The 57336-nt window shown below is 61.4% G+C and carries 55 protein-coding genes and 1 riboswitch (2 of these 56 running past the window's edge); of the genes, 35 read left to right on the top strand and 20 right to left on the bottom strand.

All coding sequences use genetic code 11. The features are described 5' to 3' along the window. From VOY09_RS16020 to VOY09_RS16060, 9 genes are all read right to left on the bottom strand, one after another. Window positions 1-688: the 5' portion of an iron ABC transporter permease gene (locus tag VOY09_RS16020; protein WP_322895291.1), read on the bottom strand. The gene continues 362 nt to the left of window position 1, outside the view; the window shows 688 of its 1050 coding nt (coding positions 1-688); it begins with the start codon at window positions 686-688; the stop codon falls past the left edge of the window. Continuing rightward, complete coding sequence (locus VOY09_RS16025; protein ID WP_322895292.1) at window positions 685-1629, bottom strand: ABC transporter substrate-binding protein; 945 nt, start codon at window positions 1627-1629, stop codon at window positions 685-687. The genes VOY09_RS16020 and VOY09_RS16025 overlap by 4 nt, the downstream gene beginning before the upstream one ends. 3 nt (window positions 1630-1632) lie before the next feature. Further along, on the bottom strand, window positions 1633-2424 hold the full coding sequence (locus tag VOY09_RS16030) for an ABC transporter ATP-binding protein (RefSeq protein WP_322895293.1): 792 nt from the start codon (window positions 2422-2424) through the stop codon (window positions 1633-1635). Between the two features lie 242 nt (window positions 2425-2666). After that, window positions 2667-2884: riboswitch (cobalamin riboswitch) on the bottom strand. Between the two features lie 51 nt (window positions 2885-2935). Beyond that, window positions 2936-4345: a hypothetical protein gene (locus VOY09_RS16035; RefSeq protein WP_322895294.1), complete on the bottom strand. Its 1410-nt coding sequence runs from the start codon at window positions 4343-4345 to the stop codon at window positions 2936-2938. 16 nt (window positions 4346-4361) lie between these two features. Then, the gene (locus VOY09_RS16040; protein WP_322895295.1) at window positions 4362-5645 is read right to left on the bottom strand and encodes a lactate racemase domain-containing protein; all 1284 of its coding nucleotides are present in this window, start codon (window positions 5643-5645) and stop codon (window positions 4362-4364) included. A 20-nt stretch (window positions 5646-5665) separates the two neighbouring features. Beyond that, window positions 5666-7213, bottom strand: a complete 1548-nt coding sequence (locus tag VOY09_RS16045) for an altronate dehydratase family protein (protein ID WP_322895296.1) — start codon at window positions 7211-7213, stop codon at window positions 5666-5668. Then, window positions 7206-8141, bottom strand: coding sequence for a dihydrodipicolinate synthase family protein (locus VOY09_RS16050; protein WP_322895297.1), 936 nt, complete (start codon window positions 8139-8141; stop codon window positions 7206-7208). The genes VOY09_RS16045 and VOY09_RS16050 overlap by 8 nt, the downstream gene beginning before the upstream one ends. A 4-nt stretch (window positions 8142-8145) precedes the next feature. Beyond that, complete coding sequence (locus tag VOY09_RS16055; protein ID WP_322895298.1) at window positions 8146-9183, bottom strand: Ldh family oxidoreductase; 1038 nt, start codon at window positions 9181-9183, stop codon at window positions 8146-8148. Continuing rightward, window positions 9180-10931, bottom strand: a complete 1752-nt coding sequence (locus tag VOY09_RS16060) for an IlvD/Edd family dehydratase (protein WP_322895299.1) — start codon at window positions 10929-10931, stop codon at window positions 9180-9182. The genes VOY09_RS16055 and VOY09_RS16060 overlap by 4 nt, the downstream gene beginning before the upstream one ends. 125 nt (window positions 10932-11056) lie before the next feature. On the opposite strand from VOY09_RS16060, the gene VOY09_RS16065 reads away from it, so the two are divergent. The 8 genes from VOY09_RS16065 to VOY09_RS16100 all read left to right on the top strand — a co-directional run bounded on the left by VOY09_RS16065 (window position 11057) and on the right by VOY09_RS16100 (window position 19076). Then, the gene (locus VOY09_RS16065; RefSeq protein ID WP_322895300.1) at window positions 11057-12040 is read left to right on the top strand and encodes a tripartite tricarboxylate transporter substrate binding protein; all 984 of its coding nucleotides are present in this window, start codon (window positions 11057-11059) and stop codon (window positions 12038-12040) included. An 84-nt stretch (window positions 12041-12124) separates the two neighbouring features. After that, window positions 12125-12571 (top strand): tripartite tricarboxylate transporter TctB family protein, encoded by a 447-nt coding sequence (locus VOY09_RS16070; protein WP_322895301.1) that lies wholly within the window; start codon window positions 12125-12127, stop codon window positions 12569-12571. A gap of 64 nt (window positions 12572-12635) precedes the next feature. Beyond that, complete coding sequence (locus tag VOY09_RS16075; protein WP_322895302.1) at window positions 12636-14177, top strand: tripartite tricarboxylate transporter permease; 1542 nt, start codon at window positions 12636-12638, stop codon at window positions 14175-14177. A 119-nt stretch (window positions 14178-14296) separates the two neighbouring features. Next, window positions 14297-14998: a GntR family transcriptional regulator gene (locus VOY09_RS16080; RefSeq protein ID WP_322895303.1), complete on the top strand. Its 702-nt coding sequence runs from the start codon at window positions 14297-14299 to the stop codon at window positions 14996-14998. 16 nt (window positions 14999-15014) lie between these two features. Then, on the top strand, window positions 15015-16181 hold the full coding sequence (locus VOY09_RS16085; RefSeq protein WP_322895304.1) for a LarC family nickel insertion protein: 1167 nt from the start codon (window positions 15015-15017) through the stop codon (window positions 16179-16181). Then, window positions 16178-16963, top strand: coding sequence for an adenine nucleotide alpha hydrolase (locus VOY09_RS16090; RefSeq protein WP_322895305.1), 786 nt, complete (start codon window positions 16178-16180; stop codon window positions 16961-16963). The genes VOY09_RS16085 and VOY09_RS16090 overlap by 4 nt, the downstream gene beginning before the upstream one ends. Then, on the top strand, window positions 16960-17634 hold the full coding sequence (larB, locus tag VOY09_RS16095; RefSeq protein ID WP_322895306.1) for a nickel pincer cofactor biosynthesis protein LarB: 675 nt from the start codon (window positions 16960-16962) through the stop codon (window positions 17632-17634). The genes VOY09_RS16090 and larB overlap by 4 nt, the downstream gene beginning before the upstream one ends. 146 nt (window positions 17635-17780) lie before the next feature. Beyond that, window positions 17781-19076 (top strand): O-acetylhomoserine aminocarboxypropyltransferase/cysteine synthase family protein, encoded by a 1296-nt coding sequence (locus VOY09_RS16100; protein WP_322895307.1) that lies wholly within the window; start codon window positions 17781-17783, stop codon window positions 19074-19076. Between the two features lie 237 nt (window positions 19077-19313). On the opposite strand, the gene VOY09_RS16105 is transcribed toward VOY09_RS16100, so the two are convergent. Together VOY09_RS16105 and VOY09_RS16110 are read right to left on the bottom strand one after the other, a co-directional pair. After that, complete coding sequence (locus VOY09_RS16105; RefSeq protein WP_322895308.1) at window positions 19314-20555, bottom strand: saccharopine dehydrogenase family protein; 1242 nt, start codon at window positions 20553-20555, stop codon at window positions 19314-19316. Window positions 20556-20581: 26 nt separating this feature from the next. Next, a complete protein-coding gene (locus VOY09_RS16110; RefSeq protein WP_322895309.1) occupies window positions 20582-21676 on the bottom strand; it encodes a carboxynorspermidine decarboxylase in 1095 nt (364 codons plus the stop codon). Window positions 21677-21978: 302 nt separating this feature from the next. Between VOY09_RS16110 and VOY09_RS16115 the strand changes: the two genes are divergently transcribed. From VOY09_RS16115 to VOY09_RS16125, 3 genes are read left to right on the top strand one after another with little or no spacing between them, the layout of a single operon-like run. Then, window positions 21979-22812, top strand: coding sequence for a UDP-2,3-diacylglucosamine diphosphatase (locus tag VOY09_RS16115; protein WP_323811293.1), 834 nt, complete (start codon window positions 21979-21981; stop codon window positions 22810-22812). Continuing rightward, a complete protein-coding gene (locus VOY09_RS16120; protein WP_322895311.1) occupies window positions 22809-24032 on the top strand; it encodes a BtaA family protein in 1224 nt (407 codons plus the stop codon). Before VOY09_RS16115 ends, VOY09_RS16120 begins: the two co-directional genes overlap by 4 nt. A gap of 3 nt (window positions 24033-24035) precedes the next feature. Continuing rightward, the gene (locus tag VOY09_RS16125; protein WP_322895312.1) at window positions 24036-24677 is read left to right on the top strand and encodes a class I SAM-dependent methyltransferase; all 642 of its coding nucleotides are present in this window, start codon (window positions 24036-24038) and stop codon (window positions 24675-24677) included. A gap of 22 nt (window positions 24678-24699) precedes the next feature. Here VOY09_RS16125 and VOY09_RS16130 read toward each other — a convergent pair whose 3' ends face one another. The 4 genes from VOY09_RS16130 to VOY09_RS16145 form a co-directional block, all read right to left on the bottom strand. Further along, window positions 24700-25470, bottom strand: coding sequence for an NUDIX hydrolase (locus VOY09_RS16130; protein ID WP_322895313.1), 771 nt, complete (start codon window positions 25468-25470; stop codon window positions 24700-24702). 30 nt (window positions 25471-25500) lie between these two features. After that, a complete protein-coding gene (locus VOY09_RS16135) occupies window positions 25501-26580 on the bottom strand; it encodes an ABC transporter ATP-binding protein (RefSeq protein ID WP_322895314.1) in 1080 nt (359 codons plus the stop codon). Then, window positions 26567-28336 (bottom strand): ABC transporter permease, encoded by a 1770-nt coding sequence (locus VOY09_RS16140; protein WP_322895315.1) that lies wholly within the window; start codon window positions 28334-28336, stop codon window positions 26567-26569. Before VOY09_RS16140 ends, VOY09_RS16135 begins: the two co-directional genes overlap by 14 nt. A 73-nt stretch (window positions 28337-28409) precedes the next feature. After that, on the bottom strand, window positions 28410-30479 hold the full coding sequence (locus tag VOY09_RS16145; protein ID WP_322895316.1) for an extracellular solute-binding protein: 2070 nt from the start codon (window positions 30477-30479) through the stop codon (window positions 28410-28412). A 317-nt stretch (window positions 30480-30796) separates the two neighbouring features. Between VOY09_RS16145 and VOY09_RS16150 the strand changes: the two genes are divergently transcribed. The 8 genes from VOY09_RS16150 to VOY09_RS16185 all read left to right on the top strand — a co-directional run bounded on the left by VOY09_RS16150 (window position 30797) and on the right by VOY09_RS16185 (window position 39980). After that, window positions 30797-31783 (top strand): TAXI family TRAP transporter solute-binding subunit, encoded by a 987-nt coding sequence (locus tag VOY09_RS16150; protein ID WP_322895317.1) that lies wholly within the window; start codon window positions 30797-30799, stop codon window positions 31781-31783. Between the two features lie 59 nt (window positions 31784-31842). Further along, window positions 31843-32253 carry a DUF1850 domain-containing protein gene (locus VOY09_RS16155; RefSeq protein ID WP_322895318.1) on the top strand — a complete coding sequence of 137 codons (411 nt, stop codon included), beginning with the start codon at window positions 31843-31845 and terminating at the stop codon, window positions 32251-32253. Continuing rightward, window positions 32250-34259, top strand: a complete 2010-nt coding sequence (locus tag VOY09_RS16160; protein ID WP_322895319.1) for a TRAP transporter permease — start codon at window positions 32250-32252, stop codon at window positions 34257-34259. The genes VOY09_RS16155 and VOY09_RS16160 overlap by 4 nt, the downstream gene beginning before the upstream one ends. Before the next feature lie 349 nt (window positions 34260-34608). Continuing rightward, window positions 34609-35694, top strand: a complete 1086-nt coding sequence (locus VOY09_RS16165; protein WP_322895320.1) for a TRAP transporter substrate-binding protein DctP — start codon at window positions 34609-34611, stop codon at window positions 35692-35694. 5 nt (window positions 35695-35699) lie between these two features. Next, window positions 35700-36215, top strand: a complete 516-nt coding sequence (locus tag VOY09_RS16170; RefSeq protein WP_322895321.1) for a TRAP transporter small permease subunit — start codon at window positions 35700-35702, stop codon at window positions 36213-36215. A gap of 24 nt (window positions 36216-36239) precedes the next feature. Beyond that, on the top strand, window positions 36240-37565 hold the full coding sequence (locus VOY09_RS16175) for a TRAP transporter large permease subunit (RefSeq protein ID WP_322895322.1): 1326 nt from the start codon (window positions 36240-36242) through the stop codon (window positions 37563-37565). 1 nt (window position 37566) lies between these two features. Next, a complete protein-coding gene (locus VOY09_RS16180) occupies window positions 37567-39153 on the top strand; it encodes a gamma-glutamyltransferase family protein (protein WP_322895323.1) in 1587 nt (528 codons plus the stop codon). Between the two features lie 23 nt (window positions 39154-39176). After that, entirely contained in the window at window positions 39177-39980 is an 804-nt protein-coding gene (locus VOY09_RS16185; protein WP_322895324.1) for a sulfite exporter TauE/SafE family protein, read from the top strand. On the opposite strand, the gene VOY09_RS16190 is transcribed toward VOY09_RS16185, so the two are convergent. The 5 genes from VOY09_RS16190 to VOY09_RS16210 form a co-directional block, all read right to left on the bottom strand. Next, window positions 39943-40635: a GntR family transcriptional regulator gene (locus tag VOY09_RS16190; RefSeq protein WP_322895325.1), complete on the bottom strand. Its 693-nt coding sequence runs from the start codon at window positions 40633-40635 to the stop codon at window positions 39943-39945. The genes VOY09_RS16185 and VOY09_RS16190 overlap by 38 nt on opposite strands. 105 nt (window positions 40636-40740) lie before the next feature. Next, on the bottom strand, window positions 40741-41520 hold the full coding sequence (locus VOY09_RS16195) for a heme ABC transporter ATP-binding protein (RefSeq protein WP_322895326.1): 780 nt from the start codon (window positions 41518-41520) through the stop codon (window positions 40741-40743). After that, window positions 41520-42587 (bottom strand): iron ABC transporter permease, encoded by a 1068-nt coding sequence (locus VOY09_RS16200; RefSeq protein ID WP_322895327.1) that lies wholly within the window; start codon window positions 42585-42587, stop codon window positions 41520-41522. Before VOY09_RS16200 ends, VOY09_RS16195 begins: the two co-directional genes overlap by 1 nt. Beyond that, complete coding sequence (locus VOY09_RS16205; RefSeq protein ID WP_322895328.1) at window positions 42587-43441, bottom strand: heme/hemin ABC transporter substrate-binding protein; 855 nt, start codon at window positions 43439-43441, stop codon at window positions 42587-42589. Before VOY09_RS16205 ends, VOY09_RS16200 begins: the two co-directional genes overlap by 1 nt. Next, window positions 43438-44478, bottom strand: coding sequence for a hemin-degrading factor (locus tag VOY09_RS16210; protein ID WP_322895329.1), 1041 nt, complete (start codon window positions 44476-44478; stop codon window positions 43438-43440). The genes VOY09_RS16205 and VOY09_RS16210 overlap by 4 nt, the downstream gene beginning before the upstream one ends. A gap of 216 nt (window positions 44479-44694) precedes the next feature. On the opposite strand from VOY09_RS16210, the gene VOY09_RS16215 reads away from it, so the two are divergent. From VOY09_RS16215 to VOY09_RS16290, 16 genes are all read left to right on the top strand, one after another. Beyond that, on the top strand, window positions 44695-46821 hold the full coding sequence (locus tag VOY09_RS16215; protein ID WP_322895330.1) for a TonB-dependent receptor domain-containing protein: 2127 nt from the start codon (window positions 44695-44697) through the stop codon (window positions 46819-46821). Further along, complete coding sequence (locus VOY09_RS16220) at window positions 46815-47222, top strand: hypothetical protein (protein ID WP_322895331.1); 408 nt, start codon at window positions 46815-46817, stop codon at window positions 47220-47222. The genes VOY09_RS16215 and VOY09_RS16220 overlap by 7 nt, the downstream gene beginning before the upstream one ends. Next, entirely contained in the window at window positions 47219-47881 is a 663-nt protein-coding gene (locus VOY09_RS16225) for a MotA/TolQ/ExbB proton channel family protein (RefSeq protein WP_322895332.1), read from the top strand. The genes VOY09_RS16220 and VOY09_RS16225 overlap by 4 nt, the downstream gene beginning before the upstream one ends. After that, on the top strand, window positions 47874-48245 hold the full coding sequence (locus tag VOY09_RS16230; protein WP_322895333.1) for a biopolymer transporter ExbD: 372 nt from the start codon (window positions 47874-47876) through the stop codon (window positions 48243-48245). Before VOY09_RS16225 ends, VOY09_RS16230 begins: the two co-directional genes overlap by 8 nt. Before the next feature lie 4 nt (window positions 48246-48249). Beyond that, window positions 48250-48642, top strand: coding sequence for an ExbD/TolR family protein (locus VOY09_RS16235; RefSeq protein ID WP_322895334.1), 393 nt, complete (start codon window positions 48250-48252; stop codon window positions 48640-48642). Beyond that, window positions 48639-49475, top strand: a complete 837-nt coding sequence (locus VOY09_RS16240; RefSeq protein WP_322895335.1) for a TonB family protein — start codon at window positions 48639-48641, stop codon at window positions 49473-49475. Before VOY09_RS16235 ends, VOY09_RS16240 begins: the two co-directional genes overlap by 4 nt. Window positions 49476-49707: 232 nt before the next feature. Continuing rightward, window positions 49708-50082 (top strand): TadE family protein, encoded by a 375-nt coding sequence (locus tag VOY09_RS16245; protein WP_322895367.1) that lies wholly within the window; start codon window positions 49708-49710, stop codon window positions 50080-50082. A gap of 4 nt (window positions 50083-50086) precedes the next feature. Beyond that, window positions 50087-51487, top strand: a complete 1401-nt coding sequence (locus tag VOY09_RS16250) for a pilus assembly protein TadG-related protein (RefSeq protein ID WP_322895336.1) — start codon at window positions 50087-50089, stop codon at window positions 51485-51487. A 113-nt stretch (window positions 51488-51600) separates the two neighbouring features. Continuing rightward, window positions 51601-52113, top strand: a complete 513-nt coding sequence (locus tag VOY09_RS16255; protein ID WP_322895337.1) for a pyridoxamine 5'-phosphate oxidase family protein — start codon at window positions 51601-51603, stop codon at window positions 52111-52113. Then, window positions 52110-52595 carry a nucleoside deaminase gene (locus tag VOY09_RS16260; protein WP_322895338.1) on the top strand — a complete coding sequence of 162 codons (486 nt, stop codon included), beginning with the start codon at window positions 52110-52112 and terminating at the stop codon, window positions 52593-52595. The genes VOY09_RS16255 and VOY09_RS16260 overlap by 4 nt, the downstream gene beginning before the upstream one ends. Before the next feature lie 3 nt (window positions 52596-52598). Next, a complete protein-coding gene (locus tag VOY09_RS16265) occupies window positions 52599-53018 on the top strand; it encodes a VOC family protein (RefSeq protein WP_322895339.1) in 420 nt (139 codons plus the stop codon). 145 nt (window positions 53019-53163) lie between these two features. Beyond that, complete coding sequence (locus tag VOY09_RS16270; protein WP_322895340.1) at window positions 53164-54363, top strand: glycosyltransferase family A protein; 1200 nt, start codon at window positions 53164-53166, stop codon at window positions 54361-54363. After that, window positions 54360-55493 (top strand): acyl-CoA dehydrogenase, encoded by a 1134-nt coding sequence (locus tag VOY09_RS16275; protein ID WP_322895341.1) that lies wholly within the window; start codon window positions 54360-54362, stop codon window positions 55491-55493. The genes VOY09_RS16270 and VOY09_RS16275 overlap by 4 nt, the downstream gene beginning before the upstream one ends. Continuing rightward, a complete protein-coding gene (locus VOY09_RS16280) occupies window positions 55493-56221 on the top strand; it encodes a PIG-L family deacetylase (RefSeq protein WP_322895342.1) in 729 nt (242 codons plus the stop codon). The genes VOY09_RS16275 and VOY09_RS16280 overlap by 1 nt, the downstream gene beginning before the upstream one ends. Beyond that, window positions 56208-56780: an SAM-dependent methyltransferase gene (locus VOY09_RS16285; RefSeq protein ID WP_322895343.1), complete on the top strand. Its 573-nt coding sequence runs from the start codon at window positions 56208-56210 to the stop codon at window positions 56778-56780. Before VOY09_RS16280 ends, VOY09_RS16285 begins: the two co-directional genes overlap by 14 nt. A gap of 152 nt (window positions 56781-56932) precedes the next feature. Next, window positions 56933-57336, top strand: the 5' portion of a protein-coding gene (locus VOY09_RS16290; protein ID WP_322895344.1) for a hypothetical protein. It continues 121 nt past the right edge of the window; 404 of the gene's 525 nt are visible here — the first part of the coding sequence; the start codon lies at window positions 56933-56935; its stop codon lies beyond the right edge, outside the window.

The following is a 57336-nucleotide window of genomic DNA, read 5'->3' on the forward strand; positions in this document are numbered from 1 at the left end:
AGCGGAACCATGCGCCGCAAACCAGCAAGACCCCCAGCGGATAGATCAGATGCGACCATTGCGCGAGGCCGAGCCCGCCCAACATCCAGAACACCACCGTCTGGGTGGCGCGCGGATCGCCCAGAAAAATCATGACATTCGCTGCCGCCATCACGATGAACGACACCGCAACCCCCGCCAGCACCAGCCTGTCTGCCGATGACGCGCGCGCCACCCGCGCCACACCCAGCACAAGACCAGTGGCGACCAGCGCACCAAGGAAAGCAAAAAACGGCACGGTCAGCGCGCCAAGGATCAACCCGGTGTGAAGCAGCGCCACAATCGCGCCAAAAGCGCCACCCGATGAGATCCCCAGCAGATGCGGATCGGCCAATGGATTGCGCGTCACCGCCTGCAATGTCGCCCCCACCATCGCCAGCCCCGCGCCCACCATCGCCGCCAGCAAGGCACGCGGCAGGCGCAAATCCCACACGATGGCATCACGGCCCGGCGACCAGTCAGGCGTTATGATACCGGGCAGCAGGTTGTCGGCGATCACGCCCCAGACCACGCGTGTCGGCACCGTGACGGCGCCCACGCTGACCGCTGCCGAAACCGACACCAGCAGCACCAGCGCCGACAGGATCAGCGCCAGAGGAAAGACGCGGCGTTTGCTGGCCATCCAGGCGGTGATCGCCTGATCACTCATTGGCGTGCATCCGCGAAAGCGGCGGCCAAGGTGGCAATCGCGCCGATATTGCGCGGGCCCGGCACAGCCTCGACATAGTCCAGCGTGACGAAATTATCCTCTCGCACAGCCTGAAGATCGGCAAAGGCGGGGTTGTTCATCATGAAGTCACGCTTTTGCGCAGCGGTCACATCGCCATAGTTCACGATCAGAATCACCTCCGGGTCCTGCGCGATCACCTCTTCCCAGGCGACGGTCGCCCAGCTTTTCTCAAATGTGTCCATGATATTGGTGCCGCCTGCCGCCTCGATCAGCGCGGTCGGCATGGCATAGCGTCCGGCGGTGAACGGCTGATCCTCGCCGCTGTCATAGACGAACACGCGCGGGCGGTCTTCAGCGGCCACATCAGCGGTCAAGGCCGCAACCTCGGCGCGCCAAGCCGTCACCATCGCCTCGGCCCTTTCGGTCACGCCAAAGATCCGGCCAAGGTTCAGAATATCGGCATACATATCCTCAAGGCTTGCCTTGCCCTTCTCCATGATATGGGCACAGCTTTCGGTCAGTTCGTAAACCGCAATGCCGTAAGGAGCGAGCGTATCGGGCGTCAGTTCGCTGCCGACGCGCAGGCCATAATTCCATCCGGCAAAAAGAAAGTCAGCATCCGCACCGATCAGCACCTCGCGGGTCGGGCTTTTCGGGGCCAGTTCTGGCAGCGCGGCGATATCTGCGCGCAAAGTCTCGTCAACCTTGCTCCAACCGCTGATCCCGGTATGGCCGACCATTTGATCACGCAACCCAAGTACCAGCATCATTTCCGTGATCGCCACATCATTTGATACAGCCCGCTGGGGTGCCGCGTCAAAAGTCACCGCGCGGTCACAGCTTTGCACGGTGACCGGATAATCCTGCGCAACGGCTGGGCTGGTGGCCATGATGCAGGCGGCAAGGGTCAGGTATTTCATGGATCAGGTCCTTTTTGCGGTCGGAAGATGATAGGTAAAATGCGCTTGCCCGCTGGGGTGCAGGGTTTCGCGCCGCGCAGTGACGCGGAAGCTGCGGGCGACGACAGCTTCGGTCAGCACCTTGGCAGGCGGGCCGAACGCGAGTGCATGACCATCGGCCAGCACCAGCACATCGTCGCACAAACCGTTGGCAAGGTTCAGGTCATGCAGACTGGTGACGATGGTGATGCCAAGATTGCGGACCAGCGCCAGCACTTCCAGCTGATGGCGGATATCAAGGTGGTTGGTCGGTTCATCAAGGATCAGCAGACCCGGTTCCTGTGCCAGCGCGCGCGCCACCATGACGCGCTGCTTTTCACCGCCCGACAATGTGCCCAGCGCGCGATGCGCCAGCCCCTGCAGATCAAGCCGGTCCAACGCATGATCAACGATCTGCATGTCCCTTGCGCCACCGCTGGCAAAGCCGCGCCGGTGCGGCGTGCGGCCCAGCGCCACGATCTCGCGCACGTTCAGGGCGAAATCCGTGGGCTGTTCCTGCAGAACAACCGCGATCCGGCAGGCAGCCTCGCGCGCGGACATCTGCCACAGGTCCCTGCCATCCAGTATGACCGTGCCAGTCATGGGCCGGTGAAACCGATAAAGCATCCGCAGCAGCGTGGATTTCCCTGCGCCATTGGCCCCGACGATGCCCAGCATCCGCCCCGGCGCAAGGTCAAACCCGATGCCGGACAGGATCGCGGCTTGCCCGGCAGGCCCCCAGCCGATATGCGTCACGCGCAGCGACGCCGCGGTCATGGGGCATATCCGGCATCAGACCGGATCAGGCTAGGGCAGCGCGGCTCCTGCCGCAAATGGCGCAGCACTGCGCCATATCTGTGTGTAAAATGTGGGATCGTCCGGTCCATGCAGCCCTCCGCGCCAATGCGGGGCTTGCAAAAAGTCGGAACAGACCAATCCTGTCGGCATCAGCCGTTGTCTTGCCATCGTGACCTTCCTTTCCGGGACACCCCGCCCGGGTCGAATTTCATTAAGGTGCCTGACGGCACCGTGCAGATGGCAGGTCTCCTGACTTGCGGGTCGACACTTCCCCGAACCTTCCCGGACCATCAGGTCCAGTGGCATCCTCGGGGTCGCTCACCGCTCACAGTTGCGGGGGCAGTCACGGGTTTGGCGCCTGATGGCTATTCCGCACCGTGTTCCCTTTTCATCCCGGTCAGCTTTGCGCCTTGCGGGAACCATCTGGGGATAGAATTGAGACATAATGACGCGATCGTCAACCCGCGATTGGCACAGCGCGGCCCCGTGTTCACACCCACCAGGCAAGCATTGCGAAAATCGGCACCAATGCGACAGCGCTGAGGCCCGCATGGGTCAGGTTCCAGCCCCAGGTCAGCCGCCGCGGGGAAATGCCCGCGACCCGGTCGATCAACAAGACCACTGTGGCGAAGGGCGAAAAGGTCATCGACAAGGCCCAGCCGCAGGAAATCGACAGTGCGATCAGCGTGGGATTTGCGGGCATGATGTCCAGACTGCCAAACAGGCTGCCAAAAAATACCGCCATCATGATCGGGCTAAGCGCAAGCAGGCTCAACAGGCTCAACAGGACCGGGATCAGCGACAGCAAGACAAAATCCGGCATGGCGTAAATTCCCAGCCCCGTCGCCAGTGAATCCGCTGGCATGAGCGAGGCTGCAGCCCGCCCGACAAAGCCCGAACAGCCCAAGGTCACGGCAATGGCGGCTGATTTCGGCAGATTGACCGTGACGATATGATGCAACCGCTGCCCTGTGGCAGTCAGCGCCCGCTGCACGGTCGCCACCATGTCTTTCCCGAAAGGCTGCAGATATTGCACCCCCAGCCAGCCGGTCAGCATGACAGGACAGGCCAGCATCAGCCCGAACACCACAGTATCGCCGGTCAGCCACATCGCGATCAGGGTCATCGTAAACATCACTCCGCAGGCCGCAAAAAACAACGCCGTCGCGATCAATGGGAAAGGGGCGGCAGGCCGGTCCTTGTCAAACAGAAAGGCGCGAAACCGCAGCTTATCCTCCACCGCGCCCAAAAGCAGCATCGCCAGATAGATGCCAAACCCCAACCCGATCCAAAGCGGTCGGTTGACGCCGGGGATCAGCTCGACCACTGCCAACGGCGCGATTGCGGTGGGCGACCAGACCACCGACCATGCAAAACCGCGCAACACGGCGCTGATCTGGCGACGCTCGCGCACCGGGTTCTGCGCATCGCCCGGTGTTGCCGCCGCGATCCCGCGCCGCACCAATGGCACCAGAAAGCTGACGACACCCAGATTGAACAGCACCGCCATCACGCCGGTGCCCGCATAAAGCGCCGGATACTGCCGCCCGGCGGGCTGCTGCGTCAGATAGCGCCCGCAGCTTTCGACTGAAGGCGAGGTCGAGGCCGCCTCATGCAGCAAGCCCATGAGCAGGATGAAGGTCATCAGAAAGGTCGCCTGATCCAGCGCTGCTGCGATCTCGCGCGCCGGATCACTGCCCCAGACGACCAGAGATCCTGTCAGCACCGCACTCAGCACCAGCAAATAGCCTTCACGCAGGCCCATGGATCTGCGCGCCGCCAGGACGACGCAGGCGGCAAGGCTCCAGGTCACGACCTGTACTGCCGGGCTGTCCATGATCCGTGCCAGCAATTGGGCAAAGATCAGACCGACCATTAACATGCCCAGTGGTGCGGCCATGACTTACCTCTTGGGTTCAGATTGCGCGCCCGTGCAAGGCACCGTCAGGGGCGAAATCCCACGGCACCGGATCGCCCAGCACCTCGATCTGATCATGGGCTTGCGCATCCTCCAGCATCGACTCTGAAATCAGGATACGTTCCAGATGCAACGTGTCCGACAACCGCACCATCCGCAGGCCGCGCCCCGGCATCACATTGCAGGTCTTGACCGCCAATTGCACGGCATGGCGGTCATGCTCCATCACGACCGGCAACTTACCCCCGATAAGCGCGGTCGAGGTGATGTGGTTCATATAGGTCGCTTCATAATCGATCTTATCGACCAGCCGCCTTGTGCAAATATCGGCCAAGCCCACCCCTGCCGCATTGCCATGACTGCGGTCGTCCAGATCAAGCACCACCATCTTGCCCACCTCCTGCGTCAGCCGCAGATAGGGTGTCGCCGCGCGTCCGGTGATATTCGGATCAGTGCCGGTGCCAGAGAAATTCTTGCCCATCCGGTCCACCACCAGCACGTCCAACGGGCTGAACAGGATGCGCGGCATACAGCCCCGCGCGATATCCAGCAGTTCTGCCTCGCGCGCAAGGATATCCTCCGCGCCGACCGCCTCGACCAGCTTGATATGGTCATAGGCGTTTTCGACCGTCGCCAGACCGAACAGCACCTTTGTCTTGGCGATCTTGACCTTGGTCATCGCGATGACCTGTTCGGCCATATGGCCAAAGCCCAGCATATGGCAGGCGTCCGCGCCGACCTGTTTGCCCAGCCCGATGGTGATCATCTTCGCGAGCCCACTTTCGATCGTACCGCTGAAACTGGTATGCGGTTTGACCCGGTTGATGACCACGATCCCATCCGCCGCCATCGCGATCTTGTCCATCGCAATGGGCAGACCATTTGGCAAACGCCCGATCTCGACCGTCTCCATGCTGGACCGGATTTCACAGCCTGCGCTGTCCTCGGTCACGCCGAGCGAGGCAAGCATTTTGCGCTGCCCTTCCGCGCTTGACCCGCCGTGGCTGCCCATGGCGGGGACAATGAAAGGGACAGCGCCAAGGTCCTTCAGCGCGGCAACGACAGTCGCAACCAAAATCGGCAAATCGGCAAGGCCGCGACTGCCCACGCCCACCGCGATGGACATGCCGGGGCGCACCCTTGCGGCGATATCGGGCCGCCCGATCTGGGCGCGCACAGCACCTGCGATATCGGGCAAGGCATCATCGGTGAAAATCTGCCGCACCGGCACCATGCGCGGCAGGCTCACCGGGTCGAGCACTTTGGCGATCACGTCGCTCATTATCGTCTTCCTTCTTCCGATCAGCTCATGATGCCGATGCTCCATGGCACGAATTCATTATCGCCAAGGCCCAGTTCTTCGCTTTTGGTCTTCTTGCCTGATGCCACGGCAATCATTTCCTCGAATATCTGCATTCCGACTTCTTCGAGTGTCGCATCGCCGTCAAGGATCACGCCCGCATTCAGGTCCATATCCTCGGTCAGGCGGGAATACATCGCCGTATTGGTCGCGATCTTGATCGCTGGCGCTGGTTTGGACCCAAACATCGACCCGCGGCCTGTGGTAAAGCAGATCAGATTGGCCCCGCCCGCAATCTGCCCGGTGGCCGAGACCGGATCAAACCCCGGCGTATCCATGAACACCAGCCCCGGTTGGGTGACCTTTTCAGCGTAGCGATACACCTCCATCAACGGGCCAGTGCCGCCCTTCATCGCAGAGCCGAGCGATTTTTCGAGGATATTCGCCAAGCCGCCGATCTGGTTGCCGGGGCTGACCGCGCCATTGATCTGCACATCACGCCCGGGCGAATATTCCTCTTTCCACCAGCGGATGCGGTCGATCAGCTTTTCGCCGACCTCCACAGTCTGCGCGCGCCGGGTCAGCGTATGTTCCACGCCATAAATCTCGGGCGTTTCCGACAGGATCGCGGTGCCACCATGGCGGGACAGGATATCGACGGCATGGCCCAAGGCCGGGTTGGCGGTGATCGAAGAAAACCCGTCCGACCCGCCGCATTGTAACCCGATTTTCAGATGGCTGACCGGCACCGGGACACGCTCAACCGCATTCGCCTCTGGCAGCATTTCTTCCACGGCAGCAATCCCGGCAGCGATCGTCGCACGGGTGCCGCCGGTTTCCTGCATCGTCAGGTTCAGCAGGCGGGGTCCGGTGGACAGGCCTTCCTGCTCCATCATGCCCGCGATTTGGTTACGTTCGCAGCCCAGCCCGATGATCAGGGCACCGGCGAGGTTCGGATGCGTGGCAAAACCGGCAATCGTGCGGCGCAGCAATTGCATCGGCTCGCCCGACATTTCCATCCCACAGCCAAGGCCATGGGCAAAGGCGACAACGCCATCGACATTGGGATAGTCGGCCAGTTTCTCCGGCGTGAAATGCGCCGCGATCATGCGGATCACCGTGGCCGAACAATTGACCGAGCTGCAAATGCCGATGTAATTGCGCGTCGCCACCCGGCCATCGGCGCGGATGATGCCTTGGAACGTCGCCTGTTCCTGGACCGGCAGGACCTGCGTCGGAACATATTCCGTCGCATGGTTCGGCGCGCGGTCGAATTCGCGGAATTCCATATTGTGGCTGTGCAGCATCGTGCCGGGCGTGACGTCCTTAGACGCGAAACCAATTGTCACATTATATTTGCGCACAGGCTCGCCCGCCGCAATCGCGCGCGTCGCGATCTTGTAACCGGCAGGCACCGGGGTGCGGGTGGTGACACCTTCGCCGGGGATCTCCGTCCCCGGATCAATCGGCACATAAGCGATGACCACATTGTCGTCGTCATGCAGCCGGATCGCCGGGCCGCGCCGTTTTTTCTGACTGGCTTCAGCCATGGGAGGCTTCCTTCAGACCGGGCATGTCGAAATCAACTGCCGCAAGGTCAGCCGCCAGATTGCGGCGCTGTTCCATCGTCAGCCCGACCAAAGGCGGGCGTACGTTGAACCATGTGTCATCCTCAGAATGCTGCGCAACGGCGGCTTTCAGCGCGGGGATCATCGGGTAGGATTGGAAAACCCCCCGTGTCGCGGTCAATGCCGCCTGCTGCGCATCGGCATCATCGGCCTCCCATGTTTCATAAAGTGCCGCAATCGCCGCAGGGTTGACGTTGGCAGTGGCCGAGATGCAGCCCTTGCCGCCCGCGCGCATGGTCTGCAGCAAAAACGCCTCGGACCCGGCGAAGACGTCAAAGCCCTCATCGCCGAAATTGCTGATCATCGCGGCGGTATTGTCCCACTGGCCGCCCGAATCTTTCACCCCGGCGATGGCCTTGGGATAGGCTGTCAGCAGCCGTTCGATCAGGTCCAGTGACAACGGCACCTGCGAGACGGGCGGGATGTGATACAGATAGACCCGCAGGTTTTCGTCCCCAACCCGTTCGATCACTTCCGCAAAATGCGCGAACAGACCATCATCGCTGACGCCTTTGTAATAGAAAGGCGGCAGCATCAGCACCCCGGCGCAGCCATGTTTGACGGCGCGCGCGGTCAGATCGACCGTATCGGTCAGCGCGCAGGTCCCGGTGCCAGGCATCATGCGATCCACAGGAATACCCGCCTCGACCAGCCCATCAAGGATCGCGATGCGTTCCTGATGACCCAGCGAATTGGCCTCTGAATTGGTGCCGAAAATCGCAAGGCCGACATCGCTCGCCAACAGCCAGCGGCATTGTGCGGCAAGGCGCGCAATATCGGGGCGCAGATCGGCATCAAACGGGGTGACGACGGGCGACAGAACGCCCTTATGCGGGGTGAGTGTGGTCATCGGTTTATCCTTTGGTTGGAAAGGGAATGCTGGGGTCCAGCGCGCTGATCTGTGCGACCAGCGATTGCGACAGGGTAATCCCATGTTCAAGTTGTTCGGCCCGCCGCCGCAGCGCCTGTTGGCCTGCGATACGGACCGGCGAAGCACCGTCCGGTACGGCAGCAGCTCGGCTGGCGGAGACGATATGATCCGTCTGGCGGCAAAACGCCTCCGCTCCGCCGAAACGCGAGGGATCGAAGACAAGCACGGTGACCGCCGCGCCCCAGCGATCCGGCACATCGGCGCGCCCGAACCCGGCAAGGCCGGAGGTCAGCATTTCGACAAGCAAACCCAAAGCAAAGCCTTTATGCCCGTGATCCACACCGCCCATCGGCATCAGCGCGCCGCCTTGGCCGATGACATTTGGATCATCCGTGGGGCTGCCATCAGAATCAGTGAGCCAGAGGCCCGGCATGGGTTGCCCTTCGGCCTTTTTCTGCGCGACAAGCCCATTGGTCGTGATCGACATCGAAATATCAAAGATCACCGGATCACCCTGCGTCGGCCAGCCAGCGGCAATCGGGTTCGGGGAATAAACGCCCTGCGTCGCGCCAAACGGTGCCACCGATTGTGTCGTGGGCGAGGATGAGGTGATGATCGCCGCAAATCCGGCCTCGGTCACCGGCAACAGATAGGCGGCAAGACAAGCAATATGCTGGCTGCGCGCAATGGTCACCGCCCCCATGCCTGTCGCCCGCGCCTTGGCGCAAGCTGCATCCAGCGCATCACGCACCAGCACCGGGCCGGGCAACCAGCATCCATCCCAGCTTTCCACACTGGCACCATTGCTGCGCTTTTCGGGTTCGCCCGACAGCGTCATGCGGCCCTTGCGTATCTCATTCATATAGCTGGGCAGCAGCGCCACACCATGCGTCGGATGCGCCATCAGATCGCCTTCGACCAGCACATCGGCGACAATCGCGGCATAGGCGGGGTCAAGCCCCCCGCCCGCCAGTAGCTCTGTCGCGAAATCGCGCAAATCGCTGGCTGCGACTGTGGTCACGATTTCGATCCATAACCCGCATTGCTGCGGATGCTGGTCGGCTGCAGGAAATCGAAATCGCAACCGCCATCGGCCTGTAGCACGCTGTCAAGGAACAGCTTTTTATAGCCCCGGTCCGACCCCACATGGTCAGGCGCAACAAAATCCTTGCGGCGCTGTTCCAGCTCTGCCTCATCCACATGAAGCGTGATTTTGCGGGCGGTCACATCCAGTTCAATCTCATCCCCGTCGCGAACCAACCCCAAAGGACCGCCCTGCGCGCTTTCCGGCGTGACATGCAGCACGATGGTGCCGCTGGCGGTGCCGCTCATCCTTGCGTCCGAAATACGCACCATATCCTTGACACCCTGCGCCGCGATCTTGCGTGGGATCGGCATATAGCCCGCCTCCGGCATCCCCGGCGCGCCCTTTGGCCCGGCGTTTTGCAGCACAAGGATATCATCCTTGGTCACATCCAGATCAGGGTGATCAACGCGCGCGGCCATATCCTCGATCGAGGTAAACACGACGGCACGCCCACGATGCACCATCAGATCAGGCGATGCGGCGCTCTGTTTGATGATCGCACCACCGGGGGCAAGGTTGCCGGTCAGCACCGCCATGCCACCCTGGTGGTAGATCGGCTTGTCGCGCGGTGTCACGATATCCTGCGCAAAACTCGCCGGTGCGGCATCAATTTCCTCGCCTAAACTGCGGCCTGTCACGGTCAGACAATCAAGGTCCAGATAGGGGCGCAATTCGCGCAGCACTGTCACAAGTCCACCGGCAGCATGCAGGTCCTGCATATAATGCTGGCCCGATGGCTTGAGATCGACAAGCACCGGGATATTCCGCCCGATGGCATCGAATTCGGCAAGATCAATCTGGATGCCCATCCGCCCGGCAATAGCCGACAGGTGGATCAGCCCATTGGTCGACCCGCCAATCGCCAAAAGCACCGTCAGCGCGTTTTTGAATGCCGCGCGGGTCATGATCTTGTCCGGCGTCAGGTTTTGCGCTGCCATCTGCACGGCGATCTTGCCGGTCTGTTCCGCAATCCGCCGCCGGTCGGCAGAAACCGCAGGTGCGGTGCTGCCGCCGGGCAGCATCATGCCCAGCGCTTCGGTCACCATCGCCATTGTCGATGCCGTGCCCATCACACCGCAGGTACCCGTGCCGGGAACAAGCTGGTCATTCACATCGGCGATTTCCTGATCGTCGATTTCACCCGCGCGATAACCGGCCCAGAACCGGCGGCAATCGGTGCAGGCCCCGACCTTTTGGCCCCGATGACTGCCGGTCAACATCGGACCTGTGACCAGCTGGATTGCAGGCAGTCCGGCCGATCCGGCCCCCATGAGTTGCGCAGGCACCGTCTTGTCACAGCCACCGATCATGACCACGGCATCCATCGGCTGGGCGCGGATCATTTCCTCTGTGTCCATCGACATCAGGTTGCGCAGGAACATGCTGGTCGGATTCGAAAATGATTCGTGGACCGAGATTGTCGGAAAGGCGACCGGCAAGGCCCCCGCCAGCATGATGCCGCGCTTGGCCGCTTCGACCAGTTCGGCCATATTGCCGTGGCAGGCGTTGAAGCCACTGCCGGTGTCAACGATGCCGATAATCGGGCGGTCCAGCGCCTCATCCGTATAGCCCATGCCTTTGATGAAGGCCTTGCGCAGGAACAGAGAAAACCCTGCATCGCCATAGCTGGTCAACCCTTTGCGCATGCCGCTCGGCTTGTTGTCGTGATCTGCACCGCTCATCGTTCTGCCTCCCCAGATGTGTTGGTCCTATCAGAAACACTGTCATCAGGATTGTCAATAATATGTTTGACATTCTGTTTTGACACGGCCTAGGCTGTGACTCGGAGAAAATGGGAGGATTTACTTTGAAACATAATATGTATCTGGCTTGTGCATCTGCACTTGCGATTGCAACCGCCGCACCTTTGGCCGCGCAGGATGTGGAATACACCGGCGCTGGCGAAGTCACCGTGCTGCAAGGCTTTGCTGCAGGCGGCGGCTCTGACCAGCTGGCGCAGTTGGTGCAGCCTTACCTGGCCGAAGTGTTGGGCGTGAATTTCGTCAACCAATACCTGCCCGGCGCGACTGGCGCTATCGCCTGGACCCGTCTGGCCAAGCAGGAACCCAATGACGGCACGATCATCAGCATCACCAACACACCGATGTTGATGACCAATTACCTGATGAACCCATCGATCACCTATACAATCGAGGAATTGACCCCGATTGCCAATATCGTGACCGACCCCGGCGTTGCGGTCGTGTCGCAGAACAGCCCGCTGGAAACGTTCGAAGACCTGCTGAATGCTGCGCGCGAAAACCCGCAGACTTTGACCGTGGGCAATTCCGGCGTCGGCGGCGATGACTTCTTTACCTCGGTGATGTTCGAGCGCGCGGCCGAAGTCGAATTCCAGAAGGTGCCGTTCCAGGGTGATGGTCCGTCGATGACCGCCGCCATGGGCGACAGTATTGATGTCAGCTTCAACAATGTGGGCATCACCTATCCGCAGATCGCCGCTGGCAACCTGCGCGCATTGGTGGTGTTTTCCGAAGAACGCATCCCCGAACTGCCCGACGTGCCGACCGCCCGTGAACTGGGTTTTGACGTCGTCGCAGGATCATCGCGCGGCTACAGTGCGCCTGCCGGTCTGCCAGACGATATCCGCGACCAATTGGTCGAAGGTCTGCGCGTCGTGACAGAAGATCCTGAATTCCAGGAAGCTGCCGCAGCACAGGCGATGAATATCGATTTCATCGGTGGCGACGATTACACCACCTTCCTTGAGAACCAGTTGGTCGAATTCAGCGCCATCTGGGAAGAAGTCAAAGACGACGTCCAAAACCAGTAAAGCGTTCCGACCGCCCGGCGAAGTTATCAGCCGGGCGGTTTCTTCTTTGCTGTGTGATGATGCTCGAACAAGGATGATACTGGCATGTCAAGAATTCTGGTGGCGGTTGCGGCGATTATCATCGCTTTGCTGTTTCGCGTCGAAGCTGCGGGATATCCGCGTGTGGCAGCACAATTGCCCGTCCTGATCACCAATGTGATGATCGGGCTGGCGCTGTTGGCGATCGTGCAGCAACTTCTGGCATGGCGTCAGGCGACCGACGGGGCGACGCGCTATGCGCTGACGATGCCCGCCTTGCCGCGTGTCCGCGACGGCGCGGTCTTTGTCGGGCTGATGCTGCTTTATGCCTGGGCGATCACATCCATCGGCTATCTGATCGCGACACCGGCGTTTTTATTGTCCAGCATGTTGGTCGCACGCTCCACAAAGCCATGGATCATCGTGCTGACCGCAGTGGTCGTGACGTTGGCGATCTGGATCATCTTCGTGAATTTCCTGCGCTTGCCAATCCCGTTGTTTCCCGGCGCCTAAAGCGCCCCCATTCCATTGACCGCTGGCGCGCCTGGCGCTGCCGCTTTCCGCAAGAGGACCCCCCATGCAAGACAGCTTCCTTCTGATCGGGCTGATCAACGTCCTTGAACCCATCAACATCGGTGCGATCCTGCTGGGCACGCTGATTGGTATGTTTATCGGGGCGATGCCGGGTCTGTCCGCGACCATGGCCATCGCTTTGTTGCTGCCGTTGACATTCTCGTTCCGGCCCGAAACCGGGCTGGCGATGCTCGCTTCGCTCTATCTGGGGGCGATGTATGGCGGCTCCATCGCGGCCATACTCTTGCGCACACCGGGCACGCCCGCGGCGGCAGCCACGGTGATCGACGGCTTTCCGCTGGCGCAACAGGGCAAGGCGGGCAAGGCGCTTGGCTTCTCGCTGACCGCATCGCTGATCGGCGGGCTGTTGTCCGCCATAGTGCTGTTGACCGTCGCACCCTTGCTGGGCGCGCTGGTGCTGAACTTTGGCCCGGTACAGATCTTTGCCATCGCTGTTCTGGGCATGACGATCATCGGGTCGCTGTCGACAGGCTCCGCCGTGCTGGGACTCTTGGCCGGGGCCTTGGGCCTGTTGTTAGGAACCATCGGGATGGACCCGACCACAGGCACACCGCGTTTCACCATGGATAACCTGAGCCTGTTTGGCGGTGTCCCCTTCACCGTCGCGCTGATCGGTCTTTTCTCTGTCCCGCAAGCGATCCGTCTGATCGTCGACGGTGACAGGGCGCAGACCATGGCCGAGGATGAACCCGGCGGCATGGTCAAGACCGTGTCCAAAATCAAAGACCGGATGCTGCCGACAGGCCGGCAATTCATCGAGATGCTGCCCAACAGCCTGCGTTCCGGCGTGATCGGTGTGATCGTGGGTCTGATCCCCGGCACCGGCGGCGATACGGCCTCATGGTTTGCCTATAACGAGGCGAAACGCTTTTCCCGCGAAAAGGAAAAATTCGGCACCGGCCATATTCCCGGTATCGTCGCCCCAGAGGCCGCGAATAACGCCGTCGTCGGCGGCTCGCTGATCCCGACGATTGCGCTGGGGATTCCCGGATCGTCAGCCACCGCCGTTTTGCTGGGCGGCCTGATGGTCCATGGCATCCTGCCCGGCCCGACCCTGATGACCGATCATGGCGCGGTCACCTATACCCTGCTCTGGGCAGTGTTCTTTGCCAATATCGCGCTCTTCGTCGTGGGCATCCTGTTCACCCGCGCGTGCATTTCCGTCACCAAAATCCCAAACCGTGTCGTCGGCCCGGTGATCATCGTGCTGTCGATCATCGGTGCCTTTGCGATCAACAATTCGGTCTTCGATATCTGGCTGATGCTGGGCTTCGGGTTCCTTGGCTTCCTGCTCGACAGTTGCAAAGTGCCGACACCGCCACTGGTGATCGGGCTGATCCTTGGGCCGGTGCTGGATACCAGCCTGCAACAATCACTGCTGATCGGTGGCGGCAGCTGGATGGTGTTCTTTGAAAGCAAAATCTCGGCCGTGCTGTTGATCATCGCCTTCCTGTCGATCCTGCAAGCAACACCCCTGTTCCGCTGGATCGGCCTTGGCCTGCGGCGGATGCGGGCGGCCCAATAATCGTGATGGTTGTCCTTGAAGCCGCGCCACCAACCTGCAATGTTGACGCTCTTTCATTGAAAAAGCGCCCGGCAAATGCAATTTGTGGCGCGGGGACGCCGGATAAAAGGGTTGAAGCGTTGAAAAACTTTGCACCAGATACGGACAATGGCTTTTCCGATAAGGAAGGGTCAGGCGCCGATCTGCTTGCGGCGGTAACCCGCAAGCTGGAAGAAAAGATCGTCCTCGGCCAACTCAACCCGCGCGAGCGGCTGATCGAAGATGAGCTGTGCGAGGAATTTTCCTGCAAACGCCATGTCGTCCGACAAGCCCTGATCGCACTGGAAAACCTTGGGCTGGTGGAACGCATCCGCAACCGTGGTGCCGTGGTGCGCGCCTATACCGCGCAAGAGGTCGAAGACATCAACGCGGTGCGCGAATTGATCGAAGGTCATGCCGCAACACTGATCCCGCTGCCCCTGTCCGAGGAAGCCCTGCAAGAGCTGGAACATATCCAGTCGCGGCATTCCGCCGCCATCGCATCTGACGATCAGCGCAATGTGTTTCGGATCAATATCGAATTCCACCGAAGCCTGTTTTCGCATTGCGGCAATCCGGCCTTGGTCGAAGCCATCGATATATTTGCCCAGAAATCCCATGCCTATCGGTCGGTTTTCGTGACGCAGAAGGAATATCTGGAATGGGCCGCATCCGAACACCGGACCATGATCGCGGCTTGCCGGACCGGCGACCGGGACTTGCTGGTCGCCGCCTGCGCGCGCCATCTGGCCCCGGCGAAAGATTACTACATCGCCACATGGCGTAAACGGTTCGGCGAATGACCGCCCTGCCCCTGCCATGACACGCCATATCCACCTTGATCCGATCGGCGGTCTGGCGGGCGATATGTTCATTGCCGCCATGCTGGACGCATCGCCCGACCTGCAAGAGCGCGTCTTCGCAGATATCAGCGCGGTTTTGCCGGGCGATATCGGCACCTACATTTTGCACCGCGCCGATGTCGCTGGTCTGACGGCTGCGGGCTTTCAGTTTCAGCCCAAGGATCAGGACGACCATCACCACCACGGCCCCATGCGCCATTTCACCGATTTTCTGGCGAGGATTGAGGATGCAGACCTCGCCCCCGGCACCGCCGCTGCGGCAATCGATATCCTGACACGTCTTGGCCGGGCCGAGGCCGCGATCCACGGTGTGCCGCTGGAACAGGTCCATTTCCACGAATTATCCGATTGGGATGCCTTGGTCGATGTCGTCGCCGCTGGCAGCATTTCTGCCGCCCTCGCGCCAAGTGGGTGGAGCTGTGGCGCCCTGCCGACCGGGCGCGGCATGGTGCAGACCGCGCATGGTTTGTTGCCGGTGCCCGCCCCCGCGACGGCGGCGATCCTGAAAGGCTACGACTGGCACGACGATGGCACGCCCGGCGAAAGGGTGACGCCAACCGGGGCGGCCATCCTCGCGCATCTGACCGGGGGCGCTGGCAATGGCCACAACGCTGGCGGCACCTCGCGCAACATCGGCTATGGCGCAGGCACCCGCCGGTTCGAACGCCTGCCCAATATCCTGCGCGCGACAATCTATGACAGCGCGCAGACATCAATCGAGACGATCACCAGCCTGAGTTTTGAGATCGACGATATGACCGGCGAAGAAATCGCCTGCGCCGCCGACCACCTGCGCGACACCGACGGTGTGCAGGACGTGACCCTGATCGCGGCGACCGGCAAGAAGGGGCGGCCTGCCGTGCGTTTCGATGTGCTTGTCGCGCCTGAACACGCCGATGCGGTGGTGACAGCGATCTTTGCAGAGACTGCAACCATCGGACTGCGCCGGACCGAGATGTTGCGCCATGTGCTGCCCCGGCAGGCGGATGCCTCGCCCGATGGGCTGCGCTTGAAACGGGCCGAGCGGCCTACGGGCGCGACAGTCAAGGTCGAACATGACGATCTGCGCGATCTGCCGACGTTGGCCGCCCGCCGCGCGGCCCGCACAAAGGCCGAGTCATGAATGCGCTTGAACGGCTTGATGCGGTTCTGGCCGCAGGCGGGTCATGGACAGTGGCGGTATCTGGCGGTGTGGACAGCATGACGCTGGCCACCTTGGCGCACAGGCTTTTGCCCGGACAGGTGCGGATGGTCCACGCCACCTCCCCCGCTGTCCCTGCCGCTGCCCGCGACCTGATCACACATCATGCACAGATCGAAGGCTGGGACCTGCGCATTCTGGAAACCGGCGAATTCAGCGATGAGAACTATCGTCGCAATCCGGTCAACCGCTGCTATTTCTGCAAGTCGAACCTCTACAGCGGCATCCTGCGCGATATCGCAACGCAGCACGGCGGCCACGTCGCCAGCGGCACCAATACCGATGATCTGGGTGACTTTCGGCCCGGTCTGGTAGCCGCCGAAAACCACGGCATCCGGCATCCCTATGTCGAGGCCGGGATCGCCAAAGCCGATATCCGCGCGCTCGCCCGCGACGCCCAACTGGACTTTGCCGAACTGCCCGCGCAGCCCTGTCTGGCCAGCCGGATCGAAACCGGGATCAGGATCGACCCCGCTGATCTTGCCTTTGTCGACCAGCTTGAAACGCTGTTGCGCAAGGATATCCCCGCCAGCAGCACCTTGCGTATCCGCATTCGGCCCGCCGGGGTGAGCGTCGAAACCGATGCGCCTCTGGACGGATTGCACGATAGCGCAGCGCGGTTCTGCGCCGCAGCCGGGCGGCGTTTTACCGGGGTGACTGCCTATCGCCAAGGCTCTGCCTTTCTGCATGAGGCGGCGTCATGATACCCGCCCCGCTGATGGATTGGGACCGCACCGAACGCACGGGTCTGCCCGAGGCAGTCTTGGCCGAGGCGAAATCCGCCGCGCATCTTGAGGTGCTTTTGACCGAAGCACAGAAGAGCCTGCGCCCATTGCTGCTGACCCGGCTGAATGTCGCACAATATGAGGCCTTGCCCCCAGCACTACGTGGCGTGCTGGATTACGATCCCGTCTCACGCACTGCGATCACCGGGCCATTGCCGCCGTTGAAAGACACAGCCCGCGTCGTGATCGTGACCGGCGGTCTCGCCGATCTGCCTGCCGCGACAGAAGCCGCGCGAACCCTACGGTTTAGCGGCCATGACAGCGCCCTGATCGCGGATGTCGGCGTTGCGGGTCTCTGGCGGCTGCTGGACCGGATCGAGGTGATCCGCAGCTATGATGTGATCATCGCCGTCGCCGGGATGGAAGGGGCGTTGTTTTCCGTCCTCGCCGGGCTGGTCAAGGCGCCCATCATCGCCTTACCGGTGTCGGTCGGGCACGGCGTGACGGCAGGCGGACATGCCGCACTGACATCTGCCTTGGGCAGTTGCGCGCCGGGGATCAGCGTCGTGAATATCGACAATGGTTTCGGCGCGGCACAGGCCGCAATCCGCATTCTTTTGCTGACCGCGCCACGCGGTCAGGACAGCTGACGCAGGCAGATATTCCGACAGCCGGGTCAAATTGAGAACAACACAGCGACGATAAAGTAGTAGATATGTCCCGACCTGACGGAAGGATCACCCGTGTCAGGACGATGCGGTCCACGCCGCAGAATATTCAGAAGGAGGAGAAGATCATGACATCGAAACATCCCGAAACACTCGCCCTGCATGCCGGATGGCGGGCTGATCCAACCACGGGGTCGGTACAGCCACCGATCCATCAGACGACATCGTTCCAGTTCAAAAGCGCCGATCACGCCTCTGCCCTTTTCGCGCTAGAGGAATTGGGGCCGATCTATACCCGTATCGGCAACCCGACCAATGACGTGCTGGAGCAGCGGCTCGCGGCCCTGGAAGGCGGCGCCGCAGCGCTTGTGCTGGCGTCGGGTCAGGCGGCCTCGGCGCTGGCGGTTCAGAACCTTGCGCGGGTCGGTGACAATATCGTCAGCTCCACCGCGCTTTATGGCGGCACATGGAATCTTTTTGCCAATACGCTGAAGGATCAAGGGATCGAAGTGCGCTTTGTCGATCCCGCCGACCCCGAAGCCTTTGCCAGGGCCACGGATGACCGCACCCGCGCCTATTACGCCGAAACCCTGCCCAACCCCAAACTGGAGGTGTTCCCGATCGCCGAAGTCGCCGAGATCGGCAAACGCTTTGGCATCCCGCTGATCGTGGACAACACCGCAGCACCGCTGCTGACGCGGCCATTCGATCATGGCGCAGCGATCATCGTCTATTCCACCACCAAATATCTGGCCGGACATGGCAACAGCATCGGCGGCGCGATCATCGACAGCGGCACTTTTGACTGGGAAGCCTTTCCCGCACGCCAGCCTGCGCTGAACACCCCCGACCCCAGCTATCACGGTGCAATCTGGGTCGAGGCTGTGAAAGCGATTGGCCCCGTCGCCTATATCATCAAAGCGCGCACCACATTGCTGCGCGATCTGGGGGCGTCGCAATCGCCGTTCAACACCTTTCTGACGCTACAAGGGATCGAGACTTTGCCGCTGCGCATCGCGCGCCACAGCGAAAACGCGGCGAAAGTGGCCGATTTCCTGACCACAAGGTCCGACGTCGCCCGGGTGATCTATCCCGGCCTGCAGACAGGGGCGGCCCGCGAACGTGCCGATAAATATCTGACCGGCGGCTATGGCGGGCTTGTGGGCTTCGAACTGACCGGCGGTCGCGATGCGGGGCGGCGGTTCATCGATGCGCTGGAACTGCATTACCATGTCGCCAATATCGGCGATGCGCGGTCACTGGCGATCCATCCTGCCAGCACGACACATTCGCAGTTGACGGCAGAAGATCAGGCCAAGACCGGCGTGACAGACAGCTATGTGCGTTTGTCCGTAGGACTGGAACATATCGACGATATCATCGCGGACCTTGAACTGGGGCTGAATGCTGCCAGTCAGGCCTAACGCGATCAGTTGCAGGCAAGCGTTCACCCCGCAGAAGAAGGCCGCATTGTGACAAACAACGCGCTCATTCGGCGGGGTGACGACAGGTGAACGGGCCGTTTCCATAAGAACGGAATTTGACCTAGTGGTTTGATAATAAACCAGAAATCAGAATATTGCCAATTGGCAACTTTTCCGTTTCCCCGACGGATATCGGCATAGGCAGGGCGGTGACGCCCTGCCACATCTGTCCGACAATCAGGCGTCGCGCCAGGCCCGGTCACCTTTGGCGTCCTTGACGCGGGTCGGCAGGCCGATCTCGTCAAGCAGCGCGAACAGCGGCTCTGGGTCAAGCTCTTCGACATTCAGCATGACGCCTTTGTCGTAGGTGCCATCCGCGATCAGCATCGCGACCCCGACAGGCGGCACACCAGCGGTATAGGAAATGCCCTGACTGCCGACCTCGTTATAGGCGTCTTTGTGGTCGGCGACGTTATAGACAAAAACCTCGACCTCCTGACCATCCTTGGTGCCTTTGACCAGATCACCGATACAGGTCTTGCCGGTGTAATCGGGCGCAAGGCTGGATGGATCAGGCAGCACGGCCTTGACCAGTTTCAACGGCACAACCTCCAGCCCTTCGGCGGTGGTGACGGGCTGTTCGGACAACAGGCCAAGGTTTTGCAGCACGGTAAAGACATTGATGTAATGATCGCCAAAGCCCATCCAGAACCGGATATCGGCATCTGGGTAATTGGCGGCCAGCGAATGCACCTCATCATGGCCGGACAGATAGGCCTTTTGTTTGCCGACGACGGGCAGGTCCCATTCGCGGCCGACCTCGAACATCTTGTTTTCCTGCCATGCGCCTTGCTGCCAGCTATAGACCGTGCCGGTGAATTCGCGGAAATTGATCTCCGGGTCGAAGTTGGTCGAGAAATAGCGGCCATGGCTGCCAGCATTGATATCGACGATATCAATCGACGTGACCTGATCCATGAATTCATCGACGGCAAAGCGCGCGAAGGCATTGACCATTCCCGGATCAAACCCGGCCCCAAGGATCGCGGTGACCCCGGCCTTGGCGCAATCATCGCGGCGTTTCCATTCGTAATTGCCATACCAGGGCGGCGTTTCGCAGATCTTGGTCGGGTCTTCGTGGATGGCGGTGTCGATATAGGCAGCACCGGTCTGGATACAGGCCTCAAGCACCGACATATTCACGAAAGGCGACCCGACATTCAGCACGATCTGCGCGCCGGTTTCGCGGATCAGCGCCGCCACCGCCGCGCTGTCCATCGCATCGACCGCATGGGCGGCGAAAACGCCATCCTGCTTCATCGCGGATTTGTCGTGGACAGAGGCGATAATCGCGTCGCATTTCGCAATGGTCCGGCTGGCAATATGCAGATCACCCAGCACATCATTATTCTGCGCCGCTTTATGTGCGACGACCTGTGCGACGCCGCCAGCGCCGATGATAAGAAGATTGCGTTTCATGTGGTTCAGTACCCTTGTTGTCTGCGTCACGACAATGCGGCGGCGAAATCGTCATAGCCGAAATCGCGCACCAGCCGTATGGTTCCATCCAGTTCGCGGATCGCGATACCCGGCATCTTGACCCCGTTAAACCAGTTCTTCTTGACGATTGTGTAACCGGCAGCATCCTGAAACGAAAGCCGGTCCCCGGCCTGCAAAGGTGCCGGAAAGCGGAATTCACCAAAGATATCGCCCGCCAGACAGGATTTGCCGCAGATCATCCATTCATGATCGCCGGTGTTCGGTGCCATTTTCGCGGATTCGCGGTAGATCAGCAGATCGAGCATATGCGCCTCGACCGAGCTGTCGACGATGGCAAGGTTCTTGCCGTTATGCATCGTGTCCAGCACGGTCACTTCGAGCGTTGCGGCCCCAGTGATCGCCGCCTCGCCGGGTTCCAGATAGACCTGCACACCATAAGTGGCGGCAAAGTCTTTCAACCGCGCGGCAAGCTGGTCAAGCGGATAGCCTTCGCCGGTGAAATGGATACCGCCACCAAGGCTGATCCAATCCATCTTGTGCAGGGTGTCGCCGAAACGATCCTCGATCAGCGTCAACATTTCATCAAAGCGGGCGAAACTGTCGTTTTCGCAATTGTTGTGGAACATCAGCCCGCTGATCTGATCGGCGATACCGGCAATCGCAGCCGGATCATGTTCGCCCAGACGGCTGAATGGGCGCGCCGGATCGGCGAGATCAAAGTCAGAGGTGGACACACCGGGATTGACCCGCAAACCGCGGATATGCCCCTGCGACACGGCGTTGAATTTCGTCAATTGCCCGATGGAATTGAAGATGATCTTGTCGGAACAGGACAGCACCTGATCGATTTCATGATCGGCATAGGCGACGGAATAAGCATGTGTTTCGCCGGGGAATTTTTCACGGCCCAGCCGCACTTCGTAAAGCGATGAAGAGGTCGAACCATCCATATAGTCTGACATGAAATCAAACACCGACCATGCAGCGAAACATTTCAGCGCCAGCAGGCATTTGGCACCGGATGCCTCGCGCAGATAGGCGATCTTTTCCAGATTGGGCAGCAGGCGGGATTTGTCGATCAGATAGTAGGGCGTTTGCAAAACAAAAACTTTCGATAGGCCGGGGCACAGGCGGCAGAGGGGTCTGGGGCGTCGTGATCGCCACGGATGGTTTGCGCGCAGACTACCGCGTCTGGCGCGGGATCGAAAGTGGGCTTTGTCGCCGCTGACGGGTGGCACCATGACGCGCCGGACGAAACCTACAGGATTTGGCTTTGCCACAGGCGCTTTGGCCCAAGCCGTGGTGTTGCAACGGCGCAATGCAACAAAACTGATACGTAACTTTCATCGTTCTGTCATGGCCGCGCGTCATGATTTGGCCATCAGCATGATTGGATCGCGTGATGTCCTTTGACCAGTTACATGCTCCGGACCCGTCGCAAGGACGCACGTTGTTCCTGTCTGACCTGCATCTGGGTGCCTTGTCATCGCATGCAGAGCTTGTGCTGCGGTTTCTGCAACGCCACCCTGCCGATATCTATGTGCTGATCGGCGATATCCTTGATCTTTGGCATCCGCTGCTGCCGCATTGGACAGCGCAGGATCAGGCGGTGATCGACCATTTGCGGGCCCGCGCCAAGGCCGGGGCCAAGCTGATCTATATCCGTGGCAACCATGACCCGGACCCGTCCAAAATCCCGCCGCATGCGTTTTTCGATGCGGTCTATCTGTCGTCCTACATCCACACCACGGCACAAGGCCAGAATCTGCTGGTCGTGCATGGCGACGAGGCTGACAGCCGCCTGATCCGCCTGCATATGATGACCAGGCTGGGCAGTCTGATCGACCACGGTCTGCGCCGCTGTGACCGGGTGTTGCGCAAATTGTCGCGACGCCAGCCACAGGCGCGCAGCCTGATTGACCGGCTGGTGATGGCCTCCAACGCCTTGCGCTATCGCGGGCGGGCTCATGAACGGCGGATTGTCGATCTGGCCCGTGCCAAAGGGCTGGATGGCGTGATCTGCGGCCATTTCCATATCGCGGCACTGCATAATCATTTTGGCCTGACCTATGCCAATTGCGGCGATTGGGTCGACAGCATGACCGCAATTGAAGACCGGGGCGATGGCGTGCTGCGCCGCTTGGGTGGGCGCGACTATGCCTTCAGCCTGCCCAAGACCCGCCCTTTTGCCGGTGATGCCCCCCAGCCCACAACACAGAAAGCGATGTCACAATGACCGATGCCACCAATGTCACGCAGCAACTTGGGGCCGCGGTTTATCAAAACCCGCGCCTGAACCTGACCGGGTTGCACGAACGCCTGTTCGCGCGGTTGTTCGAGGGCTTGGTTTACGCCCAGATCTGGGAAGATCCTGTGGCAGATATGAATGCGATGGCGCTGCCAGCGGGCGCGGATATGATCTGCATTGCCTCTGGCGGCTGCAATGCGATGTCTTATCTGACGACTGATCCGGCCTCTGTCACTGCGGTCGATCTGTCGCCCGCGCATATCGCCTTGCTGCGGCTGAAGGTGGCGGCGGCACAGAATCTTGACCAGACCGAATTCTTTGATCTGTTCGGCCATGCCGACCGGCCCGGCAATCCGGCGCTGATCCGTGACAAGCTCGCGCCGCACCTGGATGCCAAAAGCCGTGCCTTCTGGGCCGCGCGCAGTCTGGGGCGCAAGCGGGCGGCGATGTTCGCGCGCGGCTTTTACCGACATGGCGTATTGGGGCGGTTCATCGGCACGATCCATCTGCTGGCAAAGCTGGCGCGGGTCGATTTCCGCCCGCTGCTGGACGCGCCAACGCTGGACGCGCAGCGCCATTTTCATGCGACAGTGATTGACCCCTTGTTCGACAAACGCATCGTGCGGGTGCTGGCGCGCCAGCGGTCGTCGTTGTTTGGCCTTGGCATCCCGCCTGCGCAATATGACAAGCTCGCCGCTGACGGCGGGGGCGAGGTCATTGCCGTCCTGCGCGAGCGTATCCGCCGTCTGGTCTGCGATTTTCCGGTGAAAGAGAATTACTTTCTCTGGCAGGCGTTCAACCGGGGCTATGCTGCGGCAGAGGATGCCGCCCTGCCGCCTTATCTGGCGCCACAGAATTTTGCGGATATCGCGGCCCGTGCTGACAGGGTCCAGCCCTTGAACCAATCCCTGACCGATCATCTGGCGACGCGGGCCGAGGGCAGTCTTGACGCCTATGTCCTGCTGGATGCGCAGGACTGGATGAATGACGCGCAGCTTGCCGCCCTTTGGGCGCAGATCACACGCACCGCCCGCCCCGGCGCGCGGGTGCTGTTCCGCACGGGCGGCGCTGCCGATATTCTGCCGGGCCGGGTGCCTGCCGATCTGCTGACGCGCTGGCGCTATGATGCGCAGGCATCGGCCCTTGGGTTTGCGCAGGACCGCTCTGCGATTTACGGGGGCGTGCATCTGTATCGCTTTGCAGGTTAAGCCATGGCCGACGCATCGCATGCCGAGTTGATGGATCAGACCTATCGCTATCAGCGGCGCATCTATGACGCGACGCGGGCGTTTTATCTGCTGGGACGGGATCATCTGATCGCACATCTGGACCCGCCCAAAGGCGGAAAGGTGCTGGAAATCGCCTGCGGCACCGGGCGCAATCTTGACCATATCGCGCGGCGCTACCCGGACAGCGTGTTATACGGGCTGGATATTTCAGAAGAGATGCTGCGCAGTGCGCGCGCCAAACTGGGTGACCGCGCGGTGTTGGCGCAGGGCGATGCCTGTCATTTCGACCCAAACCTGCTGTTCGGCGTGGCACAATTTGACCGGATCATCTTTTCCTACAGCCTGTCGATGATCCCCGACTGGACCGGTGCCTTGGCGCAAGCGTTGCAGCATCTGGCCCCGGGTGGCAGCCTGCATCTGGTGGATTTCGGTCGCCAGCACCGGCTGCCCGGTCTGGCAAAGCGGGGACTGAATGCGTGGCTGGCGCGGTTCCATGTCAGCCCGCGCCACGATCTGCCGCAGATCGTGGCGGATCTGACGGCGCGCCACGGGCTGACCCTGCAAGTCACCGACCTGCATGGCAGCTATGCCCAACACGCGGTGCTGGGCCCGCGCAAAGCATAGGACCAGAGGCCGCCGACAAACCTTATACCGGCACGGCGGCAGGATGCCGGGCTATCAGATCCCGCAGGATCAGATAGGAGCTGAACTTGAACTGATCTGGATCGTTCAGCAGGGCTTTGAGGTCGGGCAACGGCAGTCTTGCACTTTCCTCGATCTCGCCATCATGGCAGATTGCGCGGAAATCTTCGGGCAGGGTGAGGTCGTAGATCACCAGCAATTCCTGATGAAAACCACGATCAGACACATATTGCACCGCCATATCGCCGACCCGGCGCAACTGCGCCAGATTCTGCGGTCTGATCCCCGCCTCTTCCCAGCCTTCTTTTTCGGCAGTCTGCGCGATGCTGTATCCGACGGCCCGCCCGCCCGCGATCAGCGTGTCCCAGCGTCCGGGGTTCGAGGGTGCCTGCCGCGCGCGTCTGGATATCCAGACCAGCGGGCCGCTGCCGCCCGCCGTTTCGACCAGCCCGTTGATATGCACCTTTTGCGCCCAGAACCCCAGAATGCGCAGCGCGGACCGGTCCAACTGCGCGACCTCGGCCCCTTGCGGACCCATGGTGACAGGCATCTGTTCATGCCGTGGCGGTTCGATCCAGCGCTGGCGGAACAATTCCTCGCGGATATCCTCCAGCCGGGTGGTCGGATCACCGGCGTGCAGGCTCAGGCGCGCGGTGTCGGCCAGCAAGCCGCGCCGCAGCAAATGGTCGGCGACCGGCATATTCACCGCACCCAAAGGGTCGGGATGGTCGGGAAAATGTAAAGGCCGGAACGCGGTTGCACGATGGTCGGGCATCATTGGTGGCATATCTCCGAAGGTCGTCTATCAAGGCTGGGCGAAAATAACGGCGGCATCGCGGGGGAACCAGATATCGACCTGTGCGCCCTCGGCCAGCCGTTGCGGTGACATCAGGGCCAATGTTGCGTCCCCTGCCAGACCAAGGTCCAGCGTCACGCGCCAGTCGCGCCCTTCGAACAGGCAGCGGCGCACATGGCCGGTCAGGCGGTTTTCGGCAGCGCGGTCCGATGCCTTGCCCAAACTGATGCTGCCCGGATGCAGCATGACATTGACCGCATCGCCGGGTTGCGCCTCGCCAGCCAAGGCAGACCGCGGAAGGGTCACTGGCTGGCCGGCAATGGCCACCACAATGTCGGCCGGATCGGGCGCGGCCAGTAACCGCCCCGGCATCCGCGTGTCATAGCCCGCCAGCGTGGCGATCCAGGCAGACCGTGGCCGCGCGAACAAATCCTGCGGCGGGCCCGATTGTTCGATCTCGCCGGTGCGCATGACGACCAGCAGGTCGGCGAAGGAACAGGCCTCCAGCGGGTCATGGGTGACGTAGAGCACGGTCTTGCCGACGCGGGCAAAGAGATCGGCAAATTCCATCCGCATATCGAGCCGCAGTTGCACATCAAGGTTTGACAAAGGTTCATCCAGCAACAGCAGGTCCGGGTCCGTGGCCAAGGCGCGCGCAATCGCCACGCGCTGTTGCTGTCCGCCTGAAATCTGTGACGGCAGCCGGTCCGCCAATGCCGTGATCTGCATCTGGTCAAGGAGCGCTGCGACCCGCGCGTCACGTTCGGCGCGGGTCAGATGCGTCAGCCCATAGCCCACGATCTGCGCCACCCGCATATGCGGCCACAGCGCGTAATCCTGAAACACCATGTTCAACCGCCGTTTGCGCGCCTCCAGCGCCCAGCCGGGGCCGGACAGTTCCGTGCCCGCCAAGACGATCCGCCCCGCATCGGGCATATCAAGCCCCGCGACCAGCCGCAGGATCGTCGATTTGCCGCAGCCCGACGGGCCGACGATGCAGGCGACCTGCCCTTCCGGCACCGTGAGCGAGACGCCGTTCAGCACTGTCTGGCCGTTGAATGCGCGGGTCAGCCCGTCAAGTGTCAGCATCGGTTGTTCCTTTCGGGGTTTCTGTCTGGATCAGGCGGCGTAGCACAAAGCGGGCGGCGGCGCTGATCCCTGCGATGATCGCCACAGTGAGTCCGCCCGCCAGCAAGGTCGCGGCGGTGGCGGCGCCGAACTCACCTTGTTCAAAGGCGCGGTTGACATAGACTGGCAGCACGTCAAGCCGGGGTGGCCGCAGGATCGAGTTGATCGCAAGGTCGAACATCGCCGCACCAAAGGCGGTCAGCGTGGCCGAGACGAGCGCCGCCGCGATCAAGGGCACGACAATCGTGGCGATCCGCCGCCCCAGACCCGCGCCTTGCAGGGCAGCGGCCTGCAGCATCGTGGCGGGCACCTGCGCCATGGCCCCCAACAGAACCCGCACGGCGATGGGCACCGCACCGGCGATCCCGGCCAGCACAAGGATGAACGGATGGCCGTAAAGCGACAGCCCGGCCCGGTCCATCAAGGGCGCGTTCCAGATGAAGATATAGCCGATCCCCAGCACCACGCCCGGCACCGCAAGGCTGAGCGTGCAGGTCAGGTCAATCAGCCGGTTCAGCCGGAAGCCCGAGAAGGTCATTACATAGGCTGCGGCGGCGGCGATGATGCCAGACCCGATGGCGGCCTGCGCGGCAATCACGGTCGAACTGCGCAAGGCCGACAGAAAGGCACCGCCGGTGTCGAGCACATAGGCGTAATGCCGCAGGGTCAGGTTATCCCAACTGATCCCTTGTGAAATCCGGTCGGTGAAAGACACCATGACGCTGGCCCCGATGGGAATGATCAACGCCAGCAACAGCGCGATCAAGGCGATCCCATTGGGCAGCAACGCAGTATTGCGCGCCGACATGGGTGCCAGTTTCGCCTTGCCCCCCAGAAAATCATAGCGGCGCCGTCGCAGGACGCGGAAATAGGCCATCACTGCCAGCAGCATGATCGCGGTGACGTAGAATGCCATCACCCCTGCCAGATCGAACCGGATCGGTGATTGGTTGATCGCCACATAAATCGCATAGGTCAGGGTCGGAAAGCGGTAGGTCGTGGCCAAGGCCGCAGGCAGGCCGAAATCGCCCAACACGTCGATAAAGATCAGCAAGGCCCCCGACAGCACGGCAGGCAGCAGCATCGGCAGGCGCACTGTCCACAAGACCCGCAGCGGCCCGGCACCGTTCAGCCTTGCGGCATGGGTATAATCATCCATCCGCCATTGCAGCGCGGCAGAGACCGTCAGATAGGCGAAGGGAAAGGATTTCAGACTCATCACAACCGCAAGGCCCCAGGGGTTGAACACCAGATCGGGGACGAAGCCGAGCCCGAACCATTGGTTCGCAAGACCACCCCGGCTGGCGAACAGGATCCAGCCTTGGGCAAGAATGAAAGACGGCAGGATGATGATCGCCCAGGCAGCGATATCCAGCACCGGACCCAGCGCCAGTCGCGAATTATGGCGCAGGATTGCCAGACCGCTGCCCATCAGCCCGCCGATCACGGCAGCGATTGAGGCCAGAAACAGCGAATTCCACAAGGCGCGCCGCCAAAGCGGACGTTCGAAGATTTCCAGCAAGCCACCAAAACCGATGCCCCGGCTTTGGCCGGAAAAAGCGCCCGGCATGAAAGCCTGCAGCAAAACAGCGGCCATCGGGGCCAGAACCAGAATAACCAGCACCAGCACGACAGAAATGCCGAGCCAATCTTCGGGCAGCAGGCGGTGGCGTGGCCGACGATCAGCGGTGGTCGGGGCGGCAGATGTAAGGGTCATGGCAGAATCCTGCGACAAGCTGAGGCAAGGATGGCCGGTCGCCCGGCCATCCGCTGAAAGCCCGTGATGAGCCTTAGTTCAGCGCCTGATCGGCGAACCAGGTCTTGATGTCGGCTTCATGTTCGACGGCAAAATCATCCGAGGCGACAAGGTAACGTTGCCCCTCTGGCGGGCCATCGGGCCGACGTACGGCACCTGTGACAGTCGGTTCAAACTTGCCGTCCGACGGGATCGCTGCGGCCAGATGGCTTTGCGTGTCGGGTTCCAGCAGCCAGTCAACGAAGGCTTTCGCCGCTTCTGGCCGCGCTGTGCTGGCGCTGATGCCGACACCGCGCACTACGCCGGGCGCGCCATCTTCGGGCCAGACGACGCTGACCGGCACTTCGCCTTCGGCCATCACCGTATAGGCGACCTGCGAGGTGATCAGCGCCAGCGAGATATCGCCCGAGGCCAAGGCAGCGCCTGTCGGCCCGTTGGTGCGGAACACCCGCATGCCATTTTCAAAGAAGCTGGTGAACAGATCGCGCGCGCCTTGATCACCCAGTTCTTCAAAGAATTGCGCGACGCAAGGATAGGCCGGGGCCGCGACTGCCGGATCGGCCATACCGAATTGCCCGTTGAAACGCGGATCGGCCAGATCGGCAAAAGCGGTTGGCGGTGTCTCGACCAGATCGGTCCGGTAAAGCATCACGCAGGAGGCGGCGAGACCAATGGGGAACCATGACCGGTTTTCGGGCAGATAGGTCTGACCGATCTCGTTGAGGTTGCCGAGATTGGCAGGTTCCACCCCGCGCAGCAAAGCCTCTTGCTGGTCGAGCATGTGGAAGGTGTAGGAGCCGTTGAAGATCAGCACATCCCATTGCGGGTTGGCGGCTTCGGCGGCGATCCGGGCGAGGATTTCACCACCCGACATCTGCACGACATCAACCTCGCGGCCGGTGTCGGCCTCGAAACGGTCGGTGATCGCGCCTTCGAAATCATTGGTATAAAGCACAAGCGGGCCTGCCGCATCCTGTGCTGCCACGGGCAGGGCAAGAGCGGTGGCAGTGGTCAGGGCTGCCGTGCCGAGAACTGTCTGGAAAGGGGTCATGGGCATGTCACTTTCGGTACTGTTGCTGGATGGCGCAGGGCCGTGTGACCCCGGGCGCATCTGTGGGCTAAGCCGCCCATGCGTCAGTTTTGTAACAACGCCCGGAGGCAATTCCGGAACATGCGGTTCCTGTTTCGGAACCTGTTGACCGAGCGAAAGAATATCAGATTTCACCTGCAAGGCGATCTGATCGGCACAATAGCGCAGGGTGGCGTTCATGTTTTGCCGGGATGGTGTCAGCAGGGTGACGGCCACGGCAGGACCCGTCCAGTCAGGCAACAGGCGGCGCAACGCCCCGCTTGCCAGCGCGTCACGGGCGACGAATTCCGGGACCAATACCAGACCCTGAGCCTCCAGCCCGGCCTGCACCAGCACCGCCGCATTGGCTGTGATCAGCCGTGGCGGGGTGGTCAGCATTTCAACCTGTCCGGCTGCATTTGACAACAGCCCGGTTTCGGGGCGGGCATCGATTCCGTAAGCCAGCAGATCATGTGCCGCCACATCGGCGGGGGCGAGTGGCGTGCCATATTTGACCAGATAGGCCGGTGCGGCAACAAGGATCAGCGGATTGCGGCAGATCCGCCGCTGGATCAGCGCGCTGTCACGCAGGCTCCAGGCATGGGCGCGCAGCAACAGATCGCTGGGGTCGCTGACCGGGTCGGGGTCACGCTCGGACACGTCGAGCGTGAAGGACAGGCGCGGATGCGGCCCGGTCAGCGCCGTCAGATAGTACGGCAGGCGCGCCGCGATCAAGGAGGTCGCGCTGAGCATGACCTGACCCGCGATATCCTGCCGGGCGCGCAGCAGCCGGTCTTCGGCGTCGCGGGCGGCCTGCACGACCCGCAGGCCGAGATCATAGGCGTCCTGCCCGGCGGGTGTCAGTGTAAACGCCTCGCCGCTGCGGATGATCAGACGGGTTTTGAGCTGCGCTTCCAATCCGGCCAGACGGCGGCTCATCGTGGATTTTGGCAGGTTCAGCGCGCGCCCGGCTTTCAGGATGCCCTGATGTTCGACGATGGCCACAAACAGCCGCAGGTCGTTCAGATCAAGCATGCGGTCCCCTTCCGTCCGTCGTACCGTCCACAGGTCCGATCTGCGCCACGCCCATCCTGCCATTGGTCGGTGATGTCGCGCAATGATCCGCGCGGTTAGCGGGCGGACGTAACGCCGGCATGACAGCAGGCGGATTTTCCGGACCATTGCGCGGCTGCGCCTGCCATGCTGCCGGCCATACTGGGGGGTGATTCCGCCAAGGTCGCATTTTTATTGCAAGACCCATCCACTTTTGGTTTCAAATGCCGCAGTATGATCAGGTTGCGGCGTGACACAGGCCACGCCTTGCGACCAAATGTCTATAATGGGAGGACAATATGCTACATCACAAACTTCAGGGCCCGAAGGGTCTGATCGGATCAGCGGCGCTGATCGCCATGAGTTTTGCCGCGCCCGCAGTGGCGCAAGAGCAGCTGTCGATCGCCACCGGCGGCACCGGCGGTGTTTATTATCCGATCGGCGGCGGTCTGGCCGAGATCATCAACAACAATGTCGAAGGCTATTCGGCGACCGCTGAAGTCACCGGCGCCTCGGTCGAGAATATGGGCTTGATCGCGACAGGTGATGCGGATCTTGCGATCGCGCTGGCCGATACGGTGTTGCAGGCCTATACCGGCACCGGCCCGTTCGACGGGCAGCAATTGCCGATGGTGCGCGGCCTTGCATCCGTTTACGCGAATATGGTGCAGATCGTTGCGCTGGAAAGCAGCGGCATCACATCGCTGTCTGATATCGTCGGCAAGCGCGTGTCAATCGGTGCGCCGGGTTCCGGGACCGAGGTCAATACCGCCGCGATCCTGCAATCCAACGGCATCACCTATGATGATATCGACGAACAGCGCCTGAACTTCAACGAAACCGCCGATGCATTGAGCAATGGCGATATCGATGTGGGCTTTTGGTCTGTCGGCGCGCCGACCTCGTCGATCCTGAACCTTGCGACGACGCAGGATATTGTCATGATCACCTTGACCGAGGAAGAACTGGCCAATGCGATGGAGGCTGATCCGACTTTCGCGCTGACCACCCTGCCCGGCGGCAGCTATACCGGTGTGGATGAAGACACCGCCGTTCTGGCCATTCCCAATGTGCTGACAGTGTCATCCGAGATGTCCGATGATCTGGCTTATGCGCTGACCAAGGCGATGTTCGACAACATCGCCGATCTGCAAGCGGTGCATCCGGCGGCGAATGAAACCACGGTTGAATTCACCATGACAGCAACACCTGTGCCGCTGCATCCCGGCGCTGTGCGTTACTACGAAGAAGCAGGGGCCGAAATCCCGGACCGTCTGCTGCAATGATCCTGAGGATTGGAGGAGGGCTTTGCGCCCTCCTTCTTTTTCTGGCACCTGTTTCCGCGATGGCCGATGCGCTGATCGCGACGCGTGATGACGGCAGCGAAATTGCACGCTTTTCGGTCCCGGAAGGCAGCGGCTGGTGCGTCTTGTGGCATCATTCCGTGCGCGGCTTTGAGGTGTCGGATTGTTATGAGAACCGGGATGGCGCTATGGTGCTGGTCTGGGCGCATCTGCCGGATTTTGCGGCGGGGCTGGATCACATCCCCGGTCGCGGGCGGCAGGTGTCAGATGGGCAGGGTGGCTATTTCATCCTTGATATTGACGAAAGCGTCATCGGGAATGCCTATGTGCTGCGCCCCGGTGCCGGGGCAGTTGATCACCGGCTTCGGGTGGGGGATGATGTCATCTCTCTCTCGGCAGTAGCGGCGCGCGAACGCGTCACGATTACTTTGACAGGGAACACCGATAAATGACCACGGATACTGACACCCCATCGCAGGTCGCCCCGGCACCCTGGTTTGTGCTGCGCGCCATTGCTGTCGTCGGGATCGCGCTGTCGCTGTTCCAGCTTTATGCCGCTGGTGTGCAACCTTTGGGCCTTTTCTTTCAACGACCCATTCACCTTGGTTTCATTCTGGTCTTGTGTTTTCTGATCTATCCGGCCTTTGGCAATCAGCAGCCACGCGGCCCGCTGGGCTGGGCCATTGATGGCGTATTGATCCTGTGCGGCATCGCGGTCGGGGCGTGGTTGCCGATGAATATCGAGACAATCGCCAACCAGATTTTCCCGCGTCAGATCGATATCTGGATGGGTATTCTGACGATCATCGTCGTGTTGGAAGGCGCGCGCCGGGCTGTCGGCCTTGGCATGACGATCATCGGCGTGTTCTTCCTTGCCTATGCCTTTGCAGGCAGCAGGGGCGAATTGCCGTTTCTGGCCGATTGGATGCCCGGTATCCTGAACCACCGTGGCTATTCGCTGGACCGTGTCGCCAGCCAGATGACACTGGGGGCGGAAGGGATCTTTGGCCTGCCGCTGGGTGTGGCTGCGACATTCGTGTTCATCTTCGTGCTGTTCGGCGCGTTTCTGGAAGCCACCGGCGCGGGCAAGTTTTTCATTGACCTTGCCTATGCTGCGACAGGCCGTCAGCGCGGCGGCCCGGCCAAGGCGGCGGTCATTGCCTCGGCAGGGATGGGGTCGATTTCAGGCTCTGCGATCGCAAATGTGGTCACCACGGGTGCTTTCACCATCCCGCTGATGAAAAAGCTGGGCTATCGCCCGGCGCAAGCGGGCGGGATCGAAGCTGCTGCCTCGACCGGCGGGCAAATCATGCCGCCGCTGATGGGGGCCGGTGCCTTCCTGATGTCGGAGTTCACGCAGGTGCCTTATGTCGACATTGTGCTGGTGTCGATCTTTCCGGCATTTTTGTATTTTGGCGTGGTCTATCTGTTGGTCCATATCGCCGCTGTAAAGCAAGGCATGACAGGGCTGCCGGCAAGTGAGCTGCCGCGCGTCCGCGAGGTTCTAGCCGAAGGCTGGCATTTCCTTTTGCCGCTTGTGGCATTGGTCGTTCTTTTGGTTGCGGGCTATTCGCCGATGCGGGTCGGGTTCTATGCAATCCTGTCGGTCATGGCTGCGGCCGCGGCGCGCGCGCTGTGGAGTTTCGCGGCCAATGACCCCAGTGCTGGCGGCTTTGTCGCGATGTGCCGTCGGGGGATCGTGTTGACACTGAATGCGCTGGAACTGGGCGCGCGCAATGCGGTTGCTGTGTCCATGGCCTGTGCTGTCGCGGGGATTATCGTCGGCATCGTCGGGTTGACCGGGCTTGGTCTGAAATTCTCGGCCATGATGATCGCGTTTTCGGGTGGCAATCTGGTGCTGGCACTGCTTTTGGTGCTGATCGCCAGCCTGATCCTGGGCATGGGCCTGCCCGTCACCGCGGCCTATATCGTGTTGATCATTCTTGTCGGCCCTGCGCTGACCAATGAATTCGGCGTGCCGCTGCTGATCGCGCATCTGGTCGTGTTCTGGTATTCGCAGGACAGCAACGTGACACCGCCCGTGGCCCTTGCCGGTTTTGCAGGTGCGGCGATTGCGGGGTCCAAACCGATGGAAACCAGCATTCAGGCCTGGAAATATGCCAAGGGGCTGTATCTGATCCCCTTGTTTATGGTGTTCAATGAGGAAATCATCCTTGGCGGTCCGTTGCCCTTGGTGCTGTGGAGCGGGGCCATCGCCATTCTTGGTCTGGTCGCCTTTGCCGCCTTGCTGGAAGGTTTTCTGTGGCGGCCCATGGCAATCTGGGTGCGTGTGCTGTTGCTGCCGGGTGTGGTCGCCCTGTTCTGGCCGGACCTGATGGTGGAGATTGCCGGTGCGATCCTGATCATCATCCTGTTGACCCACAACTGGATGCAGGCCCGAAACGACGGTACAGCTGCGGACACTCTGGCACCCCCCGGCAGCGCACGACAAGGGTAGCGTCACGCGGCGCTGCGCAGCGAGTCGATGAAGCCGATAGGCTGGTTTGTTCTGGCTGTCCGCGGAGCAGGCGGCAGAATGGTCCCAGTGAGGTGTCAGCTTACCCGTGCTGCATGCGTCATCACGTGACTCGAAATGGCATGAAACGCATCTGCGAACCACAGCATCATCAGTTTTCGGATGCCCACAATGTGTTCAATCCTCATCTGCTTGCACAAATTGTATACAATCATGCCGCAGGGCAGAAAAGTTCTTTTCAGTTTCAGGACAGGTTCAACCGGCTGACCTAGCGTTCGAGACACGCCGCTGCCGTGCAGCATGTTTCTTGATCATCAGAAAGGACGTCACCGTGGACCGACGCAAGTTTCTTTCCGCCTCTGCCCTTGTTGCAGGCGCTGGTATCACCGCCCCGACAATTGCCCGCGCGCAGGACAGTTTCAACTGGCGCATGACCAACAGCTATGGCCCGACCGCGCCGTTCTATTCGGTCGGCCCCGGCAGCCCGACAGATATGATCGAGAAAATCCGGATCATGTCCGGTGGACGGTTGAGCATCGAACATTACGGTGCAGGTGAGTTGATCCCCGCCTTTGAAGGCTTTGATGCCGTCCAGCAGGGCGTGGTCGAGATGAACGCCTCCAACAGCTATTTCTGGTCCGGCAACGTCTTTGCCGCGCAATATTTCACGACTGTGCCGTTTGGTATGTCGTTCATGGGTCATATGGCCTGGCTGTTTCACGGTGGCGGGCTGGAATTGTGGCAGGAAGTCTATGAGCCTTTCGGCCTTGTTGCTTTCCCGATGAATTCGACCGGCGTGCAGATGACAGGCTGGTTCCGCGAACCTGTGGAATCGCTGAGCCAGTTGAACGGGCTGCGGATGCGCATTCCGGGGCTGGCTGGTCGTGTTTATGCCTCGCTCGGCGTCGATACCCGCTTGCTGCCGGGGGGTGAGATTTTCCCCGCCCTCGAACGCGGCGTGATTGATGCGGCGGAATTTGTCGGGCCTTATCAGGACCGTGCCTTGGGTCTGCATCAGGCGGCGAAATTCTATCACACCTCGGGCTGGCACGAACCGGCAACGACAGGTGAATTGCTGATCTCCAAAGCTGCATGGGACAGCCTGCCCGAAGATCTGCAGATGATCGTGCGGCAAGCCAGCCAAGCTGCCTGTCTCGACAGCCTGCTGTGGTCAGAATCGGTGAATGGTGCCGCGCTGACCGATCTGGTCACCAATGAGGGCGTCACCGCAGCCCCCCTGCCCGCCGAGGTGATCGCCGCCCTGCGCGAAGCCACGCTGGATACATTGGAAACCGAGGCGAATAATTCCGAGATCACCCGCAAAGTGCATGACAGCTACTTCGCCTTCAAAGCCGATCACGATGGCTGGGCGAAGATCAGCGAAGTGTCGTGGTTCAACAACATTCTGGAGTTTTGACCCAAATGGCACCGGCCGTCTTGCGTTTTGTTCTGGGGCTTGAGCAGATTGTCAGGCTGTTCGGCATTATTGCGGCCTGGCTTTGTCTGGCGCTGGTGCTGCTGGTGGCGGGTGATGTTTTCGCCCGCTACCTGTTCGATACTGGCGCCGTCTGGGCGCAGGAACTGCAATGGCATCTGATTTCGCCCATCGCGCTGTTTGGCATGTCCTATGCCTTGTTTTCGGGTGAACAGGTGCGGGTAGATGTGCTTTATGAGCATTTCTCACCGCAGCTCCAGCGGATCGTTGAGATCATCGGCGGGCTGCTGATCATCGCATTGGGCGTTTTGCTGGTCAAACTTTCATGGGGCTGGGTCGGCATGTCCTACACGCGCGGCGAAGGATCGCCCAATCCCGGCGGTCTGCCGTTTCGCTATCTGCTCAAGGCGATGATCCCGCTGGGGTTTGCCCTGCTGACCTTGCAAGGCGTGGCGCATGTGCTGCGTCACGCTTTTGCGCTGCCGCCGCGCGACCCGGCTTAAATATCCGCATTCAAGGTAAATCTCATGTCTCCTATGGAACTTCTGGCGATCGCGATGATCGCTGCCTTTTTCGTGTTGCTGATGATCGGCATCCCGGTCGGGATCGCGCTGGCCGGATCGGCGTTCTTTTTCGGCTATCTTGGCTTTGGATCGTCGCTGTTCAACCTGCTGCCGTCGCGCGTCTATGGCGTGGTCACGAATTACACATTGATGGCGATCCCGCTTTTCGTGTTCATGGGGGTCATGCTGGAAAAATCCAAGTTGGCCGAGGAATTGATCGATGTCGTCGGTCATCTGTTCGGCAATATCCAAGGTGGCATGGGTGTGGCGATCATCTTTGTCGGTGTGTTGCTCGGGGCAGCGACCGGAATCGTCGGGGCCACAATCGTCACGATGGGGTTGCTGACATTGCCGACCCTGTTGCGGCGCGGCTATTCCAAGACCGTCGCGACAGGGATGATCGCGGCCTCCGGCACCTTGGGGCAGATCATTCCGCCATCGCTGGTGTTGATCCTGCTCGCCGATATCTTGCAGGAATCCGTGGGCACGATGTTTGCCGCAGCCCTGATCCCCGGGCTGACATTGGCGGGGGTCTATGTCGTGGCGATCCTTGGCTATGCCTGGCTGGTGCCCGGATCGATGCCGCCGATCCCGGTCGATGAACGCCGGGCGCTGTCGCCCATGGCACTGCTGCGCAAGGTCGTGCTGGTCGTTGGCCCACCCGTCGGTCTGGTCATCGCAGTCTTGGGCAGCATCATCGGCGGCATCGCCGCCCCGACCGAGGCAGCATCCATGGGCGCTGTCGGTGCCTTGGCCTTTGTCGCACTATCCGGCAGGCTGACCGGCGCGATGCTGTTTGCTGTCGCACGCTCCACCCTGCTCATCTCGGCCATGGTGTTCTTCATCCTGATCTGCGCGCAGGTCTTTGGCTTGGCCTTTCGCGGTTTGGGAGGTGAAGGTCTGGTCGAGCGGATGTTCGACTGGGTCCCCGGTGGCGTCACCGGCGCGCTGGTATTCCTGATGCTGTTGATCTTCGTGCTGGGTTTCTTTCTGGAATGGATCGAGATCAGCTATATCGCCCTGCCGTTGTTTCTGCCGTTCTTCATGCAGGCGGGTGTTGATCCGGTCTGGCTGGGCATTCTGATCTGTCTGAACCTGCAGACCAGTTTCCTGACGCCACCCTTCGGCTGGTCTTTGTTCTTTCTCAAAGGTGTGGCGCCTGCCGGTGTAACCACGATGGATATCTACAAAGGCGCTATCCCTTTCATCGGTCTGCAATTCATTGCATTGATCATGGTGTTTTTCATGCCAGGTCTCGCGACATGGCTGCCCAATGCGATAGGATGGTAAGATGCTAAGCTCTGCTTATGGTTTCAACGGCGGGTTTTCCGCACCGCACCGCGCCGCCGCCCTTGCCGGGCGTGATATTCTGGCCGCCGGTGGAAGCGCGGTGGAGGCGATGGTCGCCGCTGCCGCCACAATCGCCGTCGCCTATCCGCATATGAACGGGATCGGCGGGGACGGATTCTGGATCATCCACCGTCCGGGCCAAGCCCCCGTCGCCGTCGCAGGCTGCGGGCGCGCGGCAGGGCTGGCCTCGGTCGATTGGTATGCGGATCATGGGATTACCGATGCTTTGCCTGCGCGCGGGCCGTTGGCCGCATTGACCGTACCGGGCACGATTGCGGGCTGGGCAGAGGCATTGAAATTATGCCCCAAAGGCAACCGGCTGCCGCTGGCCGATCTGCTGGCCCCGGCGATTGCTTTGGCGCGCGACGGTGTGGCGGTGACCGAGAACCAAGCGCGCACGACGCGAGAAAAACTTGACGGTCTGCGCGATGTGCCAGGATTTGCCGCGACATTTCTGCATGACGGCGTGGCCCCCAAGGCGGGGCACCGTCTGGTGCAGACCGCGCTGTCGCAGACGCTGGCGCGACTGGCCGAGGCGGGTTTGGATGATTACTATCGTGGCGATCTGGCGCAGACCCATGCGGCGTTTCTGGAACAGGCAGGCAGCCCGCTGCGCAGTGACGACTTCGCCAGTTTCAAGGCGGATGTCGCCCCGCCGCTGACCACGCAAATCAGCGCAGGGCGTTTGTTCAATAGCAATCCGCCAACACAAGGCGTGTCATCGCTGATGATCCTTGCGCTTTTCGACCGGCTGGGCGTGACCGAGGCAGAAGGTTTTGCCCATCTGCACGGCTTGATCGAGGCAACAAAACTGGCCTTCCTGCAACGCAACGCAGAATTGGGTGATCCTGATCATATGGCAGGTCCGGCGCAGGACTGGCTCCTCCCGGCCAAGCTGGATTCATTGGTGGGACAGATCGATCCTGCAAAAGCGCGCCCATGGCCTGAAGTCGCCAAACCCGGCGATACGATCTGGATGGGTGCCGCAGACAAGGACGGCTGTGTCGTCAGTTTCATCCAATCGGTGTTCTGGGAATTTGGATCGGGCCTAGTCTGCCCCGACACCGGCGTGTTCTTCCAGAACCGTGGCGCTGGTTTCAGCCTGACCGCAGGGCCGAACCAATTGCGCCCGCATGCCCGCCCGTTCCACACGCTGAATCCTGCTTTGGCGCAGTTGAATGACGGGCGGGTGCTCGCCTATGGCACGATGGGCGGCGAAGGGCAGCCGCAGACGCAGGCGGCATTGTTCAGTCGATATGCGCTGTTCGGACAGGATTTACAGCAGGCGATTACCGCGCCGCGTTGGTTGCTGGGCAAGACATGGGGCGATGCGACGACCAGCCTGAAGCTGGAAGACCGCTTTGACCCCGCACTGGTAGCCGCACTGCGCTCGGCAGGGCATGAGGTCGAGATCATCCCCGGTTATAGCGATCTTGCCGGGCATGCGGGCGGCGTCGCGGTCTGGCCGGATGGCGTGATCGAGGTTGCCGCCGATCCGCGTTCTGACGGCGCAGCGCTTGGGTTTTGATGATGGATCTGAACTGGGCAGAAATGATCCCCCTGATACTGGGGGTGATGGCGACGGGTGCTGTGGCGGGTGTCTTGTCAGGGTTATTGGGTGTCGGTGGCGGGATCGTCATCGTGCCGGTCCTGTTCTGGGTCTTTGGCTGGCTGGGCCTGCCTGCGGGGCTGGGGATGCAGATCGCGGTTGCTACATCTTTGGTGACCGTCGCCGCCACGGCCTATTCCTCGGCCAAGGCGCATCACGCGCGTGGTGCGGTCGATATCGGCATTCTGCGGCTCTGGGCACCGTTCATGGCGATTGGGGCGCTGGCGGGTGGCGCGCTGGCCGGAGTAGTTTCCGGTCGCGCGCTGCTGGCTTTGTTCGGGATCATCGCCCTGCTGGTCGCCTGGAATATGGCGCGGCCCAAAACCCGTATCCTTGCCTCTGCCCTGCCCGCAAAACACGGCGTGCAACCGGCGATGGCCGGCGCTGTCGGTCTGATCTCGGCGATGATGGGGATCGGGTCGGGGACCTTGGGTGTGCCATTGCTGACTGCGTTTTCGGTGCCGGTACATCGCGCGGTTGGCACGGCAGCAGCCCTGGGGCTGGTGATCGGCGTGCCTGCGTCGCTGGCGATGATCGTGGCCGGTCTGGGCGTTGATGGCAGACCGCCGTTTTCGCTGGGCTATGTGAACTTTGCCGCGGTTGCGCTGATCCTGCCGCTGTCGATCACTTGCGCACCGCTGGGCGCAAGGATCGCCCATGCATTGGAACCTGTCTGGATCAAAAGGGCCTTTGCGGTATTCCTGCTGATCACATCGGTCCGAATGCTTCTTTCTGCTTTTGCTTGACCGGATCTTTGTCCGGCCAATGCAAGAGCATCGCTTTCGCCGCGCTGGTCAGATGCCGGCGCAGGGCCTTGTCGGCGGCAGGGCCGTTGCGTTCCATCACCGCCTCGACAATCTGGAAATGTTCACGGTGCGAACGCGGAATGCGGGTTTCATCCGCCAGCTGCCGCCGCCGGAAAGGCGCCAGTTTCAGGCGCATCGCCTCTGCAATCGCCTGAAATTCGCTGTTGCGTGCGCCGCGGTAGATCAATTGGTGAAACGCTGTATTCGCCTGTTCGTAGGCCGCCACATCGTCGCCCAGCACAAGGCGGCCCATGTCTTCATGTAAGGCCTGCAGCGTGACCCTTTCTTCCATGCTCATCCGCTCGGCGGCAAAACGACCACAAAGCGCCTCGACCTCGCCCATCGCCTCGAACAATTCGTTGATCCGGTCGCGGGTGATCTCGGTCACAACTGTGCCGCGAAACGGGATGCGCGTCACCAGAGCCCGCGAAACAAGGATTTGCAGGGCTTCGCGGACGGGGGTGCGCGATACCTCATAGCGGTCCGCCAGCGACATTTCATCAAGATGGGTTCCCGCCGCCAGTTCGCCTGCGATAATGGCGGCCTCCAGCTTTAACGCTATGGTTTGTCCCAAAACATTGCGTCGTCGTGTCACTGATCCTGCTCCCTCAATCGGACGGCTTTGGTGCGCCCGAAATGGCAAGGCGTAAGACAACCCTATGATGCATGTGACACGAAGTGAAGTCTGACGGCGCCCTGCTCACCCCCAGAGGCCATGCGGCAGCACGAATGTCGCCGCAGCAGGCGGAAGTTGGTTGGCTGTGATCGCACAGCCATAGGCCCGCGCCAGCCCCGGCCCGCCGATCACGCGCGCAGGCGGACCTGAATCGAGCAATTTGCCGTCATGGATCAGCCAGATATCATCGGCGACCATCGCGGCAAGGTTCAGATCATGCAGCACCATCACAACCCCGCCGCCGGCATCGGCAAAGCGCCGCAGCACCCGCATGACCCCGATCTGATGCGCGATATCAAGGCTTGCCACCGGCTCATCCAGAAACAGCCAGCGTGCGGTGCCATTCTGCACCGGGTCCCAGACCTGCACCCGCACGCGCGCCAGTTGCACACGTGCCTGCTGCCCACCGGAAAGCTCCTGATAATAGCGCCCGGAAAAGCCGGTCAGATCAACCTCGGCCAAGGCGCGGGCGATCAGGTCGGTCCGGTCCGCTTGCGTGCCGCTGGTCAGCCCCAGCCGCACCACCTCGGCCACGGTAAACGGAAAGGCGAGCGTTGCTGCCTGCGGCAGCACCCCGCGCCTTGCGGCCAATTCCCAAGGTTTGAGTTTCGCGAGATCCTGACCATCCAGCGCGATCTGGCCATGATAGGGTACATCACCGGAAATCGCACGCAGCAGTGTTGTTTTGCCCGACCCATTCGGCCCGATCACCGCGATGATGCGGCCGGGGGCGGCGCTGGTGTCGATCCCGTGCAGGACCGGATTGCGGCCAAGCGCCACTTGCAGGTTCCGGATCGTCAGCATCACATATCCACCAAGCCACGGCGGCGCAGCAGAATCCACAGGAACACCGGCGCGCCGATGACGGCGGTGACGATCCCGATGGGTAATTCCGCAGGCGTAATGATACTGCGCGCGATCAGATCGGCCAGCAGCAAAAGGATCGCCCCCAGCAAGGCGGCATTGACCAGCAGATAGCGGTGGTCCGGCCCGGTCGCCAGCCGCAGCAGATGCGGCACGACGATGCCGATAAAGCCGATGCCGCCGGACACGGCGACGGCGGCTCCGGTTGCGGCAGCGACGGTCAGGATCGCCACATGCTTGACCTGCTGCACCGGAAGGCCAATGTGATGCGCCGCAGCCTCGCCCAGTGACAACCCGTTCAGCCCACGCGAAAGGAAAGGTGCAGCGACCAGCGCCAGCAGCATCACCGGACCTGCCGCCGCAATCTTGGGCCATGACGCGCCGCCCAGCGACCCCAGCCCCCAAAAGGTCAGATCGCGCAATTGCCGGTCATCGGCGATATAGACCAGAATGCCGGTCGCCGCCCCCGCCAAAGCGCCCAAAGCGATCCCTGCCAGCAGCATGGTCGCCGTCGATGTCCGCCCGGCGCGGGTGGAGACGCGGTAAAGCACCAGTGTCGAGATCCAGCCGCCCAGAAAAGCCGCCACCGGCACCATCTGCCAGCCAAGTGTTGCCACGACCCAAGCCGGGGCGAACCCGCCCAGCACGATCGCCAGCACGGCACCCAGACCTGCGCCTGCACCCACACCGACCAACCCCGGATCGGCAAGCGGATTGCGGAACAGGCCTTGCATGACAGCGCCGCCCACAGCCAAAGATGCGCCGACCAGCACGCCGGTCAGCATCCGGGGCAGGCGGATTTCCCACAGGATCAGCCTGTCGCGGTCCGGCAAAGCCGCGCCCGACCACCAGGCTTGCAGCAGATCACCAAGATGCACACCCGATGCGCCATGCGACAGGCTCAGCAGGCAGGTGATCACCAAGAGCACGGCCAAGCCATAAGCCACCAGCCTTGCGCGCGGGCTGCGGTCGCCGGGCAGGGCGGCGCTGAAATCAATCGCGACCATCAGCCGTCACTCTGTGCTGTCAGCGCGCGGAAATGCGCGGTCAGCTCCAACGCGGCCTCGCCCGTGCGCGGGCCAAAGCCCAGCAGGTAAAGGCCATCCATCGTCACGACGCGCCCTTCCGCACCGGCATTGGTCAGCCGGAGTGCGGGATGAGCGGTGATATCGGCCAACGACACTTCATGATCGCCACCGCGATCCATCATCAGGATCAGATCGGGGGCGGCGGCAATCGCTGCCTCATCGGTCAGGGGTTTGTAGCCGTCCAGATCGGTCACGGCATTGATCCCACCGGCGAGTTCGATCATTGCCGCGGCTGATGATCCCGCGCCGCCGACCAGCAAGCGCCCGCCCTGCATCGACAGGATGAACATCACACGGGGGGCCTCGGGCAAGGCATCCCCTGCGGCGCGCGCCTCTGCCAGTTTGGCCGCGACAGAATCTTGCAACGCCTGTCCGGCCTCGGGCAGGGCGAGCGCTTCGGCCACGGCGGCGATCTTGGTACCGACCCCATCGGGGTCGAGTGCTTGCGGCACCATCACCAGCGGAATGCCGGTGCGGTTCAGCACATCAAGCACTTCGGGCGGCCCGGCGTCATGTTCGGCGATGATCATATCGGGGTCCATCGCGATCAGGTTTTCGGCAGACAGGGCGCGGACATAGCCGATATCAGGCAAGGCTTCGACAATCTCTGGATAGGTTGAGGTCGTATCGCGCGCGATCAGCCGGTCGCTGGCACCAAGCGCATGGATGATTTCTGCAACCGACCCACCCGCCGCGATCACGCGGCTGGGGCTGTCAGCATAAGCGGCAGGGGCGAGCGTCAGGGCTGCGGCAAGAATGGCATACCGGATCATGCCATGACCCCGCCTGCCAAAGTATCAGCCAATTGATCCCAGCCTTTGGTATCGGTCGCGGCCTCGGCGCGTTTGCCAAAGATTTGCAGGATCAATTGGCCATCGGCATCAAACGCCTCGACCGAGATTGCGTCACCGCGTTTGCTGGGTTTGCGCACCAGCCAGACCTCGGCCACTTTGTCAGCGCGCAGATGCAGGTTGAAACGCGGGTCGAGCACATTGAACCACGGACCCATCGGTTCGAGACGCTGCACGGTGCCGGAATGGATCTGGATACAGCCGCGATTGCCGACAAAGATCATGATCTGCAAGGCCCGTGCTGCGGCCTGATGCAGGGCATCCTCCAGCGCGGTGACCGGCAATTGCACGGCCCAAGGCGCGCCGATGGACCGGTTCGCGCCAAGCCGGTCGAAATTCAGCCTTTTGGTCAGCGGAACGAATTGATGGGTATCGGTCATGGCGACCCAATGGCTGCGCAGCTCGTCCAGTTTGTCCACGTTCACGCGGACAGGTTCAACGATGGCGCGGGGGTCCAGATCAAAAGGCGCGTCATCGGCGAGGGCCAGATCAGCGACCAAAGCATCAAAAGCCGCGATGTCGGAGTCTGGCCCAAGGTGGATCTTATGCACCGCATCCCCTGCGGCATCAAACACTTGCAAGCTGCGTTTGGTGCCATCGGCCCCGGCGCGTTCCACCGCGAAAGCATGGACCCAATGGCGCGGGAAAATCCGCAGGTCGATATCATCGCCCAGCACCATCGCCGCATGAGCCCCCGCGTGAAACCCGGTATAGATGCCGCGCCGTTCATGCACGCAATGGTCATTGCGGGTCAGCGCCATGACATCGCCCAAAGCTTCGACCCGTGGCAGCAATTGCGCAGGGTCCGCCACAATGCGGCGCACGCCGTGGCCCAGATCGGCGGCCAGGATTTCCGCCTCGCGGATGCCAAGGCTTTCAGCCAAGTCACGTTCGCGCATTTTGGGTTTATCGGCGCGCGCGGCGGCAATGGCTTCGGCGCGGCTGGGGGATAGAATCATGGGGTTACCTCCGTTAGGCCCGCCATTGTGGCGGGCGTGGAAGCACCAGGTCCCGGATCTGGCGTTGCCTGAAATGGCATGGCTGGAAGATCTGACGCATACTTGACTATTTCTGTCAGGTTGCTTAGAGCGGCTTTCGTCGGGGGTCAAGACCTTGCGACGCGCCAGCCGGACAGCCAGCCAAAAATCAAATATAATGGAATGGAGAGTTCGGATATGACATTGCGCATGCGCCCGCGCAGGCTGGGATTGACCTGCCTGCTGATGACAACAGCGATTCTATCGGCAGGGGCGGCAAGCGCGCAACAGGCCGATTTTGATGGCAGCACCTTTCTGGGGCGGCTGATCTTTGGCGCAGGCCAGCAGAAGGTCGCGATTGATACGCCACAGGCAGTCAGCGTGCTGGATCAGGATGATATCGACCGTGAACAGGCCGCCAATGTCGGGCAGATGCTGCGCAATGTGCCGGGCGCGCAGACCGCCGGGTCGGACCGGCCTTTGGGCTATGCGTTCAATATCCGCGGGATCGGGGCGACCGAACAATCCGCCTCCGAGGCGCGGATCATCGTCAATGTGGACGGCGTGCCGAAATTCTATGAACAATACCGGCTGGGGTCGTTTTTCTCTGACCCCGAACTTTATCGCCGGGTCGAGGTGTTGCGCGGGCCGGGGTCAGCCACGCTTTATGGCTCTGGGGCTGTCGGCGGCGTTGTGAACTTTGAGACCAAGGATGCCAGTGACTTCATCTCTGAAGGCGGCAGCGGCGCGTTGCGGCTGAAATATGGCTATGACAGCAATGGTGACGGCCAGATGGGGTCGCTGATCTATGCTGCGCGTCCGACGGAAGGTGCCGAGTTTCTGGCCGCTTTGGGCTATCGTTCGTCCGATGATTATCAGGATGGTGCGGGCAATGACGTGCAGGGTAGCGAATTTGAAGCCCCCTCCACCCTGCTCAAAGGGACATTCCAGCTGAATGACACGCAGACCCTGCGTCTGTCGGCGCAACGGTTTTCCTCAGATGCCGATAACGCGGCTTTGGTGCAGACGGCAGGCGGCAATAACCCCGCCTTTGGCAGCATGACCATCGATGATCTCTTCGGTCGGGTGGATCGCACGGTCACTGACGATACATTCAATGTCGAATGGGACAATCAAAGCGGCGGCTGGTTCAACCCGCGTGTGCAATTGTCCTATGCTGATACCAATGTCGAGCAATCGAATGCCCGGTCTGTCACCGGCACACCGCAGCGCTGTTCACCGACGCTGAGCAACAACAATGTGTTTTGTGACGTCACCTATGCCTATCGCACCACGATGCTGAAGGCCGAAAATACCGCCGATTTCGCCGGCGCGGGGTGGAGCAATTTCCTGACCTTCGGTCTGCAGGCGACCCATCAGGACCGTGTCGCCGACAGTGCTGGCCCGCTTGGCTTTCACCCCGAAGGCAATGACCGCAAGATCGGGCTTTACGCGCAATCGGAATTCGTGATCGGTGACCGGCTGACGATTATCCCCGGCGCGCGGATCGATTTCGCCGAACGCGAGGCGGGTGCCGGTGTGCCCGGCAGTGGCGATGTGACCGATGACGCGACGGCGCTGTCGCTGGCCGCACTTTATGACGTCACCGATGATCTGTCTGTCTTCGGCTCGGTCGCGCGCACCGAACGCCTGCCGACATTGGATGAGCTTTATTCCTATACCGGCAGCAAGGCCCCAGCACTTGATCTGGACAAGGAAGAGGCCACGAACGTTGAACTCGGCCTGACCTATAACCGCGACGGTCTTTTCACCGGCAATGACAATCTGCAACTGAAACTGACTGCCTTCCGCAACCAGATCGACGGGTTGGTGACAACAACGCCCGGCAGTGACACGGTGTTTTTCCGCAACCTTGCTCGGGCTGAATTTGAAGGGGCCGAGATTGAGGCGGGCTATGAAAATGACGATGTCTTCGGCCGTCTGGCCGTGTCCACTGTCCGCGCGACGGATCGTGATTTCGGCTATACGCTCTCCACAGCACCCGCCGATACGGTCGCGCTGACGATCGGTGGGCGGTTGCCCGATCAGGGGCTGGAATTCGGCTGGCGCGGCACTTTCGTCGATGACATCACGACATCCAGCCGCAGCACAAGCACGGGCGCGATCACCGACACCAGCTATGACGGTTACACCATGCAGGATGTGTTCATGACCTGGACACCGGACAGCGGCGCGCTGGACGGGTTCGAGGTGCAACTTGCGGTCGAAAACCTGTTTGACGCCGATTACCGCAACAATCTGTCATCCGATCAGGGCCGCGGGCGCACCGTCAAACTCGCGCTGGCAAAGACCATCACATGGTAAGGACACTGATCCTTGCCCTTGCCGTCGCAACACCTGCGGCGGCACAGGATGCGGGCACGATTACGCTCGACCTCAACCGGCTCGACCCGGTTGAGCAGGCCTGCCGGCTGACCTTTGTCGCGGACAATACATTGGCCGATCTGTCGGCTTTGTCGCTTGAAACCGTGCTGTTCGATCAGGATGGCAGGGTTGCGGCGCTGACCCTGTTCGATTTTGGTGAGGTGCCGCAAAGCACGCGCCGGGTACGCCAGTTCGATGTGGCCGGGCAGGATTGCGCGGATATCGCGCAAGTGCTGGTCAATGGCGTGGCCAGTTGCACAGGCGAAGCGCTGGATAAGACGATCTGCGCGCAGGCCCTGCGCGTCACCGGCTCAGTGGAAAATGTTGAGGTATTACAATGATCCATCTCTATCAGGCGCGCGATGCTCTGCTGGGCTTTGTCGATCTGGGCGGCTGGGTGGTCGCCCTGATTATTGCGCTGTCAGTGCTGTCGGGGGCCGTGGTGCTGTGGAAGTTGTGGCAATTTACGGCGGCGGGTGTCGGGCGCCATGCGCCATTGCTGACGGCATTGGCCGCATTGGATGCAGGCCAGCCCGCCCGCGCGGTTGCCTTGGCCGGAGCCGCACCAAGCCACCTGGGGTCAGTTCTGGCGCTGGCCCTGAAGGCGACAGACGCGCGCGCGAGGCTTTATGCCTTTGCCGAAGGGCGGCTCGCCCGGCTGGAAAGTGGGTTCCGTCTGCTTGACACTGTGGCGCAGACCGCCCCTTTGCTGGGGCTGTTCGGCACCGTGCTGGGGATGATCGACGCATTCCGCGCGATGCAGGAAGCGGGGCAGAATGTGGACCCTTCCGTGCTGGCCGGTGGGATCTGGGTGGCGCTGATGACAACGGCGGCGGGGCTGGCCGTGGCCATGCCGTTATCCGCGATCCTGTCATGGTTTGAAGGCCGCATGGCCAGCGAACGCCGGATGGCCGAAGCGCTGATCGAAGGGGCGCTGCGCCCCGGATTGACCGCATCACGCGACATAGCTGTCAGCAAGGCGGATCTGGCCCATGCCTAGACCCGCACGGCGCAGGCGGCGGCTGTCGATGACATCGCTGATCGATGTGATCTTTCTGCTGCTCTTGTTCTTCATGCTGTCCTCGACCTTCAGCCGCTATGGCGATCTGCCGTTTATCACAGCGACAGGCGGTGCGACGCCGCTGGATGGCCCGGCGCCTGCATTCCTGCGGGTGCAGCCTGATGGGCTGCGGCTGAACGTGGCTGATGTGACGCTGGCGGATCTGCCTACCGCACTGGCTGCGTTAGAGGTATCGCTGGTCCTGATCGTCGCCACGGACGGTGTGTCTGCGCAGGACCTCGTCGATGTGCTTGTCATCGTGCAGGCGGTGCCTGACCTGACCCTGCGCCTGATCGGAGGCTGATCTGATGCGGCTGACCGCCAAACCCCGCACCAAATCCGAACCGACGATTGCCCTGATCAATATCGTCTTTCTGATGCTGGTGTTCTTTCTGGTTGCAGGCCAGATCGCCCGGCCCGTGGACCGGGACGTCACTTTGGTTGATGCGAGCCTGCCCAATGCCAAGGTCCCCGATGATGCGCTGGTGCTGCGCGCCGATGGCACGCTGCTGTGGCGCGGCGATGCTGTGACACTCTTTGACTTCGCCGTGGCGCAGGTCACCGAACCTGAAGGCCCACCGCTGCGCATCCTGCCCGACCGGGACGCGCCCGCGCGTGCCCTGATCGCTATCGCCGTTGACCTGCGCGCCATCACAGGGCGGGATATCCGTCTGGTGACACAACAAAGTGCGGCACCATGACCCGGATGCGCGCGCTGATTGGTGGTGCGGCAGCACTGACGCTGTCAGGGGCGCTACATGCCGCAGTGCTGCTGATCGCCACGCCGCAGGATGAACCGGTGCTAATGTCCGGCGGCGGCACAGCGGATATCGCAGCGCTCGGCGCTGCGTTCGAGGATTTCGCGGCCGGGTCAATGCCTGTCGTTCCCGCAGCACAACCCGCCGTGCAGGTGCCTGCAACGCAGCCAAACCTGACCCTGCCATCGTCTGACACAGCCGATCTGGCCGTGCCGGTCGCGCCAACCACCGCCACAGCGCCCCCTGTCACCGGCGCGACTGCACCACCCCCCGAGACCGCATCAAATGTCGCGCCCGAGGTGGCAACGGCCATCACGACGGAACCTGCTCCGGCGACCTCGATCCGTCCGGTCGCACGTCCAGCACAGAGACCACAGCAAAGAGCGCAAGCTGCGCCACCGCGCCCGGCGGGCAATGCGGAAACTGACGCCAACCGGGGCAGTGCCCAAGGGCAGCAGGGCGGTCAGGCCGTGGCCGCCGGTGCGGCACCCACACAGGATATGGCGGGCGGACAGGCGGCGGCAAATTACCCCGGACAGGTCCTGCGCCAGATCACGCGGCTGCGGCGTCAGACCGCCCGGACGCGCGGCACTGTCATGGTCAGCTTTGCTGTCGCCGGGTCAGGCGCTTTGGCAGATGTGGCCGTTGCGCAATCCTCAGGATCGGCAGCGCTGGACCAAATGGCGCTGGACCATATCCGGCGGGCAGCTCCGTTTCCGCCGCCGCCCGCTGGCGCGCAGACGAGCTTTCGCTTTGAATTTGTAGGGCGGCCCTGAGATCACCGCGCATTGATGCGATGCTTCGCCCGGTGTGCCCCCGGCGCTGCGACAAAAAGTGACCGCTCCTGTCTGGCACATAGGTCAGAAAACCTTACCAGTCGTGTTACAACTGATATAAGATAGTCACATTCATTTTTAATCAGTGTTCCAGCTTAAAGAGAAAGCATGTGGAACGGGGCTTTTTATATTGCACAAACAATTAGTTAAGTCGCGCCTTTTTGACTCGCGGGTGCCATTCTGGCGGCGTGAAGATGGCAGTGTCACTGTTGAATATGTGCTTTGGATCCCCGTCATCATGAGCTTCATGGTGTTGATAACCGATGCGACGATGCTGATGCACAACCAATCCCTGATGTTCGTCGCTGCGCGCGATGCGTCACGCCAGGTCGCGCTAGGCCAGAAGACCGCGAATGAAGCCGAGGAAGGCATCCTCGCACGTTTCGCAAAAGCGCCAAATGCCACGGCCAGTGTGCAGGAGGCCAACGGCTTCGTGACCGCCACGATTGCGATCCCGTTCGAAGATGTGGCCATATTCGGCGGCTTGCTGTCGAACGCATCGATCCGCGCTGATGTCACGATGTGGGTCGAAAGCAATGATGGATAAATTTATGCGGCGCGCGACAGGGCAGACCGGGCTGCTGCGAAAAGCGCGATGTCAGCTTCGGCGTTTTGTGTGGCAAACCGATGGGGCCGGGACAGCCACCAGCCTGTTCGCCATCGTCGGCACATTGATGATCGGTGGGCTTGCTGTGGATCAGGCCAATGGCTGGCGCGTCAACACGCAGCTTCAGGTCGCCGCCGATGCCAGCGCGCTGGTCGCCGCGGCCCATATTTCTGACCCTGACCGCGCAAGGCAGATGGCCGTTGATCTGGCGGCGATCAATCTGGGCGGGTCAGATGCGTTGACGGCACAAGACATCACTTTCGGGACATGGGATCGTACAACCGACGAATTCATCGAAGGCGGGGTCGTGAATGCCGTTCGGGTCAATGCGTCGCGTGGTGATCAACGGGGCAACGCGATCTCGACCCATTTTCTGAAATTCGTCGGGTTTGATTTTCTGGAAACCAATGTGACGGCAATCGCCGCCGCGGCCCAGGTACCCGGCGGTGGCCGGACCGCTGGATGCGAAGACGCGGCGTTCATTTCATCCGGTAATATTCAGACCGGGGGTGGCAACAACCTGCAAGGCGCCATCTGCATTCATGGCCAAAACGGCGTCGCCACAGGCGGTGGCGGCACGATGGGCCCGGATGTGCGTTTCTCGGCCGCCAATAGCAACCAGATACAGATCAATGGCTATGAATCGGATGACGTTCCTGTCGAACAACTGATGGTCGAACGGTCAATGAGGCCGACGATCCTGCCCGAACTGGACCGGATGCGCAGTGAGCTCTGGGCCGCTCTTTGGACGGCCAACCCATCGACCTATAGTGGCGATCTGCTGCCTGATTTTGTCTTCAACGCGGATGGTTCGGCCAATGTCGTGCGCAAGAACGAAAGCTGGCAATTCAAGCAAGATGAACTGCAACCGAATACAATTTACGTGATCAATGGCGATGCCTCGTTTCCGGGATTGGTTGACACGTCGAACGTCGCGCTGGTCGCCAGCGGAGATATTCACGTTGGCGGTGGGTATAATCTGCAGTTTGACAAGGTGTTCTTCTTTGGGCGCAACCTGAGAATGTCAGGTGGCGTGACCTGGGGTCCGCGCGTCGACCCCTGTGGGCGCGATGACTATAGTGTTTACCTGTTTGGCACGGAAAGCCTGTCGCTGGGCGGTTGGGGTGGCGATAATGTCAACGGTGTCGTCGGCGCGGCGCCGAACTTTGTGCCCGGCGGTGCCATGAAGGGGTCAAACGTCTACTTTGAAAGCGGCAGCTCGACGTCTCTTGGCGGTGGTATGGATATCACTGGCTGTGACAAGCGTTTTAAATCCGAATATGCGATCGCCGAAATGGGCGTACCAGAAGACAGCAATGTCCGGGGATCCTATCTGGCAAGATAGACAGACGACAGACCCGTCATCTCTCTGCGTCAAAAAGCCCATCAGCATGCAGGTGTCGGAACACTTCTGTTGTCCACGCGTTTCCAGAGCAGGAAACTGAAAGGACAATTCAGATGAATAATGATGAGATTGCCCAATTCTGGGAACGGCTGACAGCGATCAATGCAGGCTTTCTTGGCACCAAAAGCGGGGCTGCCCGCATGGTGCCGATGTCGCATGCCTTGCGCGATGGTGATGCCACGATCTGGTTTATCACAGCGCGCGATACAGATCTGGCCGAAGCGGTTGAACATTCAGGCAGCGATGCCTCTTATGTTGTCGCGGAAAGCGGCAAGGGCCTCTACGCCGTTATCCACGGTCAGCTGGCGCAGAACAACGACCCCGCCCTGCGCGATGAATTGTGGTCGCCTGTTGCCGACAGCTGGTTCCAAGGCGGCAAGGATGATCCGCAGGTCTGCATTCTGGGATTGCGACCCGAGCGGGCTGAAATATGGCTGACCACGACATCGGGGCTGAGTTTTGCCTATAACATCGTTCGTGCGCAGGTGACTGGCAAACAGCCTGATATGGGGAGCCATGGCGAAGCATCCGGTGACGCATTGGCACAGTCGCGCGTCGCGCCATGATGCCCGCCAATTTCAATCATGATGACCGGATTACAGGTCCCGAACATGCTGCTGTGGTGGACGCGATTGCGCGTGCCATAGCGGCGCAAAACGAATCCGGTAAATCCGGGATCGCTGCGACCGTATTGCACAACGGTCGCGTGGTGGCAGAGGCTGAAAACGAGGTGCATCTGCAATCAGATCCGACTCGACATGCCGAAATGGTCGCAATCCATCGGGCGGCACAGGCTCTTGATGCTACTGACCTGACCGGATGCGTTCTGATCTCGACCCTGCAACCTTGCGAAATGTGCCTGTCCGCGATGCGCTTCGCGGGGATTGACCGCGTCGTCTTTGCCGCCACCAAGGCCCGTGTCGCGCCGAAGTACTTCGTCTTTCCGCATCTGGAAATCGCGGATTTCCAGCGCGGCGGCGACTTCGATGCCATCGGTGGCATTTGCGAGAACCGCATCCTGCACCTCTATGCGACGGGTGACGAATAGATCATGCCACAGCTTTTATCGATCCTGGAAACGGCCCTTTATGTCGCCGAACTGGACCGGGCGGCCAGTTTTTATGAAGGCGTGATGGGGCTGCCCGCGCCGCTGCATGCAGATGACCGGATGCGCGCCTATAGCGTCAATCAGCAAAGCGTTCTTTTGCTGTTCATCCGGGGCGGCACGACAGAACCCGTCCAGACCGGAGGTGGCCTGATCCCGCCACATGATGCATCGGGACAAATCCACATGGCCTTTGCAATTGCACCTGACACCCTGGACGCATGGCGCGCGCAACTGGCACAGCATGATGTCCTAATCGAAGGGACGTCAGACTGGAAACGCGGCGGCCATAGCCTGTATTTCCGCGACCCTGATGGCAATCTGCTGGAACTCGCCACGACACCCGGCCTTTGGGAAGGGTTCTGAGACTCCGGCACCATATCACCGGAACGAAACCCGCAACCGGCACGTTCATCAGTTATCTTCCGGCTTTTTCAATCTGCGGCGCACAACCGTCCCGCATCGAACAGGAATGAAACGTGATGTCTGCTCTCTCTCACGGCGGTCGGCTATGACGCCGATTTCCCAAGCCACCGCTGCCAACATCGACGCGCGGCGCGGTCTGCCGCGGGCGAAGGTCAGGCCGCTGGCGGCGATCAGCCTGTCTCATATGCTGATGACACAACACGCCGTTCTGCGCTGCGGCGATTTCGACCAGCCCCCGCGGATCGTCATTGCCATACCGGTTTGCAACGAAAGCGAACGGATCACGGCCTGTGTCGGTGCGCTGGCGCAGACACTGGCGGATTACCCGCAATCGGGCATCGTCTTGATGGTCAACAATTCCGCTGACGCGTCAGCAGTGACGGCATTCCGCGCGATGCAGGCGCTGGGCCTGACCGGCATCGTCGTTGATGCAACTTTCGGGGCAGAGATTGCGACCGCAGGCTGGGCCCGCCGCATGGCGCTGGAGATTGCTGCGGGCTGGGCGCATCCTGATGCCGTTCTGATGACCACCGATGCCGACAGCCGTGTCGCACCAGACTGGGCCGAGGCCAATCTTGATCTGCTGGCCCAAGGGGCGCATCTGGTGTGTGGCCGCATCGCGGCTGATCCGGTCGAGGCAGCGCGTCTGCCCAAGAGCATCGCGCAATCCGACGCGCTGGAAAGCACCTATACCGCATTGTCAATTGAGCTTGATGCAAGGCTTGATCCCCGCCCGCATAACCCTTGGCCGCACCACGGGCTTGCGTCGGGTGCAAGCCTCGCCATACGCGCGGCGGATTACCGTGCGATCGGTGGGATGCCACCGTTGCCCTGCAGCGAAGACCGCGCCTTTGCTGCCCTCGTCGAACGCCACGACCTTTGCGTCCGGCACAGCGATGCACCGCTGGTCACCGTGTCGTGCAGGCTGGACGGACGGGCCTGTGGCGGTATGGCTGATGCCATCACAGCACGCATCGCGGACCAGAACAGTTTTGCCGATCAAAGATTGCTGCCTGCCGAAATCACCGCGCGACGCGCGATGCTGCGCAAGGCTTTGCGCGCGGCGTGGGAGACCAAGGGAGATATTGGCAGGCTGCTGTGTGATTTTGACGTTACATACAAAAAAACGCAGAAAAAGCACGCTGACAAAACCTTTGGTGCTTTTTGGGCCAGTATTGAAGACAGCACCAAAACACTGTCAGCCCTCCGTATGCGGCCAAGCGATCTGGCCCGCGAACTACCGGCTTTGCGTCAGCTTGTTGCCCAAGCGCGGCTTGCGCCATGAAGCTGGCATCCTTTTCCACCGCCCCCGACAGCGTTGCAGCGCTGCGCGCGATTATCCCACGGATCACCGCCCGCGCGGCGGCGGCAGACAAAGGCGAAACGACATTGTCGGCCGATATCGACGATCTGCACAACGCGGGATTGCTGCAAGCGCCGCTTTCGGTGGCGTTAGGTGGTTGCGGATTGTGCTGGCAGGCCGGTGCTGTGGCCGATGGCGTAGATGTGCTGCGGCTGCTCGGACGAGCCAATCTGGCCGTCGCGCGCCTGTTTGAAGGGCATGTGAACGCGGTCAAACTGGTGATGCTCTATGGCGAACCGGACACCCAAGCCTGCATCGCGCGTGCCTTGCGCGGCGGCGCATTGATGGGCGTCTGGGGGGCGGATGGCGCGCGGCCTGTGACATTCCGGATCGACGCTGATCGTGTGCTGCTGGACGGGCAAAAACGGTTTGCTTCTGGCCTGGGGCTTGTGTCGCTTGCGGTGCTAAGCGGCAAGACCGCCGATGGCGCCACCCGGCTCGTTGTGGCACCGGCAGACGATCCTTCCCGTTGCGACGCGACACCCTGGCAGGTCAGCGGCATGCGCGCCACCGCATCGGGGGATTTCGATGCTTCCGGTCTGACGCTGGCCCATACCGCGATCCTTGGCGGGCCGGATGAGTACCACCGCGAGCCGCATTTTCATGGCGGCGTCTGGCGTTATGCGGCGGCCCAGCTTGGCGGATTCGAAGCCTTGGTCGAAGAGATGCGCAGCACTCTTGCCGCCCAGAACCGGCTTTCGGACCCGCATCAGGCGGCACGTTTTGCGCGGGGGGTGATGGCCTGTGAAACCGCGCGGCTTTGGGTCGGCAAAGCGGCACAAGCGGTCGAGATGCCGGGCGCGCGGGCCAGCACGGCGACCCAGTCCGTCCTTGCCCGGCTGGTCGTCGAACATGCTGCAACAGAAACCATGGCAGAGATGGACCGCGCGCTTGGCACGGTGTCATTCTTTGCTGGCCACCCTGTTGAACGGATCCGCCGTGATCTGTCGTTCTATTTGCGCCAAGCAGCCCCAGACGCTGCCTTGCATCGCGCGGCGATGGCGCTGGCGGATCATGACAGTCCGGTCGGCGATTTCTGGGCGACGAATTGATGTTCCGGCTGAGTGAAGTGATGATCCGCGCCGCAACCGCACCTTTCGCGGAACTTGATGAGATTATCGGCACCGGCGGCCTTGTGGTGCTTGCACCGCATCCCGATGACGAAAGCCTTGGGTGTGGCGGATTGCTCTGCGCTGCGGCACAGGCCGGGCGGAATGTGGCGGTCATGGTGGTCACCGACGGGCGCCTGTCGCATCCGTCATCGCCTAGCGTGGATGCTGATGCGCTGGCCCAGATACGCACGGCGGAACTGCGCGATGCGGTCAAGACCCTGCACCCTGATATCAGGCTCCACGATCTTGGCTTTCATGATTGCGGCGTGTCTGACACGCCGCCCGGCTCTGACGCCGCGGTTGAGGCGATTCTGGCGGCAATTGACGCGATCGGTGCGACGGCCCTGTTCACGACATGGCGTGGCGATCCGCATCAGGACCATGTCGCCACGGCGGCCCTTGCACGGCAGGCAGCGGCAGAGCGCCCGGATGTCAGACTCTGGAGCTATCCGATCTGGGGCAGATTTACCGAAACGGAAATTCCACTGCCCGCAATGATACTGCAGTTTGACACTGCACCGCATCAGGTTACGAAAACCGCAGCCATCGCCTGTCACCGCAGCCAGATGACAAGATTGATCGCTGACGACCCCCAAGGTTTCATGATGTCCCCGGCGATGCAGATGCATTTTATTGACCATCCGGAGGTGTTCCTTGCCGACGCCTGACGTCAGTGCCCATCTGGCAGCGCTTTATGCGTCAGCAGAAGATCCCTGGAACACCCATGCGAGCCCCTATGAACAGGGAAAATTTGCGCAGACCGCTGCCAGCCTGCCCCGCGCGCGCTATCGCTGCGGGCTGGAGGTGGGATGCGGCGCAGGCGCGCTGACCGCCCATCTTGCACCGCGTTGCGATCATCTGATCGCGATGGATTGCACGGCAGACGCGCTTGTCACTGCACGCGCACGCACGATTTTTCCGCATGTGGATTTCATTCAGGGCGCCGCCCCTGCCGATTGGCCCGCCCAGCGCCTAGATGTCGTGATCCTGTCCGAAGTCCTGTATTTCCTGAGCGACGATGAAAATGCCGGTCTCGCTGTGCGGATCAAGGAAGATTGCGCGCCCGACTGTGACATTATTCTGGTGAACTGGCTGGGTGATACGGGCGGTGCGATCAAAGGTGCTGCCGCTGCCGACCGGCTGACGGCCAGGCTGGCAGACCGATGCCAGACCATCACATCGCAGGCCCTCGACGGTTTCCGCATCGACGTGCTGCGGCAAGGCTGAAAGCCGCCGATCCATACGAACAGCTTTGGAACGGCTCAACAGCCAGCGTGTTGTTAGGGCAGGACGCGCAAGCGTCAGAACACTGAACCATGCAGCGGTCCAATCCTCTTGAACCAACCCGCCGCACTTCTATTGCCGGAAAGGCCAAACCAATGACAAACGAACAAAATACGAAGTCTTCTTTCCATCAGGAAGGCGCTGAATCGACTGTCGGCAGCGTTGCCTCAGACATCAAAAATGCGGCATCGCACAAGTTTGATGAAGCCGTCACCGAGGTGCGCGCCAAGGCCGATCATGCGAAATCTGACGTCGCCGGTGAGGTCAAAGGTGTCGCCGATGCCCTACGCCGCGCCTCTGATGAATTGCGCAGCGGGTCCGCGCAGGAACGCACGCTGGGTCAGATTTCCAGCAGTCTTGCCGATGCGTCCGACCAGATCCGCGACAAGGATTTCGGCGAAATGGTCCAGATGGCCAGCAAAGTAGCGCGCGATAACCCTATCCTGTTTCTGAGCGGCGCAGCCCTGCTCGGCTTCGCGGCCAGCCGCTTTGCCAAGGC

The sequence above is a fragment of the Yoonia sp. 67-2 genome, from assembly GCF_035117555.1.
Classification (GTDB): Bacteria; Pseudomonadota; Alphaproteobacteria; order Rhodobacterales; family Rhodobacteraceae; genus Yoonia.

Coding starts and splice junctions, on each gene's coding strand:
- VOY09_RS16220 (WP_322895331.1), top strand. CDS start 46,815: ATGGTAAGGACACTGATCCTTGCCCTTGCCGTCGCAACACCTGCGGCG.
- VOY09_RS16130 (WP_322895313.1), bottom strand. CDS start 25,470: ATGCCCGACCATCGTGCAACCGCGTTCCGGCCTTTACATTTTCCCGAC.
- VOY09_RS16075 (WP_322895302.1), top strand. CDS start 12,636: ATGCAAGACAGCTTCCTTCTGATCGGGCTGATCAACGTCCTTGAACCC.
- larB (WP_322895306.1), top strand. CDS start 16,960: ATGATACCCGCCCCGCTGATGGATTGGGACCGCACCGAACGCACGGGT.
- VOY09_RS16215 (WP_322895330.1), top strand. CDS start 44,695: ATGACATTGCGCATGCGCCCGCGCAGGCTGGGATTGACCTGCCTGCTG.
- VOY09_RS16145 (WP_322895316.1), bottom strand. CDS start 30,479: ATGCTTGATCTGAACGACCTGCGGCTGTTTGTGGCCATCGTCGAACAT.
- VOY09_RS16225 (WP_322895332.1), top strand. CDS start 47,219: ATGATCCATCTCTATCAGGCGCGCGATGCTCTGCTGGGCTTTGTCGAT.
- VOY09_RS16140 (WP_322895315.1), bottom strand. CDS start 28,336: ATGACCCTTACATCTGCCGCCCCGACCACCGCTGATCGTCGGCCACGC.
- VOY09_RS16195 (WP_322895326.1), bottom strand. CDS start 41,520: ATGCTGACGATCCGGAACCTGCAAGTGGCGCTTGGCCGCAATCCGGTC.
- VOY09_RS16175 (WP_322895322.1), top strand. CDS start 36,240: ATGTCTCCTATGGAACTTCTGGCGATCGCGATGATCGCTGCCTTTTTC.
- VOY09_RS16185 (WP_322895324.1), top strand. CDS start 39,177: ATGATCCCCCTGATACTGGGGGTGATGGCGACGGGTGCTGTGGCGGGT.
- VOY09_RS16045 (WP_322895296.1), bottom strand. CDS start 7,213: ATGGCTGAAGCCAGTCAGAAAAAACGGCGCGGCCCGGCGATCCGGCTG.
- VOY09_RS16100 (WP_322895307.1), top strand. CDS start 17,781: ATGACATCGAAACATCCCGAAACACTCGCCCTGCATGCCGGATGGCGG.
- VOY09_RS16265 (WP_322895339.1), top strand. CDS start 52,599: ATGCCACAGCTTTTATCGATCCTGGAAACGGCCCTTTATGTCGCCGAA.
- VOY09_RS16155 (WP_322895318.1), top strand. CDS start 31,843: ATGGCCGATGCGCTGATCGCGACGCGTGATGACGGCAGCGAAATTGCA.
- VOY09_RS16205 (WP_322895328.1), bottom strand. CDS start 43,441: ATGATCCGGTATGCCATTCTTGCCGCAGCCCTGACGCTCGCCCCTGCC.
- VOY09_RS16275 (WP_322895341.1), top strand. CDS start 54,360: ATGAAGCTGGCATCCTTTTCCACCGCCCCCGACAGCGTTGCAGCGCTG.
- VOY09_RS16025 (WP_322895292.1), bottom strand. CDS start 1,629: ATGAAATACCTGACCCTTGCCGCCTGCATCATGGCCACCAGCCCAGCC.
- VOY09_RS16120 (WP_322895311.1), top strand. CDS start 22,809: ATGACCGATGCCACCAATGTCACGCAGCAACTTGGGGCCGCGGTTTAT.
- VOY09_RS16255 (WP_322895337.1), top strand. CDS start 51,601: ATGAATAATGATGAGATTGCCCAATTCTGGGAACGGCTGACAGCGATC.
- VOY09_RS16250 (WP_322895336.1), top strand. CDS start 50,087: ATGCGGCGCGCGACAGGGCAGACCGGGCTGCTGCGAAAAGCGCGATGT.
- VOY09_RS16115 (WP_323811293.1), top strand. CDS start 21,979: ATGTCCTTTGACCAGTTACATGCTCCGGACCCGTCGCAAGGACGCACG.
- VOY09_RS16260 (WP_322895338.1), top strand. CDS start 52,110: ATGATGCCCGCCAATTTCAATCATGATGACCGGATTACAGGTCCCGAA.
- VOY09_RS16170 (WP_322895321.1), top strand. CDS start 35,700: ATGGCACCGGCCGTCTTGCGTTTTGTTCTGGGGCTTGAGCAGATTGTC.
- VOY09_RS16125 (WP_322895312.1), top strand. CDS start 24,036: ATGGCCGACGCATCGCATGCCGAGTTGATGGATCAGACCTATCGCTAT.
- VOY09_RS16280 (WP_322895342.1), top strand. CDS start 55,493: ATGTTCCGGCTGAGTGAAGTGATGATCCGCGCCGCAACCGCACCTTTC.
- VOY09_RS16105 (WP_322895308.1), bottom strand. CDS start 20,555: ATGAAACGCAATCTTCTTATCATCGGCGCTGGCGGCGTCGCACAGGTC.
- VOY09_RS16180 (WP_322895323.1), top strand. CDS start 37,567: ATGCTAAGCTCTGCTTATGGTTTCAACGGCGGGTTTTCCGCACCGCAC.
- VOY09_RS16135 (WP_322895314.1), bottom strand. CDS start 26,580: ATGCTGACACTTGACGGGCTGACCCGCGCATTCAACGGCCAGACAGTG.
- VOY09_RS16070 (WP_322895301.1), top strand. CDS start 12,125: ATGTCAAGAATTCTGGTGGCGGTTGCGGCGATTATCATCGCTTTGCTG.
- VOY09_RS16235 (WP_322895334.1), top strand. CDS start 48,250: ATGCGGCTGACCGCCAAACCCCGCACCAAATCCGAACCGACGATTGCC.
- VOY09_RS16090 (WP_322895305.1), top strand. CDS start 16,178: ATGAATGCGCTTGAACGGCTTGATGCGGTTCTGGCCGCAGGCGGGTCA.
- VOY09_RS16240 (WP_322895335.1), top strand. CDS start 48,639: ATGACCCGGATGCGCGCGCTGATTGGTGGTGCGGCAGCACTGACGCTG.
- VOY09_RS16040 (WP_322895295.1), bottom strand. CDS start 5,645: ATGAGCGACGTGATCGCCAAAGTGCTCGACCCGGTGAGCCTGCCGCGC.
- VOY09_RS16210 (WP_322895329.1), bottom strand. CDS start 44,478: ATGATTCTATCCCCCAGCCGCGCCGAAGCCATTGCCGCCGCGCGCGCC.
- VOY09_RS16085 (WP_322895304.1), top strand. CDS start 15,015: ATGACACGCCATATCCACCTTGATCCGATCGGCGGTCTGGCGGGCGAT.
- VOY09_RS16050 (WP_322895297.1), bottom strand. CDS start 8,141: ATGACCACACTCACCCCGCATAAGGGCGTTCTGTCGCCCGTCGTCACC.
- VOY09_RS16200 (WP_322895327.1), bottom strand. CDS start 42,587: ATGGTCGCGATTGATTTCAGCGCCGCCCTGCCCGGCGACCGCAGCCCG.
- VOY09_RS16035 (WP_322895294.1), bottom strand. CDS start 4,345: ATGGCCGCACCACTGGGCATGTTAATGGTCGGTCTGATCTTTGCCCAA.
- VOY09_RS16030 (WP_322895293.1), bottom strand. CDS start 2,424: ATGACCGCGGCGTCGCTGCGCGTGACGCATATCGGCTGGGGGCCTGCC.
- VOY09_RS16270 (WP_322895340.1), top strand. CDS start 53,164: ATGACGCCGATTTCCCAAGCCACCGCTGCCAACATCGACGCGCGGCGC.
- VOY09_RS16160 (WP_322895319.1), top strand. CDS start 32,250: ATGACCACGGATACTGACACCCCATCGCAGGTCGCCCCGGCACCCTGG.
- VOY09_RS16150 (WP_322895317.1), top strand. CDS start 30,797: ATGCTACATCACAAACTTCAGGGCCCGAAGGGTCTGATCGGATCAGCG.
- VOY09_RS16060 (WP_322895299.1), bottom strand. CDS start 10,931: ATGAGCGGTGCAGATCACGACAACAAGCCGAGCGGCATGCGCAAAGGG.
- VOY09_RS16230 (WP_322895333.1), top strand. CDS start 47,874: ATGCCTAGACCCGCACGGCGCAGGCGGCGGCTGTCGATGACATCGCTG.